Here is a 45,318-nt window from a genome sequence, read left to right on the forward strand (position 1 = left end):
GGATGCGTGACCAGCCAGTCGTGGGCATGGACGACGTCGGGTTGCCACGTGCGGAGCAAATCCTGCGCCGCCCGGATCATGGCGTGGCCCATGGCGAGGGTCCACGCGACGAGATCCCGCTCGAAAGTCAGGTGCATCGGATCCTCGGCCACGCGGACGACCCGGACCCCCTCGATGACCCGATCGCTGCGCGGATGTGTCGAGGCGTCGGTGCCCGCGGTGTGCCGGCAGAGGACGACGACGTCGTGGCCCTGCTGCGCGAGGTGCCTCGCCAGCGCGTGAACGTGCCGGGCCAGCCCGCCGATGACCACCGGCGGGTACTCCCAGGACAACATCAGCACGCGCATGGCCCGAGGTTACTCGCCAGTCGCTTACCCCGGGGCGGCCGCCCGAACGACCGGCGGAAAGCCTCGCCTTCTGCTGGCGAAAAAGTGCCTGAGCAGGCAAGAACGAGCTGGTCAGAGCGTTTCGCCAAAAAACGGCAAAAGGTCCGCGCAGCCGCTCCGACGGCTCGCGACCACCGCATCCCCGCAGCTCAGCACCCCGCCGCGGTCCGCAGGGAGCACCAGGCCGAATACATACGTTCCTGCTGCAGCCACCCACCGCGACCAGCAACCCTCACGCGCCGCGGCACGCCTACTGCGCCCGCGGGCGAAGCGCGCTGACGAGCTGCTGACCAGCGATTAGCCACTCAGTGGCGATGAGGTTGTCGACGGCATCTCCACCGTCTCGCCGGGGGACCCCCCACCGAGGACCAGTTGCCAGCCAGCGACCACCGACAGCCGACATGACCGTCGCGCAGGGCCTGGGTCGTCGGCTGCCCAGGTGGCGCCCAAGCCATGCCGCGGAACGCGATTCTCATGCCACCATGACCAGTGATGACTCCAACAGAGCCCGAATGGCAGCGAGCGGATCCGCCACTGACCACCCCGTGGACCGACCGAGTCGACCCGGCCGCGGTGCTGCCCGAGTACCCACGCCCCCAGCTCCGCCGGCCGGAATGGCTGAGCCTCAACGGCGTCTGGGAGTACGCAGGATGGCCCGCTTCGCCCGCGGAGCCGCGCCCTGTCGGGTACAGCGAGCGCATCCTGGTTCCCTTCGCGCCGGAATCGGCGCTCTCCGGAATCGGCCGACGCGACGAAGTGCTCTGGTATCGGCGGTTGTTCGAGGTTCCGCAAAGCTGGCGCGGGCGACGGGTGTTGCTGCATTTCGGTGCAGTCGACCAGAAAGCCGAGGTTCGGGTCAACAACCAGACGGTGGTCACCCATGAGGGCGGGTACACGTCGTTCTCCGCGGACATCACAGACGCGCTCCGTGCATCGGGACCGCAGGAAATTACCGTTCGCGCAGAGGACCGTACGGACATCGAGCCGTACCCGATCGGCAAGCAGCGCAACGAACCTGGCGGTATCTGCTACACCCCGACGTCGGGAATTTGGCAGACCGTCTGGGTCGAGCCGGTGCCGAACGAGCGCGTTTCCTTCCTCGAAATCACCTCGGACCTATCAGGCGTCTCTGTGTTCCCGCAGGTCACCGGTGGCGCTCAAGTGGAGCTGATCGTTTCGCCGCCAAACGGCGACGAGGCAGTACGCGTTCGGAGCTCCGCCGGCGCGCGGCTGCGAGCCAACCTTCCGGAACCGCATCCGTGGTCTCCCGACGATCCGTTTCTCTACGACATCACCGTCCGGCTTCTCGATGCGCACGGTGATGTATTGGACGAAGTCGCCAGTTATTGCGGCCTGCGAACGGTAGAAATCGTCCCGGATGTCGACGGACAGCCACGGATCGCTGTGAACGGCCGGATCACCTTCCTGCACGGACCACTCGACCAGGGCTACTGGCCGGACGGCGGTTACACCGCGCCGACAGACGAGGCGCTCCGGTTCGATCTGGAGAAGACGACGGAACTCGGGTTCAACCTGGTCCGCAAGCACGTCAAGGTCGAACCCGCGCGCTGGTACTACTGGGCGGACCGGCTGGGTTTGGCGGTCTGGCAGGACATGCCGTCACTGGTCGTCTCGTTCGCCGGACCGCCCGGGCACGCGCCGGATCCGCTGCCCGAAGGACAACAACGGTTCGAGGCCGAACTGCGGGAAATGGTCGCGCAGCTGAGCAACGTCACGTCGATCGTCGCCTGGGTGCCGTTCAACGAAGGCTGGGGAGAATTCGACACTGCCCGGATTGCCGCGCTCGTAAAGGAACTCGACCCGACTCGGCTGGTGATCGCCAACAGCGGCGTGAACTGCTGTTTCTCTCGCCCCGACACTGGTGCTGGCGACATCTACGACGACCACACCTACGTCGGGCCAGGGGAGCCGCACGAGGGGGACCATCGCGCCCTGGTGGACGGTGAATACGGCGGCCTGGGCTTGGTGCTCGACGACCACATTTGGCCAGGTCCGCCCAACGCCTACGAAATGACGGCGGATTCCACGCATCTCACTCGCCGGTACGCGGAGGTGAGTGAACGCCTCGAACGGTTGGTTTCCGATCTGGGGTTGTCCGGCGCGATCTATACTCAGACCACTGATGTAGAGAACGAAGTGAACGGCCTCCTCACCTACGACCGCCGAGTGGAAAAGCTCGACTTCACCGACGCCGCGAACCACAACCGAGCGGTGATCGCGCGTGGTTCGTATCCCGACGTGAAGACCGCGGCCGAACTGGCTGGCGAGGCTTCGGACAGCCGTTGACCTGCAATTCGCCGTTGAGCGGCAACGCGAGACAGGCAGCCCTGCACTGGGCTGCGGCCTGGGGGACGAACCAGGCCGACTTGCGATTCGCCGCTCACTGGCGACGAACTGGCCAACGGTGTTTCGAAGCTGCCAGGGTTTCGTCCAGTTCGGACATGGCGGGTCACCGTCCACCGTGCTGTGCCGACGTCACTGCCGAATTAGCCTTTGAACGGCGACGGCATCCTCGGTCGTGGCACCGGCCTGACGTTGTGGTGCGCGGTGACGTCCACTCGTGGCGACTTATGGCGCTGGTCGTCAGTCGCCGATAAGTGGCGACACCACCGCGGACAAGCAGAGGTGAGGAACGCCGGATCTTTCGCCACTGAGCGGCAACGGCAGCAAACGGCTAGCGCTGTCTCCTTGGGAAGCCAGCCGCCTCGGCGTTTGCCAGCAGTTGCCGAAAAACGGCAAATGCCCTCCGGCCGCGATGAACGCTGGCCGGAGAGCAGGACCGGAGCTCAAGCAGGCAGCGCCGCTTCGATCGCCGCGACGATCGTCTCGTCTTCGGGCTCCGTGCGCGGCCGGAAGCGACCGAGCACCTTGCCGTCCGGGCTGATCAGGAACTTCTCGAAGTTCCACTGCACGTCACCGGCTTCGCCGTCCGCGTCGGGAGTTTCCGTGATGCTCGCGTAGAGCGGGTGCCGGTCTTCGCCGTTGACGTCGACCTTTTCGAACAGCGGGAAAGACACACCGTACGTGGTGGAGCAGAACGTCTGGATCTCCTCCGCCGTGCCTGGCTCCTGACCGGCGAACTGGTTGCAGGGGAACCCGACGACCGAGAAGCCCTTGTCGCCGTAGCGTTCTTGCAGGCGTTCCAGGCCGGTGTACTGCGGCGTCAACCCGCACTTCGACGCCACATTCACCACGAGCAGCGTCTTGCCGGCCAGCGGTCCGCCAAGAGTGGCGTCTTCGCCAGACAGAGTCTTGAGGGGCAGGTCGCGGATTCCCATGGAGTTCCTTTCGATCGTCATGCGCGAGGACGCCGCAGGGTGCGCGCGTCCAGATGTCCGAACGGGCCGTCGGCCCGGCGGTATTCCTCGGCCAGGGCGAGCGCGCGAGAGCGATCTCCGCTGCGCAGCAACCCTGCCAAGGCGTCGAACCGCTCGGTGTGCACACGAGCGCGCCGGCGGGCGTAGTCGGCGGCGGAGTCTTTGGTGACCATGAACGCCCAGTCGCTGGACAGTGCCATCATCGCCTCGGCGACGGCCTGATCGGCAACGGCGTCGCGAGTGGTCCCATCCTGCTTATCGACCAGGTCGAGCAGGCGGGCCTGCAGTGCGGTGTTGTCCTGCACCATGTCCGCGACCTGCTCGCCGTCCCATACACGCCAGTCCTTGCCGGAACCCCATGAGGATGCGGGCAGCTGGACCGGTTCGCCTAGGTGGCCAGCCTCGAGCGCGCCGCGCAACGTGGTCACCCGGACGCCTGCTTCGGGCAGTGCGCGCAGGATTCCTTCGAGCCACGCGGGCCCTTCGTGCCACCAATGTCCGAAGAGTTCCGTGTCGTATGCCGCAACCACTAGCGACTCGCGGCCATGTTGCTCGCGGAGAGACCTCAACCGCGCGACGACTGTCTCGACGAAATCCTTGACGTGCGAACCTAGAACGTCTGCGGCGAGCGCAGGATCGTATGGAGCTTTGTCTTGTGGCTCAACGGTTTTTCCGGTGACGCGCGACGCCTTCAGTCCGACTTCATGTGCCCAGGTGTGGAAATCCCGATACGCGGCATGGCCTGGATAGCCGGCTTTCGGCGACCAAACCCGGTAGGTGACTTCGAGATCGCGGCCGAAGCAGACGACGTCGGAGTCTCCGACGGGATGCGCGGCCGAAGTGTCACCATGGAGTGAAGGGCCGTCGACAAGGAAGCGTCGCACACCGGCATCGTGATAATCTTGTTCCATCCCCGGTGCGTAACCACATTCAGGTGCCCAAATACCTTCTTGTGCGCGGCCGATGCGCAGCGCAGTGTCCTCGAGCCCGGCCTGGAGAGCGAACCGTCGCACTCGCTGATCCAGGAGCGGCTGGAACGGATGCGCCAGCGGCCCGCCGAGCAGTTCGATCGTGTCACTGTCCACAAGCGACCGAAGGACGGGCGAGAAACCGTGCCGCCAGCGCGTTTCCAGCTCTTCGGTGGCGTGCATCGCGGCCTGGTGCTCGGCGGCGGCCAGGTCGCGCAGCAATGGATCGCCGTGCCAGAGCGTCGATGCGTGCTGCGTGCGCAGCTGCCAATGGCCGATCCAGTCGTGGCAGGCGCGGATGGCGTACGGATCGTCGAGCTGTGCGGCGAGAACCGGCGTCATGCCGAGTGTCAGGACGTCGCGTCGCCCCTCAGCGGCGAATCGGCGCAGCAGGTCGACGACCGGCAGGTACGAATGTGTCCACGCCTGGTACAGCCACTCCTCGCCGACCGGCCAGCTGCCATGGTGCGGCAGCCATGGCAGGTGGCTGTGCAGGACGAGGCAGAACGTGCCTTCGTGGGCGGGATTCCGGGCGCTCACGGGCGCACCGCCACGGCCACCAGGTCGAGGCTCGCGTCCAGGTCGTCACTGTGGACGGCGAAATCGTCGGCCCGGATCGCTGCGACGTCCGCGAGGAGGTCGGCGGGCCAGGCGGCCTGCCCGGGGAGCGAACCCATGACGACGTCTAGTTGGGCGTCGATGATCGAGCCGCCGTAACGGGTTTCCATGGTGCGCAGGGATTCCGCATGGTGCAGCCCGTTCAGCGCCGCCACGGTGAACCCGGCTGCGCGCAGCAAGTCGTCCATTTCGGACGGTGCCAGTTCGCGCGTGTGGAACGGGTTGAGCGGGGTGTCGCTGTCCGGCGTGAAAGTTAGTCGGTTCGGGGTCGTGACCAGCAGTTTTCCGCCCGGGCGCAGGACCCGGAAGCATTCGGCGAGGAAACCGTCCTGGTCCCAGAGGTGCTCGATCACCTGGAAGTTCGCCACCACGTCGACCGCGCCGTCCTGCAACGGGAGGTACGCCAGGTTCGCGCGCGCGACGTCGACACTTGGGTACCGGCGTGCAACGTGCTCGGTGGTCGGTACGTCGTAGTCCAGTGCGAGCACTCGCCGGGCATGCTGGGCGATGAGCCCGGCGCCGTAGCCCTCGCCGCAGCCGGCTTCGAGCACCGTCGCGTCGGTGCAGTGGGGGAGGAGGGCGAGGTACGCGGCTTCATGGCGGCGGAACCAGTAATTTTCCTCGGGGATGCCGGGGACGGTCCGTTCGCCGGTGAGGTGCAGTGCCTCGGCCCGGGTGGCTGCGTTGGTCACCTGCGCGACCCTAGCGCCTGTCACGTTTCGCGCAGCCGTCTCGTTCCAGCGGTATGCAACGGACGATCACGCGCATCCTCCTGATCCTGCTCGGTCTCTACACCCTGGTGCAGGGGCTGTGGCCGCTGCTCGACCCGATGGGGTTTTACCAGGACTTTCCCGGTTTCCGGCATGGCTGGGTCTCCATGGACGGGCCCTACAACGAGCACTTCATCATCGATTTCGGCGGCCTCAGCCTGGCGCTCGGCGCGATGCTGGTGGGCGCTGCCGTGATGGGCACCACAGCTGTCGCGAGGCTGGTGGCGATCGCGGCGTTGCTGTTCGCCGTCCCGCACCTCGTCTACCACGCGGGTCACGTCGGGCACTATCCGCAGCTCGACCAGGTGCTCATCATTGGCGGGCTCGCGGTGACGGTCCTGCTGCCGCTCGTGGTGCTTGTGGTCCCGGGGCGGCGAATCGAGATCAGTTCGACGGCGACACCGTGATGCTGAGCGCACCCGGGCCGACGTGAGCGCCGATCACGGTGCTTGCGTCGCCCACCACGATCTCGCCCGCGCCCGGCACGCGTTCCCGCAGCCGCCGGACGATCTCGTTCTCGTCAGAGCCGAACCGGGTCACCGCGAGGTCCACCGGCTGGTCGCCCGCGGCCTTCACCGCCAGGTCGACGAGCCGGTTCATCGCTCGTTTAGTGCCGGGAACGCGGGCGAGCGGGCTCACTTCTCCATTGCGGACGGTGAGCAGCGGCTTGATCGCGAACGCACTTCCGAGCATCGACTGGGCAGCGCCGATCCGTCCTGATCGCCGCAGGTACTCGAGCGTGTCGACATAGATCAGTTCGGTCGAGTTGCGCACTCGTCGTTCCGCGGCGTCCAACACCCGTTCGAGCTGTCCGCCGGCCCCGGCGACCCGGGCGGCGGACACCGCTGCGTAGCCGAGACTCATGCTCGCCGTCCCGCTGTCGAGGATGTGCACCGGAATCCGGACCTGCTGGGCGGCTTCGCGGGCGGCTTCGACGGTCTGCGAAAGCCGTCCGGAGATGTGCAGGCTCACGATGGCGGACGCGCCGGCGGAGGCCGCGTCCTGGTAGCTCCAGAAGAACGCGCCCGGATCCGGCGGCGAAGTCGTGACGGCCGCGCCGGATTTCATCGTCTGGATGAGCTCGCTCCGGTCGAAGCGGTGCTCGTCGTCCGTCTGGTCGCCGACATGCAGCTGGACCTGGACGACACTGATTCGCCACTGAGCGGCGAGTTGCTCGGGCAGGCACGAGGTCGAGTCGGTGACTACGGCGATGTGCGCGGACATGGTGCCGGAGCGTAACCCCTAACGGCCTACTGCGAGTAAGTGACCGTTGCTCCGATCGGGCGAGCGGCGCGCTGGAAGGGCTAACCGGCCAACTACTGGGACGATGGTCCCATTAGATTGCTCATCCAGGTGAATGCCGTCACCTCGAGGGGTCCGGCCGCGGAATTGCCCCTAATCTACCGCTCAGTAGAGCACTGTCCCGCGGCCGAGAGCCGGCCCCAACCGGGAGGTCGAAGAAGACCCATGACGAACATCGTTGTCCTGGTCAAGCAGGTACCGGACACCTACTCGGAGCGGAAGCTCTCCGGTTCCGACAACACCCTTGACCGCGAATCCGCCGACGCCGTGCTCGACGAGATCAACGAGAAGGCCGTCGAAGAGGCCCTCAAGATCAAGGAAGCCGGCGAGGGCGAAGTCACCGTGATCTCGGTCGGCCCGGACCGCGCGACCGACGCGATCCGCAAGGCGCTCTCCATGGGCGCCGACAAGGCCATCCACGTCTCCGACGAGGCGCTGCACGGCTCCGACGCGATCGCCACCGCGAAGGTCATCGCCGCCGCCGTCGGCAAGGTCGAGGGCTTCGACCTGATCCTGGCCGGCAACGAGGCGTCCGACGGCCGCGGCGCTGCCGTGCCCGCGATCCTCGCCGAGCTGCTCGGCGTGCCGCAGCTGACCTATGTGCGTCAGCTGACCGTCGAGGGCTCCGCCGTGAAGGCCGACCGCGAGACCGAAGACGGCATCACCCACCTCGAGGCGAACCTGCCGGCGCTGGTGAGCGTGAGCGAGAAGATCAACGAGCCGCGCTACCCGTCGTTCAAGGGCATCATGGCCGCGAAGAAGAAGCCGGTCGAGACGCTGACCATCGCCGACCTGGGCATCGACGCGGGCGAGGTCGGCCTCGCCAACGCGTGGTCGACGGTCGTCGAGGCCTCGCCGAAGCCGCCGCGCACCGCGGGCGAGAAGGTCGAGGACGAGGGCGACGGCGGCTCGAAGGTCGCTGAGTACCTGGTCGCGCAGAAGCTCATCTGAGACACGGTTTCGAGGAGGATTCCGGAAAATGGCTGAAGTACTCGTCCTCGTCGACCACGTCGACGGTGATGTCAAGAAGGTCACGCTCGAGCTGCTGACCGCTGCGCGCGCCCTCGGCGAGCCCTCCGCCGTCGTGGTGGGCCCGACCGGCACCGCGGCGAAGGCCAAGGAAGCGCTCGCCGGCCACGGCGCGGCGAAGGTGTACGTCGCCGAGGGCGACGACGCCGCCGGTTACCTGGTGACGCCGAAGGTCGACGTGCTCGCGAAGCTCGCCGAGCAGGTCTCCCCGGCCGCGGTGCTCGTCGCCGCCAGCGCCGAGGGCAAGGAGGTGGCCGCGCGGGTCGCGCTGCGGCTGGGCTCCGGTCTGCTCTACGACGCGGTCGGCGTGAACGCCGACGGCACCGTGGACCAGTCCATCTTCGGTGGGGCGTTCTCCGTCAAGGCCAAGGCCGCCAAGGGCGCGCCGGTCGTGTCGGTGCGTCCGGGCGCGGTCGAGGCGGAGGCCGCCGACGGCGCGGCCGCCGAGGAGACCGTCGAGATCCCGGCGCAGGACCCGGCGAAGTCCGCCAAGATCACCGGCATCGAGCCGGTCGTCGGCGGCGACCGGCCGGAGCTGACCGAGGCGTCGATCGTCGTGTCCGGTGGCCGCGGCGTCGGCTCGGCGGAGAAGTTCGACGTCGTGGAGAAGCTGGCCGACTCGCTCGGCGCGGCTGTCGGCGCGTCCCGTGCGGCCGTCGACTCCGGCTACTACCCAGCGCAGTTCCAGGTCGGCCAGACCGGCAAGACGGTGTCGCCGCAGCTGTACATCGCGCTCGGCATCTCCGGCGCGATCCAGCACCGCGCCGGCATGCAGACCTCGAAGACGATCATCGCGGTCAACAAGGATGCCGAGGCCCCGATCTTCGAGATCGCCGACTTCGGTGTGGTGGGCGACCTGTTCAACGTCGCGCCGCAGCTGACCGACGCGGTCGACAAGCGCAAGGGCTGACGTTTTCTTTTCGCTCGGAAGGCCGTCGCGTGCTCGCCACGCGGCGGCCTTCCGCGTTCTCCGGAAGCTTCCCAGCTGCCTGAGAGGAACCTGAGAACCCGCAATTAACTCAACGTGCACTGACCGGTCATCGATTGGCACTCTCCGAGGCCGCTTACCGGCAGGTACACCTTGACCATGACGTCGTCACAGCTCCTCGTCAGTACTGATCAGGCGGGTGCCGACCTTCCCGCAGGCGCTCCGCGGTATTCGCTTCTGGTCGCCAACGGGAACGATGAAGTGCTCGCCGCACAGAAACTGCGATACCGGGTTTTCGCCGAGGAGATGGGGGCGGAACTGCATTCCCCGGAGCCCGGCCGGGACGTCGACTACTTCGACGAATTCTGCGACCACCTCGTCGTCCGCGACGACAACACCGGCGAGATCGTCGGCTGCTATCGCATGCTTCCGCCGGAGCGCGCCGCGCAGGCTGGAAAGCTTTATTCGGACAGCGAATTCGACCTGACGACGCTCGCCGCCCTGCGGCCGTCCTTGGTCGAGACCGGACGGTCTTGCGTCCACCCCGACCACCGCAGCGGTGCCGTCGTGAGCCTGGTGTGGGCCGGGATCGCGCGCTACATGCTCCTTTCCGGACACCGCTATCTCGCCGGGTGCGCTTCGGTCCCGATCGACGACGGCGGCAGCTATGCCGCGGGCGTCTGGGATGTCTTGCGCACCAAGCATCACGCCGACGACTCGTTGCGCGTCTCGCCGTTGACGCCCTGGGAACCGGGCGCGATCCCACGTCCCGACCGGGCCATGCTTCCGCCGCTCATCAAGGGTTACGTGCGGCTCGGCGCCAAAGTGTGCGGCCCGCCGGCTCTCGACGCCGACTTCGGGGTCGCGGACTTTTTCGTCCTTCTTGATCTGCAGCAGGTCGACGAGCGTTACTTGAAGTTCTTCCTCGGGGCGCAAGGATGAGCCACGCATGGATGCCGACGTCGCCCTGCGGTGACGGTTGCCTCACCGACGGCGCACCGACGGTCGGCCTGCCGCGACGGATTTTGCGTTTCACCGCAGCGGTTTCAGTAGTCTTCGCGGCGTTGCTGCTCGCGCCGGCGTTGCTGGTGATTCGCGGCCGGAGCCGGGAACGCTTGGTGCGCCGGATCTTCCGGGCAGTGCTGAGGGCGTTCGGCGTGCGGATGTCCGTGGTCGGCGGCGGGGACTTCCTCCTCGCCGCCCCCGCGGGTCGCGGTGCGCTCGTGGTGAACAACCACATCTCGTGGCTGGACATCATTGCGATCAACGCGCTGCGCCCGATGCGGGCCCTCGCGAAGATCGAGATCGCCTCCTGGCCGATCTTAGGGGCGCTTGTCCGTCGCGGGGGCAGCATTTTCCTGGACCGCAACCGTTTGCGCGCTCTGCCGGACACCATGTCCGAACTTGCCGACAGCCTCCGCGCCGGCGCGCTCGTCAACGTGACTCCCGAGGGCACCACCTGGTGCGGCTTGGCCTCCGGCCGCTTCACGACGGCCACCTTCCAAGCCGCGATCGACGGCGGTGTTCCGGTCCGGCCGATCGCCCTCCGCTACCGCCTCGCCGATGGCCGCGAAACCAGTCAGCCGGCGTTCATCGGACCGGAGTCGCTCATCGCGTCTTTACGCCGGGTCGCCGCGCTGCGCGGCCTGGTGCTGGAAGTGCATGTGTGCCCGGAGATCGCTCCCGGCCGCGCAGAGGACCGCCGTTCGCTGGCCGCCCTTGCCGAAGCGGCTGTCCACTCGGCCCTCGGCACAGTCCGCATCCCGCCGCAGCGTCGTCGCCGGGTTCTCGTCGGCCGCCCTGCGGATTCCCAGCCGGTTGCGCACTGACGAACCCCCTGGTCACGGGGCCGCGGAGGGGAGTTGCCGTTTTTTGGCGACACCTTCTCCGCGGCTCCCAGCCCAGCCGCGGTTAGCCTTTCGGCTGACAGTGGACCAGCCCATTCGCCACTCAATGGCGACAGCCGCCCGACTCGCCTCACCGCCGGATGGCTACCCGCTCGTCGCCTGTAACCGCCACCTCGTCATCCGCCACTCGCCTCCCAGCGGCGAATCACTCAGGTCGGCGCGCCTAATTTCCGCGACTCACATCTCTCGCCGCTGAATGGCGACAGTCGCGTATCGTCGGCGCGTCTGCCCACGGTGCTTAGCCTTTTCGCCACTGAGCGGCAACGGCCTACGCGCCGCGGTCGCCGTAAACCGGCAACACCAACTTGCCGAGCCGTGTCGTCCTCAAGGCTAGCCGACGAACATGGTCAAGAAATGGCAAGAGTCAGCTTCCCGCCGGGGTGCCCGTTCCGGCTCTCCTCTTGCGCAGCCGCTGCTTCCGCCAAGGGGAACGTCTTACCCTGCGCAATCCGCAACCCGTTGTGTACATATCCGAGGATCTCGTTCAGGACCTCTTGTGTCTGTCCGTCCTGGCCACCAGACGAAAACGGCACTCCGAGTTCGAAGGCCGCACCGTCGGCAATGGTCACGATGCGATCCTTCGACCCGCGCAACTCGATCGATTCCGGCAAAACGCCATGGCCGGACGCGTCGAACACCGCATCGACCGGTCGGTCCGCCACTGCACGGACCCGCTCGAGCCACCCGTCGCCGTAACGCACTGGAATCGCACCCAGCGCTTTCACCTCATTGAGATTGTGTTGTCCAGCCGTCCCGATTACCGTCGCGCCCAATGCGACCGCGATCTGTGTCGCGAAACGACCGACAGCGCCGCTCGCTCCGTGGACAACCAACAGCTCGCCAGCTTTGACGTCGAGCAGCCGCAACACGCGCAACGCAGTTTCGCCAGCAACCGGCAACGCAGCCGCGTCTTCCCAGGAGAGGCCGACAGGCTTGCGAACGATCGCACCGCCGAGCGCGTACTCCGCGTATCCGCCGGTCGCCGACCAGCCGAACACCTCATCTCCGACGCCGAATTCAGCACCGTCGCCCACCGCGTCGACCACTCCGGCGATCTCCAACCCCGGAATCTGCGGAGTTTTGAGCGCCGCACCGCCAGCCATCGCCCCCGAACGAATCTTCCAGTCGATCGGGTTGATCCCCGCGCGCCGGACCGCGACCCGGACCTGCCCCGGGCCAGGCTCCGGTGTCGGAACCTCGTTCAGTTGCAGCACTTCGGGCCCGCCGTACTCGGCGAAAGTGATGGCTCGCATCTCGGTTCGCACTCTCCTTCGGTCGCCGTACGTCCTACTTAAAGCCAGCCAGCATCCGGCGCATTCCGAACCGCACGCTCGATTCGCCAGTCAACGGCAAAACCCGGGCTCTGTCGCGCTCGACCACCAGCTCTGAGCCTGATCCATCGTTCTAGGCGACTGCAACGACGTCGCCAGTTACCCGGTGTCATCAACTTCCTGTGCCGAGCGACCCTCGCTCGGCCCGCCGCCGCATCCACGGGCTGACGCCAACCTGAGGCAACGATCCACCCTGGATGCGATCCGCCCCACTGTTCACCCCTGAAGACCTACGGGTGGCTTGACCTCCAGAGCGCTGGAGGTTGCAAGCTTCCGATCATGAGCCAGGCCGTCGAAGCGCAGCCTCGAAAAAGTGTCCTCTGGAGTCGCGAACACCGCCTTGTCACCGTCGGGCTGTTGCTTGTGGTCACGCTGGTGGCCTTTGAAAACATGGGCGTCGCCACCGCGATGCCGACGCTGGTCGCCGAACTTCACGGTCTTGCGCTCTACTCGTGGCCGTTCACCACGTTCCTGGTGGCGAGCGTCGTCGCCACCGTCTTGTCCGGACGGCTAGGCGACCGTCGAGGCCCAGCGCCAGCACTGCTAGTGGGGCCGGCTCTGTTTGCCGCAGGACTAGCTGTCGCAGGCATCGCCACGACGATGCCGACGCTCCTGGTCGGCCGAGCCCTGCAGGGCTTCGGCTCGGGGTTTCTGCTGGTGTCCGTCTCGCTGCTGATCGCACTGACGTTCACCGACCGCGAACGCCCCGTCATCTACGCGGCGAACGCGACCGCTTGGGTTCTCCCCGCGGTCATCGGCCCGTCCGTCGCCGGCGTGGTGACCGTGACGGTGGGCTGGCGATGGGTCTTCCTCGGGCTGCTTCCCCTGGTCGGGATCGGAATTGCTCTCCTTTACAAGATCACTCGCCGCTTGCCTGCCCATGTGCCGCTGCCAGCCGGACGTCGCGCGGGCGTCATCGCCGCCGTCGTCGCCGCGCTCGGCGTTGCCGCCCTGAGCTGGGCCGCCCAACACCCATCGCCTGCCGCAATCGCATACGGAACCCTGGGTCTTGTCGCGCTAGCCGTCGCACTGCGCAAACTCCTGCCTGCCGGAACGATGACCTTTCGCCCCGGACTGCCCACGGTGGTCGCCTCCCGCGCCTTGATCGCCGGCGCATATGCAGGAATGGAGGCGTATCTCCCACTGACCATGACCGCCGTTCACGGCTACAGCCCCGCACTCGCTGGCTTGCCGCTCACCATCACCGCTCTCGGCTGGTCCGCCGCATCCGCCCTCCAAGGCCGGTTCCTCGACTGGTCCCGCGAGGCATCGCTGCGTACTGGTTTCGCACTCGTCGCGATCGGCCTGGTCGGCTTCGGCTTTGTCGCCCAACCGTGGTTCCCGGCCTGGGTGGCCTTCGCTGTTTGCGCGGTCGGCGGGGCCGGGATGGGAATCGCGATGCCCGCCATCTCGGTCCTCCTACTGCGTTACTCCCCGGAGGGAGAGCGCGGCTTCAACACCTCCGCGATGCAGCTCGCCGACTGGGTCGGATCAGCGCTGCTCATCGGGCTCGGCGGGGTACTCCTGGCCGCTGTCGCGTCCGCCGCCCAGCCGTCCTCCGCGATGGGACTGCTCAGTATCGCCCTCGTCCTGCTGGCGCTGCTCGGCGTCCAACTCACGAGCAGGTGGCCGAAACAGGTGTGACGTGCCACTCCGCGGCCCGGGGCGAGCTTCGTCACAGGCCGCATCGGTCTACCCTGATAGAGCGATGACCTATCTCGACCATGCGGCAACGACTCCGATGCTGCCCGAAGCCATTGCGGCGATGACTGAGGCTTTGTCCACCGTGGGCAACGCCTCCGCGCTGCATTCTTCGGGCCGTCGTGCTCGGCGGGCCGTCGAGGAAGCGCGCGAAGTGATCGCCGCCGCTCTGGGCGCGCGGCCCTCGGAGATTATCTTCACCGGCGGCGGTACGGAGAGTGACAACCTCGCGGTCAAGGGCATCTTCTGGGCTCGCCATGGCGAGGACTCGGCCCGGCGTCGCATCCTTTGCAGCACGGTCGAGCATCACGCGGTCCTCGACACTGTCGAGTGGCTTGAGCAGCACTCCGACGCCGAGATCACCTGGCTCGAAGTCGACGACCAGGGCCGGGTCTCGCCGGAAACGCTCCGCGCGGCGATTGAATCGGCACCGGAGACTGTCGCCCTGGCAACGGTGATGTGGGCGAACAACGAGGTCGGCACGGTCAATCCGGTCGCCGCCCTCGCCGCGGTCTGCAACGAGTACGGCATCCCCCTGCACACCGACGCCGTCCAGGCCGTCGGTGCAATTCCGGTCGACTTCACCGCATCCGGCGCAGCCGCACTCACGCTGACCGGTCACAAGCTTGGCGGCCCGTACGGCGTCGGTGCGCTGCTTCTTGACAGGGATACGTCATGTGTCCCGGTCCTCCACGGCGGTGGCCAGGAACGCAGCGTTCGTTCGGGCACTCTCGACGTCCCAGCGATTGCTGGCTTCGCCGCTGCTGTCCAAGCGGCGATCAGCGGCCGCGCAGAGTACGCCGACCGAGTTGAGAAGCTGCGCGACGAACTCGTCGCCGCGGTCTTGCGGGAGGTCCCGGACGCGATTCTTAATGGTCGCGACGGCGAGCGTTTGCCGAGCCACGCTCACTTCACCTTCCCCGGCTGCGCAGGCGACAGCCTGCTGATGCTTTTGGACGCCAAGGGCATCGAGTGCTCCACCGGCTCGGCATGCACCGCGGGTGTCGCGCAGCCAAGCCACGTCCTCCTGGCAATGGGGGCAGACGCCGCCGCGGCTCGCGGTTCGCTCCGATTCTCGCTTGGCCACACGTCGACACTGGACGACGTGCACACGCTGGCGCGCGAGATCGGTGGCGTCGTCACCCGTGCCCGACAGGCCGGCCTCGCCGGCATGCGCAAGCAGACCCAGAAGCAAGAGGTGTAAAGCAATGCGGGTACTGGCCGCAATGAGCGGAGGAGTCGACTCGGCCGTCGCCGCCGCGCGTGCAGTGGACGCCGGCCACGATGTCGTCGGAGTGCACCTGGCGCTTTCAGCTCAACCTGGCACGCTGCGGACAGGTTCCCGCGGCTGCTGCACCATCGAAGATTCACACGACGCTCGCCGGGCCGCGGATATCCTCGGTATCCCGTTCTACATCTGGGATTTCGCGGAGCGCTTCACCGAAGAGGTCGTTGAGACGTTTGTCGGCGAGTACGCCGCCGGACGTACGCCCAATCCTTGCGTGACTTGCAACGAGAAGATCAAGTTCGAGGCGCTGCTTGAGAAGGCGCTCGCTCTTGGCTTCGATGCTGTCGCGACCGGTCACTATGCGCGCCTGGCGACCGTTGACGGCGAATTGGAACTTCGCCGGAGCGCGGACGAAGGCAAGGATCAGTCGTACGTGCTGGCTTCCCTGCAGCCAGAGCAGCTGCGTCATGCGATGTTTCCGCTGGGCGACTCCTGGAAGTCGGATGTGCGTGCCGAGGCGGAGCAGCGCGGGCTTTCCGTCGCGCGGAAGCCGGACAGCCACGACATCTGCTTCATCCCGGATGGCGACACCAAGAAGTTCTTGGAGAAGCGACTCGGCGAACGTCCTGGCGAACTCGTCGATGCAGAGACCGGCGCGGTGCTTGGGCATCACACTGGCGTGCACGGGTTCACCGTCGGCCAGCGGAAGGGCCTCGGCATCGATGCGCCGGCCGCTGATGGGCGACCGCGGTATGTCCTTTCGCTTGAACCTGTTTCGGGCACGGTGAAGGTCGGGTCGTCGGCAGACCTCGGTGTCCACGCCATCGACGCGGACCGCCCGATCTGGCCGAGCGGACGAGCATTGGACGGGCCGACCGAATGCACCGTCCAGGTTCGCGCGCATGGGGGCATTGCCGATGCGGTCGCCGAAGTGGATGAAGACGGACGAGTCTCCATCCAACTGCGGGAGCCGCTGCGCGGTGTGGCACCTGGCCAGGTCGTTGTTCTTTATCGGCAAGACGACCAGGCCGGCGACCTTGTGCTCGGGAGTGCCAAGATTTCTGGCACGCGCTGATCTCTCTACGCGCCTAGGCGTTCCTCCTCAGGCTGTTCCGGCGTGGGCTGTGGATCGTGCAGTGGCGGAGGCGCGCTTTCAGCCGTCTCGCCCGTCGGAGTCGTGACGATCAGCTTCCCGTCCTGCATGACCTCATAGCTCCAGTCGGCTCGATTCTTGAGACGACGGTGACGTAGGCAGTAGCTCAAAGTCGAGTCCGCGTCCGCGGAATCGGGGCCGGTCGGCTCCGTGAGGCAGTTGTGCGCGGGCCGCGGGCAGCCGGGCTGTCGGCACTCACGGTCGCGGACCCGCACGAACTCCTCGACATCGATGTTCGGCCGATACCGGAACTTGCCGACCTCGATCACTTGCCCGGTCAGCGGGTCAGTGATGACCCGGCGGACGATCGTGTCGGGACCAGTCGCGATGTGGCGCGCGAGTTCGGCGGGGATATGACCGTGGCCGGCTAGCTCAGCGGGATTCTCGTTGAGGCCTAGATATGTCTTCAGATCGACATAGAGGTACACCTCGGTCTGCTCGGGAACGCCGCCCTTGCCGCTGAGCAGCAGATCGATCGCGACGTCAGCGCGCAGCTGGTCGAGGGTTCGCTTTTCGTCGCCCGTCTTGAGCGACCGAGCGATCTTGTCGACGCGGAGGTAGGCCGCTGCGGCTTTGTCCGTCGAGGCGTTGTCGATGGAGAACCGCGAGATTCCTTCGCTCTGGTGCTGCAGGATGACGCGACGCTCGGCTTTCCGCTGAGACAGTCGGTTCATCGCCCCATCTGGGTCGATTTTCGTTGCGGCGTAAGCGGTCGCCTTGCGGACTTGGGTCGGGTTCTTGTCTTCCAGCCGGTGTTCGAGCAGGTAGTCGACCATCCGCGCGTGGTGGTCGGACAGCTGGCTGGTGCCGTCGGTGACTTTCATGGCGCGGTAGAGATCGAACTTGCCCTGGTCCATCAGCCGGAAAGTTCGAGGCAGACGGTGGGCCAGAGCTTCGGCCGCGTGGATCATCGCTCCGGCTCGGGTATCGGTGATATGCAAGGCAATCGCGAGCTCGCACGCCAGTTCGTGCGGGTCTGATCTTCGTCTTCGCATGCCCGCCATGCAATGCAACTGCAACGCCTGCAAGCGGGCGATCTGCCGGTTCGCATCCTTCACTGCCGCTATCAACTGGTCTGGCTGCAAGCGATCGAAAAGGCTGAGGTTCGCGTGCATGGTTCGGAGCAGGAAGGCGAGGTCTGCGGTTTCGGTGGTGGTGGTGGTGGTCTGGCCGACGTGATCCGCCGGCGCGGTCGACTTGCTCATGATCGTCACGATACGCAGTTATTCGAGCACAGTCAGCTAAATTGCACGAGGGGACCCCTCGTGCAATCGCTTGGCTTCCGCGTGGCAACTCTGGCACGGTGAAGGCAGGGCTATCGAGCGTGCGGACGGTTGAAGCTGCGGGAGGGAGTGATCAGAGATGCAGCTTGAAACCCGTGTGACTCGCGACGAAGCCCAATCGTTCGTAGAAGCGGTGCGCTGCCGTCCTCGTTGTGTCCGAGGTGAGCTGGACCAGGTTGCAGCCGCGTCGTCGTGATTCGTCGATGGCCCACTGCACGAGTTGTGCGCCCATGCCCGAGCTGCGGTGATCGCGGTGCACGCGCGCGGCTTCGATTTGCCCGCGAAGTGCTCCGCGCCGCGCGAGACCGGGAATGATCGTCAGCTGAAGTGTGGCTACCGGTCGGTCGTTTGACGTTGCGACGACCAGTAGCTGATTTGGGTCTGCATCAATGGTTTTGAAAGCCTGCAGGTAGGGCTCGAGGTCGGCTGGCGAGTCGCGGGTTGCTCCCAGTTGGTCGTCCGCAAGCATCTGGACGATCGCTTCGACATCGTCGGCTCGAGCTCGTCTCACAGTGGTAGGAGGCACGGTAGTTCAGTATTCCAGTGGGTGAGCGTGGGATGGTCGACCGCTACGTGGTCTTGTAGCGGCGAATGCCGTCGACTTCTTCGGCCGTGAGCTTGTTCTGTGAGACCAGCAGATCCAGGTGTGCGCCGGTTTCCAGGACGGCGAGCATCTGATTGAAGGCGTCCATTTCGGACAGTTTGCGGCCGCGGCGGGTCCAGCCGAGGCGGTTGGCGGCTTCGAAAGCGGTGCTTGCCCCTGCTTCGATCTGGGCCGCCATCGTGTCGAGACGTTGCCGGTGGTGTTCGAGAAGTTCGTCGACGCGGGCATGCACGCTGTCGGTGACTGGGCCATGAGCCGGCAGCATTCGCCGGTCCGGCATGCCTCGAACGAGACGGAGGGAGTCGAGATAGTCGTTCAGCGGCAACTCAGCCGGAACTGGCTGGAAGCCGATCGACGGAGTGATGTGCGGGAGCACGTGGTCGCCGGAGAACAACAGGTTTGCTGCGCCGTCGACGAAAACCACATGTCCGTTGGTGTGCCCTGGGGTGTGGACTACGTCGAACTCACGGTCGGGCAGCACCGCTCGCCGGCCGGGCGTCAGCCATTCGTCCGGCTCTTCCCAAAGATTCGCCTCGGTGTGGCGAGGTTCCGAACCGAACAGCTTGCTGAGCGCGGTGATGACCTCTTGTCCGTCGCTGAGGCGAAGGAGATCGAGCTGGGCTTGCATGGGGAACTGGTTCGGGTTGGCGCTCGCGTCTAGTGACGGCTGCTCGAGCTTGCCGAGGGCGATCCGGTTGCCGAACTCCCGCCGAAGCGCGACTGCCTGTGTGTAGTGGTCGCGGTGGACGTGGGTGATGAGGAACTCGCGGACGTCGCCGAGTTCGGTGTCGATCGCCTTGAGCGCGTCGGCTAGCAACTGGCGAGATTCGGTGAGGGCCCATCCCGAGTCGACAAGCACGAGGTTCGTGCCGTCGGTGACGGCGTAGACGTTGACGGCGCGCAGGGCGTCGTTCGGGAGCGGCAAGGGGATCCGGTAGACGCCCGCGGCCACTTCGTAGACCCCGGGATCGGCCCAGTTCGAGTAACTGCCTTCGGGCAACGGCTCCACGGCGACCTCCGTCCAGGCGGGACCTCGGCGTCCCGGACTTTCCTTACATTGGGCCGTATTCCGGTCGCTGTCCACCTGGCGGGGCTGAGACACCGGTCACGTGATCAGCCGGATGGTGCGGTGAGCGCGAGGTCGATAGTCAACGTTGTCGCGATGAGCATGCTGGCCAGCGGCTCGGGGACCTGCTGCGGGATCTCTACGAGACAGGCGTTGCCGCTGAGCGGCGAAAGCTCCGGCGACGGAACTCCGACTCGGGCGACCTCTGCGCCGGCCGGGTCCTCGATCGTGACTTCCCAGCGTTGCCGGCCAGTGGCGATGACGGTGGCGATCGTCTTGCCTTCGGCGCGAAGGGTGAAACGGACGCGGCCTGCGTCGGTCGGGATGATTTCGCCGATTGGCGTTCCGTCCGCGCGGGTGACCACGAAGCGGGCCAACTGGTCCTTCGCGGGTTTCTCGACCTTGAGGACAGTGCTCTGGTTCGCGTCGCGGACCTCGAACCTGCGGCCGATGTGCTGACCGGATTTCCACAGATGCTGAATGACTCTGCGCAGAAAACTGGGCGTCGTGACGGCTACGTCGCCGATGTGGAGGCCGTGGCGGTCGAACACGCCGTACTCCTGGCCGACGGTGGTCGGCTTCGGCTCCCGGCTGACGTAAAGGACCGGCTCGGTGAAGAGGGTTCGCTCAAAGGAGCGGCTTGAAGCCCGGCGGCCCGGTGCGCCGGGCATGCTGCCCCGCCGCGGCTCCCGGGCGGATGCGTCACCGGGTGTTTTGCCGGGCGGTGGCGGGGCGGAGCTGGTCATGACGATCCAGACTAACGCGGTGACCGCGAATTCGGTGCAGGCAAAGGGATATGCGGCGAATGTCCGGCTATTGCCGCGCGGCTGGGTGAAGCTTGTCCACAGGGGCGGTGCGGACAGCACCCGCACGTTCCGCGACAATCCGGCCTGTGACTGAACGACCTTGGCCCGCGGGCGCGGCAACGGGAATCGGGTCTATGCCGGGGACCGATCCCGTCGAGGCCGCTGCCGTGGTGTTCGGAGAGCTTCCCGGCTTCCCGTATGTGCCCGAATTGCCGGCTCGTGGCGTCGGTGCCGACCTGGTCGGCCGGACCGCGGCGTTGCTCGTCGACCTGGCGATCGAGGTTGTGCCCAGCGGTTACCGCGTGGCCGGGCGGCCCGGTCACGAGCATCGTCGCGGGCGTGACCTGCTCCAGTGGGACCTCGACGCCGTCCAAGCTGCCCGCGAGAACGCTGGCGCGCCGGCCGTTCTCAAGACCCAGATCGCTGGGCCGTGGACGCTCGGCGCGGGGATCGAGCTTGCCCGCGGACACCGGGTGCTCACTGACCGCGGGGCGTTGCGGGACTTCACCGCGTCACTCCTCGACGGGCTTGCCCAGCATGTCGCGGAGCTGACCGCGAGGACTGATGCACCGGTGGTCGTGCAGCTCGACGAGCCGTCGTTGCCTGCTGTTCGTGCCGGAAAACTGTCGACTCCGTCGGGTTACGGCAACGTGCCGGCGGTGCCTGAGCCTGAGGTTCGGGAGCTGCTTGCGACGACGATCGAACGGATCGGCGCGTTGACTGGGCAGCCAGTCATCGTCCACTGCTGCGCTCCGCGGCCGCCGATCGCGCTCCTCCGTGCCGCGGGTGCCGGGGCCATCGCGTTGGACGTCAGCCTGCTTGCCGGGGCGTCCGCCGAGCTCCTGGACGAGATTGGCGAGGCTTGGGACAGCGGTATCTCGTTCTTCTTGGGCCTCGTACCGGCTACGGACCCGGTGACGGCTCCCGGCCTGAAGGACCTCGCTTCGCCGGCGCTCAAGCTCGTGGACCGGCTGGGGTTCAACCGTTCAATCCTGGCCGAGCGTGCGGTTCCGACGCCGGCGTGTGGGCTGGCCGGTGCCACGAACGAGTGGATGCGCCGCGCGCTCGCTCTTAGTAGCGACCTGGGCAAAGGGTTCGTGGAGCCACCCGAGAACTGGTGATTTCGCGGACGCGCCGCTGCCGTGACGCGTACCGTGGCTGGCGAAGAGAAGCAACCGGGGGAATTTCGAATCATGCGCTTGTTCCGTCGTCGCCGCTCGGAAGCCGACACCGAGGCCGCGCCGCCAGATCCCCGTACGCCATGGCCTGAGCAGCAGGTGCCGTCTGACGCCGTCGCCGCGGCGGCTGCGTTCTGGGAAGGGTGGTACGACCTCCTGCCCGAAGTCAGTGCTGCGCTGGGCGAAGGCGAGCCGCATCGGGTCGAGCACGATCTGTGCGTGCTGGTCGAGGCGCTGCACCCGCGGCTGCACTTCTCGCTCGAACGCGGCCGGACCGCCATCTACGCGTTGGTCGTGAGCGGGCAGGAAGACCCGGAGCTGCGCCCGTACACCGACGCGTGGAAAGCGGCTGGACCGCCGGACGACGCGATCTGGGAGTACCACGATTCGGTGCCTCCGGTCCCGGACCCGACAGAGGTGACGGTGAACCTGGGCGAGCATCGGATCTCGCTGGCCGATGTCCGGGTTGTCGCGCAGGTGGACGATGGCGTGGTCGACGTCGCAGTCCATCATCCGGCGTTCGCGGAGCTGGACGAGGCTGCCCGCACCACGATGACGTTCCTGCCGCTCGACGCGACGTTAGGCGAGCGTCTGGCCGCCGAGAGGCTCCGCCGGGTCGAGACCGCCGAGGCGGTGCCGGAGGGCACGATCGATCTGCTGGAGTTCCGGGAGCTGGTCCGCGGACTGACGGAGCGACCGGACGAAAGTGTCGGTGCCTCCGGCTAGGCTCACCACCTGTGAGCAGCACCGACCTTCCCCAAGACCAGGCGGCCGTGGAGGCCGCCCAGGACGTGACCGACGTACCGGCCGACGTGCGCGAGCGGCACGGCGCGCTCGCCGAGGAGATCCGCGGCCATCAGTTCCGGTACTACGTGCTGGATTCGCCGATCGTCTCCGACGGCCAGTTCGACGCGCTCCTCAGCGATCTCCAGGAGATCGAGGACGAGTACCCGGCGCTGGTCACGCCGGATTCGCCGACCCAGAACGTCGGCGGCACGTTCTCCACCGAGTTCGTCGCGCACGACCACCTCGAGCGCATGCTGAGCCTGGACAACGTGTTCGACACCGAGGAGTTCCTCACCTGGGTCGAACGGGTCGAGAAGGAAATCGGGTCCACGGAGTACTTGGCCGAGCTGAAGATCGACGGGCTCGCCATCAACCTGCTCTACGAAAACGGCAAGCTCACCAGGGGCCTTACCCGCGGCGACGGGCGTACGGGCGAGGACGTCACGCTCAACATCCGCACCCTCGACCAGGTACCGGACCAGCTCACCGGCACCGACGAGTTCCCAGTGCCGAAGCTCGTCGAGGTGCGCGGCGAGGTCTACTTCCGCGTCGAGGACTTCCTTGAGCTGAACGCGAAGATGGTCGAGGCGGGCAAGTTGCCGTACGCGAATCCGCGCAACACCGCTGCCGGGTCGCTGCGGCAGAAGGACCCGAAAATCACCAGGGAGCGCCGGCTACGGCTGATCTGCCACGGTCTCGGCAAGCGCGATGGTTTCGAGCCGGTGACGCAGTCGCATGCTTACGACGCGTTGGCGGCGTGGGGGTTGCCGGTGTCGCCGCACACGCGAGTGCTGCGGACCGGCAAGGAGCTCACCGATCACATCGCCTATTGGGGTGAACATCGGCACGACGCCGAGCACGAGATCGACGGCGTGGTGATCAAGGTCGATCAGGTCGCTTTGCAGCGCCGGCTCGGCACCACGTCGCGTGCGCCGCGGTGGGCGATCGCGTACAAGTATCCGCCGGAAGAGGCGATCACGACGTTGCTCGACATCCAGGTCGGCGTCGGGCGCACAGGGCGGGTCACCCCGTTCGCCGTAACCGAGCCTGTGAAGGTCGCGGGCTCGACGGTCGCGCGGGCGACGCTGCACAACCAAGAAGAGGTCAAGCGCAAGGGCGTGCTGATCGGCGACCGGATCGTGATCCGCAAGGCCGGCGACGTGATTCCCGAGGTGCTCGGTCCCGTCGTCGACGCGCGGACCGGCGACGAGCGCGAATTCGTCATGCCCACCGAATGCCCGGAATGCGGCACGGAACTCGCCTATCAAAAGGAAGGCGACAAGGACATCCGGTGCCCGAACACCCGGTTCTGTCCTGCGCAGCTGCGGGAACGGCTGTTCCATCTCGCCGGTCGCGGTGCGTTCGACATCGAGGTGCTCGGGTACGAGGCGGCGGTTGCGCTGCTCGACGCCAGGGTGGTCGCTGACGAGGGCGACGTATTCGACCTCACCGAGGAGGCGCTCGCCGAGGTGGAGTTGTTCCGCACCAAGGCAGGCGACCTGTCGGCGAACGCGCGGAAGCTTCTGGCGAACCTCGATTCGGCGAAGGACCGTCCGCTGTGGAAAGTGATCGTCGCGCTGTCGATCCGGCATGTCGGGCCGACCGCGGCGCAGGCGCTCGCGCGCGAATTCGGTTCGTTGCAACGGATCGAGGACGCGAGCGAGGAGGAACTCGCGGACGTCGACGGCGTCGGCCCGACCATCGCGCACGCCGTGCAGGAATGGTTCGAGGTCGACTGGCACCGGGAAATCGTCGAAAAATGGCGACGGGCCGGGGTTCGGATGGAGGAAGAGCGCGACGAGTCCATCCCGCGGAATCTCGAGGGCCTGTCGATCGTGGTGACCGGTTCGCTGGACGGGTTTTCCCGTGACGAAGCGAAGGAAGTCATCATGGCGCGCGGCGGCAAAGCTGCGGGATCGGTGTCGAAGAAGACGGCGTTCGTTGTGGTGGGCGAAGCTCCGGGGGCGAAGTACGACAAGGCTGTGCAGTTGAAGGTGCCGGTGCTGGACGAGAACGGGTTCCGCGCGTTGCTGGAGCGCGGCCCGGAGGCGGCTGCGGAACTGGCGCTCGACACCGGTTCGGACGAGGAAGCTGAGGGCGGCGATGAGTGAGGTGGAGATCCGTCCGGCGCGGCCGGAGGAGTTTGAGGCGCTCGGCGAGGTGACCGTCGAGGCTTACCGGATCGAGGGATTCTTCGACACGGACGCGGCGTACGAGGCGAAACTCCGTGACGTGTCGGGGCGAGCGGAGCACGCCGAGCTGCTGGTCGCGGTAGATCCGGACGGAGAGGTCTTGGGCTCGGTCGCGATCGTTCAGCCCGGGAGCAAGCTGTCCGAGATTTCCCAGCCGGGTGAGCTGGAGTTCCGCATGCTGGCGGTCGCGGAGGCGGCGCGCGGGCGAGGGGTCGGGGAGGCGCTCACCCAGGCGGTGCTGACCCGTGGCCGGGAACTCGGCGTCGACCGGGTCGTGCTGAGCAGCCTCGACGTGATGCGGAAGGCGCACCGGCTCTACGAGCGGCTTGGGTTCCGGCGCTTGCCCGCGCGGGACTGGCATCCGCATCCGGGGGTCAACCTGATCGCCTACGAATACGGCTTCTGACCGCTCGTTCTCGCTGGTCAGGGACTTTTGCCGTTTTTTGGCGAAAGCGTTGGACGGGGTTCGCCGCCGGTTTTCGCCGTTGAGTGGCGACGGTTTGGCGAACCCCGCCTGGGCTTCCGTCGGGTACTGGTGAGCGCTTTGGCGGACCTGGCGGTGGGCGTCGGTCGGGCGGAAGTGGTCGAGGCTGTCGCTGGCGGACGGCTGTGCGTCGGCGCGTCTGTTTGGCGAGCTTCGACTGGGTACGGGTTGTAACGTCTGGATGTCTGGCTTCGACTCAAGCTGTCACGCGTGAAGTACCGACTCGTACCGAGGAAGCGTGAGCATGGCGAAATTCGTTCAAGCCGCAGTACCGGTCGTTGGCGTTGCCGCGTTTCTTGCTGTTGCGTGCAACGCGGCACCACAACCTGGTGGCACCTCGACGACGACAGTCACGAGCGAGACTGTGACCGCGACGGCGACCCAGTCCGCGACGGCAACCGTGAGCGCACCGGTCAGCACTGCGCAGCCGGCGACGATCAAAGTCCCTGACGTGTCCGGGATGAATCATCAGGACGCGCAGGACGCCATGCAGGCGGCTGGGCTGTACAACCTGCGCGAGGTCGATTCGTCCGGGAAGAAACGGATGATGATCATCGACCGGAACTGGTGCCAGACCGGGCAGGATCCCAAGCCCGGGACCGTGGTTTCCGCTGGCACAGTCGTCACCCTCTATGCCGACAAGTGCTGATCGCCGCAGCCAGGGGAGTCGGTAGGCGTTTCACCTTCATGAGGGAGATTGTCTGCACTTGAGGACGGCCGACGGCGGCTGAACTACAGTGCGACGAGGGGCCGAGTCGGGCTCGAATTTGTGCTGGCAACGACCTTTTACCGGCCGATTCGCCGATTATCGGCAACCAAGATCCGCCAGACGCTCCGCTCGGCCACCACCTTCAGGACACCTGACCCAAATCTCGGGTCACCCGTCCAGGACCACCGCGACGATCCCGGCGAAGTGCGCCAGCCGGGCGACCTCCGCAGCACGGAAGTTGGGCCCGCCCGGTCGCGCGACGAGCATCGCCTTCCCCGGCTTGCCCAGCGGAGTGGCGGCCAGTTCGGTGCCGAGCTCCTTCCACGTCTCCGGGACCCACGAATCCTCGCCGTCCAAGACGGTCGCACGTTCCAGCGGCAGCCACGGCAAGTCCGTGAACGGGTTCTCTGGCGCCGCGCTCGACGAAGCCAAGCGGCGAGGTCCCGATTCCGCGTGCTCGACGATCACCGCCCACCCGGCGCGGATGATCTTCGGCACACCTTCGGCGAGCAAATCCAGCCCGGCCTTCGGCTGTGCGGCGATCTCCTCGACCAGTTCGAGCTCGCGATGGGTGTCGAGGATGCCCGCGTACGGCCGCACCGCGTCGACCTCGACGCCTTCCACGCTCTCGGCCGCGGTGATCAGCGCGTCCGGGAGCCTGCCCGACGGGAGTTCGACCACCAGGTCGTCGATCGCGAGGCCGCCGCCGCGTTCCACCACGTCCACGCTCAGGATGTCGGCCCCGACCGTGCCGAGCGCGGTCGCGACCGCGCCGAGGGTGCCGGGGGAGTCCGGTAGCTGGACCCGGATCAGGAACGACACCACGCGCCCCTCTCGCCTCAGGCGTCCCAGCCCTGTCGTGGGACGCGCTTGCCGGGCGCCGATTGTGACAGACCGGGTACCCGCGGGGGCCCGCTGTCCGGCAAGCGGGACGCCCTGCCCGGCGCCCGCGGCCCGATAACCCGGTCGAACCGTCCGACGCCGTCACCATAGACTTGCAGCTTCCGAGAGCACCCGCACAGCACACCCCGGGAGTCACCCGCGTGCCCAACATTTCCCGAGACGAGATCGCACACCTCGCGAGGCTGGCCAGGCTGGCCGTGACCGACGACGAGCTGGACGTTTTCGCCGGCCAGCTCGATCAGATCCTGGACTCGGTCGCGAAGGTCAGCGAAGTCGCCGAGGAAGACGTCCCGCCGACCTCGCACGCCGTGCCGCTGACGAACGTCTTCCGCGAGGACACCGTCCGGCCCAGTCTCGAGCAGCAGGACGCGCTGGCCGCCGCGCCGGCCGCCGAGGACGGCCGGTTCCGGGTGCCGCGGATCCTGGGAGAAGAACAGTGAGCGAACTCGTCAAGCTGACCGCCGCCGAACTGGCGGCGAAGATCCACTCGCGCGAGGTGTCCGCCGTCGAGGTCGCGCAGGCGCACCTGGACCGGATCGCCGCGGTGGACGACCACGTGCACGCGTTCCTGCACGTCGACACGGAAGGCGCGCTCGGCGCGGCCAAGGCCGTCGACGAGCAGCTGGCCGCGGGAGAGCAGCCGGCGTCGCCGCTGGCGGGCGTCCCGCTGGCGCTGAAGGACGTGCTGACCACTAAGGGCGTCCCGACGACCTGCGGGTCCCGCACGCTCGAGGGATGGCTGCCGCCGTACGACGCGACCGTCACGCGCAAGCTGCGCGAAGCGGGCGTCGTGATCCTCGGCAAGACGAACATGGACGAGTTTGCGATGGGCTCCTCCACGGAGAACTCGGCGTACGGCCCGACGCACAACCCGTGGGACCACGCGCGCATCCCGGGTGGTTCGGGCGGTGGCTCCTCTGCGGCGATTTCGGCGTTCGAGGCGGCTCTCGCGATCGGTACGGACACCGGCGGCTCGATCCGCCAGCCCGGCGCTGTCACCGGCACTGTGGGCGTGAAGCCGACGTATGGCGGAGTGTCGCGCTACGGCCTCGTGGCGTTCTCGTCTTCGCTCGACCAGGCCGGGCCGTGCGCGCGTACGGTGCTTGACGCCGCGCTGCTGCACGAAGCGATCGCTGGCTACGACCCGATGGACTCGACGTCCATCAACGCACCGGTGCCGCCGGTTGTCGCCGCGGCGCGCGAAGGCGCGAAGGGCGACCTGTCCGGCGTACGCGTCGGCGTTGTGAAGGAGTTCGGCGGCGACGGCTACCAGGCAGGCGTGCTGCGCTCGTTCCAGGCTGCCGTGGAGCAGCTTCGCGCTCTCGGCGCCGAAGTGGTGGAGGTGTCGTGCCCGCACTTCACGTACGCGCTGCCTGCGTACTACCTGATCGCGCCGAGCGAAGCGTCGTCGAACCTCGCGCGCTTCGACGCGATGCGGTACGGCCTGCGCGTTTCGGACGACGGCGAACACAGCGCCGAAGAAGTGATGTCGCTGACCCGCGAGAAGGGCTTCGGCGCTGAAGTGAAGCGTCGCATCATGCTCGGCACGTACGCGCTTTCGTCGGGCTACTACGACGCGTACTACGGCTCCGCGCAGAAGGTGCGCACGCTCATCACGCGCGACTTCACGCAGGCCTTCGAGAAGGTCGACGTGCTCGTGTCGCCGACGACGCCGACCACGGCGTTCAAGCTCGGCGAGCGCGTGGACGACCCGATGGCGATGTACCTCGCCGACCTGTGCACCATCCCGTCGAACCTCGCGGGCAACGCCGCCATGAGCGTCCCGAGCGGACTGTCCGACGAGGACGGGCTGCCGGTCGGCCTGCAGATCATGGCCCCGGCGCTCGCCGACGACCGGCTGTACCGCGTCGGCGCCGCGTACGAGGCCGCGCGCGACGCCGCTGCCGGCGGCTCGCTCGTGCACCAGGCTCCGGAGCTGGGAGGAACGAAGTGACTGCCGTGGCCGAGTTGATGGACTACGCCGAGGTCATCGAGCGGTTCGACCCCGTACTCGGGCTCGAGGTCCACGTTGAGCTCAGCACGAACACGAAGATGTTCTGCGGCTGCGTCAACGAGTTCGGCGGCGAGCCGAACACCAAGACGTGCCCGACCTGTCTCGGCCTGCCCGGTTCGCTGCCTGCCGTGAACGGCAAGGCGGTCGAGGGCGCGATCCGGATCGGTCTCGCGCTCAACTGCGAGATCGCGGAGTGGTGCCGGTTCGCCCGGAAGAACTACTTCTACCCGGACATGCCGAAGAACTTCCAGACGTCGCAGTACGACGAGCCGATCGCGTTCGACGGCTACCTCGACGTGACGCTGGACGACGGCGAGGTCGTGCGCGTCGAGATCGAGCGCGCGCACATGGAGGAGGACACCGGCAAGTCGCTGCACATCGGCGGCGCGACCGGCCGGATCCACGGCGCCGAGCACTCGCTGCTCGACTACAACCGCGCCGGCGTGCCGCTGATCGAGATCGTCACCAAGCCGATCACCGGCACCGGCGAGCGGGCGCCCGAGGTGGCGCGCGCGTACGTCACCGCGCTGCGCGACCTGCTGCGGGCGCTCGACGTGTCCGACGTCCGCATGGACCAGGGCTCGCTGCGCTGCGACGCGAACGTGTCGCTGATGGCCAAGGACGCGACGGAATTCGGCACGCGCACCGAGACGAAGAACGTCAACTCGCTGCGCAGTGTCGAACGCGCGGTGCGGTACGAGATGACGCGCCAGGCGGCGATTCTCGCCGAAGGCGGGTCGATCCGGCAGGAGACGCGGCACTTCCAGGAGGCCGACGGCACCACGTCGTCCGGGCGCGCCAAGGAAACCGCGGAGGACTACCGGTACTTCCCGGAGCCCGACCTCGTGCCGATCGCGCCGTCGCGCGAGTGGGTCGAGGAACTGCGTGCGACGCTGCCGGAGATGCCCTGGGAGCGGCGCAAGCGGATCCAGGAAGAGTGGAAGCTCTCCGACGAGGCGCTGCGCGACCTGCTGAACGTCGGTGCTGTGGACCTCGTCGCGGCGACGGTCGAAGCAGGTGCGACGCCGGACGAGGCGCGCGGCTGGTGGGTCAACACGCTGGCGCAGGAAGCGAACACGCGCGAGGTCGAGCTTGCCGAACTGGCGATCACGCCGGCGCAGGTCGCCGAGGTGATCGGGCTCGTGTCCTCCGGGGAGCTGACGAACAAGCTCGCCAAGGAGGTCGTGCAGGGCGTTCTCGCGGGCGAGGGTTCGCCGCGCGAGGTCGTCGAGAAGCGCGGCCTGAAGGTCGTTTCCGACGATTCGGCGCTGCTCACCGCGGTCGACGAAGCTCTGGCCGCGCAGCCGGACATCGCCGACAAGATCCGCGGCGGCAAGGTCGCCGCGGCAGGCGCGATCGTCGGCGCGGTCATGAAGGCGACCAAGGGCCAGGCCGACGCCAAGCGGGTGCGCGAGCTGATCATCGAGCGCGTCGGTTCCTGAGTGGCTTTTTCGCTTCGACGCGTCACCTGGCGCGAGTGGCTCGGCCTGGCGGCCGGGCTGCTCGCGGCCGGGTCGACAGCCCTGCCCTGGACTGTGTTGTCGGCGGACACCGCGACGCCCGATGTCCGCGAGGCGTTTAAGACGTTGCCGCACAGCGACGTCGTGCGCACGGCGTGGAATTCGGATCTTTTCTCGTGGGGGCCGCCGTTGCTGCTGGCCGTGGTCGGCCTCGCGGTGGTCCTGTTCGGGCAGGTCACGAAGGCACGAGTGAGCGGGCTGCCGCAGTTGTGGCTGGTGGGCGGCTTGGCGACGGTTTTGCTGATGGTGATCGGCTGGACGACGCTGGACTGGGTGTTCGACAGCGATCAACGGGCGTTCCTGGACGCTGCGGGCGTGTCGATCTCGGGCGGGGTCGGACGGTATCTCGGGATGGCGTTCGCGGTCGGGTCGGTCGTGGTGGCGATCGTGGACATCCGGGCGGCTCGGGCGGAGAGCCGGGCTTCCCGTCGTCGCCGCTGAACGGCAACGCGGGTCGGTCCTGGCTGGGCTTCTGGCAGATTCGCCGCTCAGCGGCGACGGGGTTGAGTTCTCGTGGGCTGGCTTCGGGGGATTCGCCGCTGGCTGGCGACGGGTGCTCGGATCGGGAGTCGACGCTTAGCGGATGGGGCGTTGAGCGGCGACGCATGCTCAGCCGGGACGCGGGTTGGTGGATTCGCCGCCGAGTGGCGACTCCGACCGGACTTCACGTCGGCTGCGCGCAGCGGGCCACGGCAAGCGGGCGGCTCGAGTGGAAACAGAATGTCGCGTGATCAGGTCAGGTGTCGCCACTAAATGGCTAACCGCAGGTCGGCTGGCCATTGAGCCCGGGAAAGGATCTGCCCGACGCGCCCGGCGTCAGTCCTTGCCGGGACCGCCGCCCGTGTCGCTCATCACGATCAGGACCACGCGGTCGTCGCTGGAGACCGGTTTGCCGCCGTCCTTGTTGACGGTTCCGGCGACGGCCAGCTGAGGGTTGATCATGCTCATGGCGGAGAGCCGGCCGTACGTCGTGGCGGCCTTGCTTTTGCCGTCGAGGGTGACCGTCGGCTTGCCGGTGACCGCCCCGTCTTTGTTGACCGGCACGTTCTGCATACCCGTGGACGACGCGATGCCGAGGATGCCGTTCGCGTCGACGAAATCGACGCAGCCGCCGAGAGTGGGCTTGTCCTGCCAGGTCCACGCGGGTGTGCTGAGGGGCTGGCCGGGCTGGAGGCGGTACACGGCGTCCGGGCCGTTGGCCGGGTGATCGGTCACCCACGTGCGCTTCCCGTCGGACGAACGGCAGATGCCGCCGGGGGAGTGCAGGCCGGCGGCATAGACGGCCGACCCGGACGCGGGATTGCCGGTGGCCGGCTTCCCTGACACGTCGATGCGCAGGACCTTGCCTGCCAGGGAATTCGGGTCCGCAGCTGCGGCTGGGTTGCCAGCGTCGCCGGTCGCGACGAGCAGTGCGCCGCTTCCGTCGCTGGCCAGCGCGCCGCGGTTGCCGGTCGGGCCCTTCGGGATTCCGGTCAGTACCGGCTTCGGGGCCTGGCCCTTGGCGAAGCGCACGACTCGGTTGTCCGACGCCGTGGTGACGTACGCGAAGACCAGCTGATCCTCGACATAACTCGGCGACAGCGCCAGGCTGGTGAGCCCTCCGTCGCCGTCGGCCTGGACGTCCAGTTGCGCGAACGACGTCGCGTCATGTCCGGAGCTGGCCAGCATCACCCGGCCGGTTCTCCGTTCACCGGCGAGAGCGGCGGGCGCGGATCCTTCGCCGGGAAGCCCGGCGACGGCGGCGACTGTGTCCAGGCAGGTGGCGATGACGGCCTTGTCGAAGTCCTTGCAGCCCTGCGGAGGCGGAACCGGCGAGGGCGGCGCTTGCGCGGGGCCGTTTCGGGGACCGCTGCCGGGGCCGTCGCCGTGCTCCTGGACGTGGGGCGGCGATTCCGGGCTCGGCACCGGCGCGGGGGTGAACGTCTGGCCGGCGGCGGTGTCGTCGAACCGGGCGCAGCCGGAAAGCACGAGGCCGCCGCAGGCGAGGAGGGCCAGCGGCGCCGACCACCGGAACCGGGTACGCATGATGCCCCAGCCTAGGTGGCGCGGCGTGAGCCACTGGTAAGTGGTTACCGTGGTGATCATGACAGTCACCGTGCTGGTCCCGGACGACGAGGGCGTCGCCGTGCTGTCCGAAATCCCCCTCGTCCACGCGGTGCGCTACGAATGGGGCCGCCCGTTGCCGCCGGAGGCTGCGAAAGCCGAGGTGCTCGTCCCGGCCATGGATTCGGCGGGCGACGACATCTGGAGCGATCTGCCGAACCTCAAGCTGGTCCAGCTCCTGACCGCCGGCGCGGAAGACTGGGTCGGCCGCGTCCCGGACGGCGTGCTGTTGTCCACCTGCCGCGGCGCGCATGGCGGCAGCTTGGCGGAGTGGGTCGTCGGCGTCCTGTTGTCGATGTATCGGAACCTGGACGTTTACGCGGCGGCGCAGCGGGCTGGGCGCTGGGAGCAGTTGCCGTCCGACACGTTGCAGGGCCAGCGCGTGCTGATCGTCGGGGCGGGAGACGTCGGGCGGCAGTTGCGGCGGCGGTTGGAGCCGTTCGACGTTCGCTGCACGATGGTCGGGATGTCGGCGCGTGAGGGCGTGCACGGTGTCGATGAGTTACCGGAACTGCTGCCGCACCACGATGTGGTGGTCATGATGGTCCCCCTCACGTCGCGGACGCGGGGCATGGTCGACGCTGATTTCCTCGCGGCGATGCGGGACGGCGCGGTGCTGGTCAATGCTGCTCAAGGGCCGGTTGTGGTTACCGACGCGCTCGCGGCGGAGCTAGTGGCAGGAAGGCTTCGCGCCGCGCTCGACGTGACCGATCCCGAGCCATTGCCGGACGGCCATCCACTGTGGACGGCACCCGGTTTCGTGCTGACGCCGCACGTCGCCGGAGCAGTACGGGGCGTCCGGCGGCGCGCTTATTTGGTGGCTGCCGCGGAAATCGCCCGGTACGCTGGCGGAGAGCTACCTGGCAATCTCGTGCGCGGCGAATACTGATCATTTCCCGGATGACGGCATGGCACTCAGGGTGAACCCTGAAAGAGCCCCTGACCTCGGCGTGCTCGCTCGCGGGCCACGGCTGAATCCCCTAATCTTCGCCGCGTGACCACTCAAGGGGACGACTACCAGACCAGCGTGCTGTCCGGTGTCGAGGACTCTGCCGGCAACGACTACGACGAACCGCGGCAGGGCGGTCTCGGCTTCGGCCTGCTCGTCCTGCGCCTGGGGCTCGGCGTGATCATGGGTGCGCACGGCCTGCAGCATCTGTTCGGCGCTTTCGGCGGACCGGGCGTCGGCGGGTTCGCGCACGTGCTCGAGATGTTCGGGTACCACAAACAGACGACGCTGCTGTCCTGGATCACCGGCATCACCGAGGTCGCGGGCAGTGCGCTGCTGATCGTCGGCCTCTTCACCCCGCTCGCCGCGGCGGGGCTGCTGGGTGTGGCCGCGAACATCGTCTACGCGAAGTTCCACGGCGGCTTCTTCGAGGGCGCCGGTCAGGGCTGGGAGTACGAGCTGCTCCTGGGCCTGTGCGCGCTGACGCTGATCTTCACCGGCGCGGGCACCATCTCGCTGGAGCGGAACACGCCGTGGCGGAAACGGCCGTTGCCGCTTGGGTTCATCTCGTTGCTGCTGGCGGCGGCTGCGTCTGTGGTGGTCATTGTCCTGACTCGCTGACCGGGCCGGAGACTGCGTCGCTGACTGCGCGGAGGACGCAACGGTGGGGTTGGTGGGCTCGGGTCGTTGACCAGACCGTTCAGGCGTTGCCGTTTAGTGGCGAATGCCTGGTCGGGGCCGCAATCCGAGGCTCGCTGGACTGGCTCGTGGGTGGCGGCTGCAGATGTGGGTGCCGCGGCCGGAGGTTGGCGCGGGTGGGCGATCCGTGGCCGTTGAGTGGCGAATCGTGCCGCTCGGCGGGCCTTGGGCTGGCGAGAGCGAGTGTTCGCCGTTTGGCGGCGAATGTTGCGGCCTGGCGACTCGGGCAGGCCGGAGCGACTGCTCGCCGTTGAGTGGCGATTCGCGTTGACCCAGGGTGGCTTGGGCTGGTCAGGGAGCAGTCGCCGTTGAGTGGCGAATGGGGGCGGGCCGGGGGACTCGGGCTAGCCGCGGTGGCCGTTGGCCGTTCAGCGGCGAATTGTGTCGGCCGGGGAACGTCGGCGGCGCAAATCGGGATTGCGGCGGTGGAAGCCGACTGGCCGAGATACGGAAAAGGGGCCCGCGCACCACGCGCGGGCCCCTTCCGGCAAAGCAAACAGCAGGATCAGCGGTTCGGGTCCCGGACCGCGCCGGTGTCGGCCGACGTGGCCATCCGGGCGTAGGCCCGCAGCGCCGAGGTGATCGGGCGTTCCCGGTCCTTCGGCTGCCACGGACGCTCCGAAGCCTCCATCTTCGCCCGCCGTTCGGCCAGAACTTCCGGCTCGACCAGCAGCTCGAGCCGGCGCTCGTGGACGTCCAGGACGATCTGGTCGCCGTTCTCCACCAGGCCGATCAGTCCGCCCGCGGCAGCTTCCGGCGAGATGTGCCCGACCGAGATGCCCGAGGAACCGCCGGAGAAGCGGCCGTCGGTGATCAGGGCGCATTTCTTGCCGAGGCCGGATCCCTTGAGGAACGCCGTCGGGTGCAGCATTTCCTGCATGCCGGGACCGCCCGCCGGGCCCTCGTAGCGGATGACCAGCACTTCGCCCGGCTGGATCTCCTTCTTGAGGATCGCCGACACGGCTTCCTCCTGGCTCTCCAGCACCCGCGCCGGGCCCTGGAAGTGCCACAGCTCCTCGTCGATGCCCGCGGACTTGATCACGGCGCCGTTCTCGGCCAGGTTGCCGCGCAGGATCGCGAGGCCGCCGTCCTTCGTGTAGGCGTGTTCGACGTCGCGGATGCAGCCGCCAGCGGCGTCGGTGTCCAACGACGACCAGCGGTTTTCCGTCGAGAACGCCTGCGTGGTCCGGACCCCGCCGGGGGCAGCGTGGAACAGTTCCAACGCCTTCTCCGACGGAGACTCGGCGCGGATGTCCCACTCGTTCAGCCACGTCGCGATGTCCGGCGCGTGGACCGCGTGCACGCCGGTGTTCAACAGGCCGCCGCGGTACAGCTCGCCCAGGATCGCGGGGATTCCGCCGGCCCGGTGGACGTCTTCCATGTGGTAGTCGGAGTTCGGCGCGACCTTCGACAGGCACGGCACCCGCCGTCCGATGGCGTCGATGTCGCTGATCGTGAAGTCGACCTCGCCCTCCTGCGCGGCGGCGAGGATGTGCAGCACGGTGTTCGTCGACCCGCCCATGGCCATATCGAGCGCCATCGCGTTCTCGAACGCCTCCTTCGTGGCGATCGAACGCGGCAGCGCGGACTCGTCATCGGAGCCGTACCAGCGCTTGCACAGCTCGACCACCGTGCGTCCGGCGTTGGAGAACAGCTCGCGGCGAGCCGCGTGCGTCGCGAGCGTGGAACCGTTGCCCGGCAACGACAAGCCCAGCGCTTCGGTGAGGCAGTTCATCGAGTTCGCGGTGAACATGCCGGAGCACGAACCGCAGGTCGGACAGGCGGAGCGCTCGACCTCGGACAGACCGGCCTCGTCGACCGCCGAGTTCGCGGAGGCCGCGATGGTGGTGATCAGGTCGGTCGGGGCGTGCGCGACGCCTTCGACGACCACTGCTTTGCCGGCTTCCATCGGACCGCCGGAGACGAACACGGTCGGGATGTTGAGCCGCATCGCGGCGTTGAGCATGCCCGGCGTGATCTTGTCGCAGTTGGAGATGCACACCAGCGCGTCGGCCTGGTGCGCGTTGACCATGTACTCCACCGAGTCGGCGATGATCTCGCGCGAGGGCAGCGAGTAGAGCATGCCCGAGTGACCCATCGCGATGCCGTCGTCGACCGCGATCGTGTGGAACTCGCGCGCGATGCCGCCTGCTTCGGCGACCGCCTCGGCGACGATCTCGCCGAGGTCCTTGAGGTGCACGTGGCCGGGCACGAACTGGGTGTAGGAGTTGGCGATCGCGACGATCGGCTTGCCGAAATCGCTGTCGGTCATTCCGGTCGCACGCCAGAGCGAGCGTGCGCCCGCCGCGTTGCGACCGTGGGTGGTGGTCCGGGAACGGAGGTGCGGCACGGCATTCTCCCAGGTCAGAAGGCTGAACCAGGCGGAGGGGAACTACGGCTCCGCAAACTGGTCCTACCAATTCTACTCGGCGGGTTTGCCGCTGCCGCCGCCGGTCCGCTCCGCGTCGGCGGAAGGCTCCGGTTCAGCGGGCCCGGGGGAGGGCTCGGGAGAGGGCTCCGGCGCGGGTTCTGCAGCGGGTTCCTCAGCAGCATCCGGCGCGGTCTCGGCGGCGGCCGGTTTGCGACCGGTGAGTTCCTCGTCGCTCAGCACGCCGGACGGGTCCTGGATCTTGCCCTCGCTCACCAGCGCCAGTACCGGAAGGTGCCGCGTCCGCACCGTGGGAAGACTGACCTGCGTGTCGTCGCCGAGGACCGCGCGCACGCGGGCCTTGTTCGTGATCGCCAGGCCCTTGAGCGACGACCACGGCAGGTCGCGCTTGCCGAAGACGGTCCGGATGTGCAGCCCTTCGCGGGTCGCGACGGTGCGCGTGCGCGCGACGAACACGAGCAGCGCGAGCGGGAAGACGTACAGCCACTGGAATCCGCCGATCTCGCCCAGTGCGATCGGTGTCACACAGACGGTCAGCAGACCGATCGCGAGATACGCCGTGGTCGGGATCCGGAACACGGCCTTCCGGCCCTCGTCCGCACGCTGGTCCTGCTGTTTCTTGGCCACGCAGGAATGGTGCACCGACGCCGGGAGTGACCTGCGTCCGGGTCGCGCGGGAGCAGTACTGGCCGTCCACGATGCGGAACCGCTGTCCCGTAGAGTTGACACTCGCCCAGGCGCGCGACTAACGTCGGGGCCGTGATTACGCAGACCGGTCTCGTACTTCCCCAGCGCGCCGACGCTTAGGAAGAGTCCTCTGCGTCGACGCGCGACCCTCGTGCGACCTTACGGTCGGCGAGGGTTTTTTGTTGCGTGAAACCGGTTCCCCGACCGGAAGTACGGCCCAGACAACCCGAACGAGTGACACCGAGAACCCACGAGGCAGAACCGATGACCAGTGCCACGTCGCGCAGCGACGCGAAGCCCGGGCCGACCGCGCCCGGTGTCCCAGGAGCACGTCCGAAGCCCGCCCCGCCGGCGGGTACGCCGGTGCGCGTCACCGGCGCGCAGTCGCTTGTCCGCTCGCTCGAGGCGGTCGGCGCGGAGGTCGTGTTCGGCATTCCGGGTGGCACCATCCTTCCCGCCTACGACCCGTTGCTCGACTCGACGAAGGTCCGGCACGTCCTCGTCCGCCACGAGCAGGGCGCCGGGCACGCCGCCACCGGGTACGCCCAGGCGACCGGCAAGGTCGGCGTCTGCATGGCCACCTCGGGTCCGGGAGCCACGAACCTCGTCACTCCGCTGGCCGACGCCAACATGGACTCGGTTCCGGTCGTCGCCATCACCGGGCAGCAGTCGCGCGCCCTGATCGGCACCGACGCGTTCCAGGAAGCCGACATCTGCGGCATCACCATGCCGATCACCAAGCACAACTTCCTCGTCACCGACCCGGCGGAGATCCCGCGGGCGATCGCCGAGGCGTTCCACCTGGCCGCGACCGGACGCCCGGGCCCGGTGCTGGTGGACATCCCCAAGGACGTGCTGCAGGAGATGACCTCGTTCTCCTGGCCGCCCGAACTGCGGCTGCCCGGCTACCGCCCGACGCTGCGTCCGCACGGCAAGCAGGTCCGCGAGGCCGCGAAGCTGATCGCGCAGGCCCAGCGGCCGGTGCTGTACGTCGGCGGCGGCGTGATCAAGGCCGAGGCGTCCGAGCAGCTGCGCGAACTCGCCGAGCTGACCGGCATCCCGGTCGCCACCACGCTGATGGCGCGCGGCGCGTTCCCGGACTCGCACCGCCAGCACGTCGGCATGCCCGGCATGCACGGGTCCGTCGCCGCGGTCGCGTCGATGCAGCGCGCTGACCTGCTGGTCGCGCTCGGCGCCCGGTTCGACGACCGGGTCACCGGCCAGCTGTCTTCGTTCGCGCCGGACGCGAAGATCGTCCACGCGGACATCGACCCGGCCGAGATCTCCAAGAACCGCAAGGCGGACGTGCCGATCGTCGGCGACTGCAAGGAGATCATCGGCGAGCTGATCGAAGCGGTGAAGACCGAGTTCGACCGCGCCCGTCCCGACCTGAGCGACTGGTGGACGCAGGTCGACTCGTGGCGCGAGGACTACCCGGCGGGCTACGAATGGCCCGACGACGGTTCGCTGTCCCCGCAGTACGTCATCGAGCGGATCGGCGAGCTGGTCGGCCCGGACGCGGTGTACGCCGCGGGCGTCGGGCAGCACCAGATGTGGGCCGCGCAGTTCGTGAAGTACGAGAAGCCGCGCACCTGGATCAACTCCGGCGGCCTCGGCACCATGGGCTTCGCCGTCCCGGCCGCGATGGGCGCGCAGTTCGGCCTCCCGGACACGCAGGTGTGGGCGATCGACGGCGACGGCTGCTTCCAGATGACCAACCAGGAACTCGCCACGTGCGCCATCGAGGGCGCGCCGATCAAGGTCGCCGTGATCAACAACGGCAACCTCGGCATGGTCCGCCAGTGGCAGAACCTGTTCTACTCCGAGCGGTACTCCAACACCGACCTCGGCACGCACAAGCACCGCATCCCGGACTTCACGCTGCTGGCCGAGGCGCTCGGCTGCGCGGGCCTGCGCTGCGAGGCCAAGGAAGACGTCGACGCGACGATCCGGCGCGCGATGGAAATCAACGACCGCCCCGTCGTGATCGATTTCGTCGTGGGGAAGGATGCCCAGGTGTGGCCGATGGTCGCCGCGGGCACCGGGAACGACGAGATCATGGCCGTCCGCGGCATCCGGCCGCTGTTCGACGACGACGAGGTTTCGCAGGAAGCCGCCGAGGCCGCGGCCGCGGAGGGAGAACAAGCATGACTGTCCACACGCTGAGCGTGCTGGTCGAGAACAAGCCCGGTGTGCTCGCCCGGGTCTCGGGACTGTTCTCCCGCCGCGGCTTCAACATCGAGTCCCTTGCTGTCGGGCCCACGGAGAACCCCGAGGTGTCCCGGATGACGATCGTGGTCGCCGTTGAGGAGCTACCGCTCGAACAGGTGACCAAGCAGCTCAACAAGCTGGTGAACGTGATCAAGATCGTCGAGCTGGAAACTGGCAGCGCGGTGCAGCGCGAACTGCTGCTCGTGAAGGTCAGGGCCGACGCCACCGTGCGCAGCCAGGTCCTCGAGACCGTCCAGCTCTTCCGCGCCAAGGTGGTGGACGTCTCGCCGGAGGCGCTCACCGTCGAGGCGACCGGGACGTCGGACAAGATCGGCGCGCTGCTGCGGATGCTGGAGCCGTACGGCATCCGCGAACTCGTCCAGTCCGGCATGGTCGCGGTGGGCCGCGGGGCCCGCTCGATCACCGCCGCTTCTCCCCGCTGAACCTCAGATTTCGTGTAAGTACGGAAGGAAGTAGTACCCCCCATGGCAGTGGAAATCTTCTACGACGACGACGCCGACCTGTCGATCATCCAGGGTCGCAAGGTCGCCGTGATCGGCTACGGCAGCCAGGGCCACGCGCACTCGCTCAGCCTGCGCGACTCGGGCGTCGACGTCCGGATCGGCCTTCAGGAGGGGTCCAAGTCCCGGGCGAAGGCCGAGGAGCAGGGCCTGCGCGTGCTGTCGGTCGCCGAGGCGGCCGCCGAGGCCGACGTGATCATGATCCTCGCGCCGGACACGAAGCAGCGCTTCATCTACGAAGAGCACATCGCGCCGAACCTCAAGGACGGCGACGCGCTCTTCTTCGGCCACGGCTTCAACATCCGGTACGAGCTGATCAAGCCGCCGGCGAACGTCGACGTCGCGATGGTCGCCCCGAAGGGCCCGGGCCACCTGGTCCGCCGCCAGTTCGTGGACGGCAAGGGCGTGCCCTGCCTGATCGCGGTCGAGCAGGACGCTTCGGGCAACGCCCAGGCGCTCGCGCTCTCCTACGCCGCGGCGATCGGTGGCGCGCGGGCCGGCGTCATCAAGACGACCTTCACCGAGGAGACCGAGACCGACCTCTTCGGCGAGCAGGCGGTGCTGTGCGGCGGCGCGTCCGCGCTGGTGCAGACCGGTTTCGAGGTGCTCACCGAGGCGGGCTACGCCCCGGAGATCGCGTACTTCGAGGTGCTGCACGAGCTGAAGCTGATCGTCGACCTCATGTACGAGGGCGGCATCGCGCGCCAGCGCTACTCCATCTCCGACACCGCCGAGTACGGCGACCTCACCCGCGGCCCGCGCGTCATCTCGCCGGCCGTCAAGGAGGAGATGAAGAAGATCCTGGGCGAGATCCAGGACGGCACCTTCGCCCGCGAGTGGGTCGCCGAGGACGAGGCCGGCCGGCCGAACTTCACGAAGCTCGAGGAGCAGGGCAACCAGCACCCGATCGAGAAGACCGGCAAGAAGCTCCGCGACCTCATGTCGTGGGTGGACCGGCCGATCACCGAGACCGCCTGACGGTTTTTCTTGGCAGGAGGCCCCTTCCGTCCGTTCGCCGGACGGCAGGGGCCTCTTTTCGTTCCAAGGCGTTGCCGCTGAATGGCGGATACGCTGTGCCGATGAGCCGCCCGACCGACGACAAGGCGCACATCCGGCACGAACTCGACCTCACCGGCGTCACCTGGATCCGCGCCGAACCTGCGGGCGTGACCCTGGAGCATTGCGCGGAGTACGCGTTCGTCCCGCACTCGGACGGGGTGACCTACGTGGCCATCCGGCAGCCGTCCGACCCGGACGGTGCGGTGCTCGTGTTCACGCCTTCGGAATGGGACGCGTTCACGCGCGGGGTCCGGGACGGCGAGTTCGAGTTGCCGGAGTCGTAGGTTTTCGCGACCCTTTGTGACCGGGAAACCGGCCTCGCTGCTTGGGGGCGGCTGTTGCCGTTTAGTGGCGAATCTGTGGTTAGCGGTGTGATTGCCCAGGTCAGAGGTTCGAGCGCGGCCGTGCGGTCGGGGCTGGCAGTCCGGATCAGACGGCTCCGAGCGTCGCGATGAGTTCGATGACCTGGTAGGCCGTCGGGAAGTCCGGTGCCCGGTAGCGGAGGGTACGGCCGTCGGCGAGTTCCATACCCGGCACCAGCAGTGCGTGTTCGGTCATCCGGGGCCGGTGCACCTGGACTTCCAGGTCGACCGGGCCGTCGAAGCGCAGCGGTCGGACGTCCTCCCGGCCGGCCAGCGCTTCGGGTACCGCGTGCTCGGTTTGGTCGCACGCTTCGTCGGGATGCAGCATCGCGGCCGCGCCCGCCCCCAGCGCGCGTTTGACCACCACGGAGCGGATGCCCGGGGCGACTTCGGCCGCCTCAGCCGCCACGGTGTCATCGCCGCTGGCCAGCACCGGCGGCGTGCCGTAGTGCGCCGCGAGCGCGGTGTTCAGACCGATTTCGCCCAACGAACGGCCATTGCAACGGACGTCCGCGATGGTCCCGCCGGAGATGGTGTGCGCCATGACCGAGCGGGGTGTGCCGGCCTTGCCGTGGTAGCCGATGAACAGGACCGCGTCCGTATTCTCGGCCAATCCCGCCATCATCCCGCCAGGCTTGGGTGTGCCGCGGAGCAATTCGGCGCGTCGGTCCAGCAGTTCGGGCAGAAGGTTCCGGAAGCTCGCGTGCGCCTCGGTGACCTGGACGTGCGTGGCTGCGTCATACGCGAATACGCCGCGGACGGCTGCGTTGGCCTCCGCGGTGAGCAGCTTGCGGTTGCGTTCGTATTCGCTGTGCCCGGGAATGACCTCTTCGCCGTGGACCTCTCCGGCGATTCCCTCCATGTCGACCGAGACGAGCACCCGCATCTCCATCACGCCCTTCTTGGCGACACATGGTCAGGAATGCCACCTTATCGAGCGATTCCGTGCACGGGTCGCGATCGGCCGCCTCGCGTTTGGCGGGATTCTCGGGTCTCCGGATGTTCGGTCGATCGCGAGTTTCGCCGATTCGCGGCTACTCCGATCTCGCCGGACCAGATTCGTGTCCCGTCGGATTCGCCACTGGGAGGCCAATGCTGCAGCGGCCGGTGCGGTGCGCGCGGGCTGGCCCTCAGGACGGCAGGAAGATCGCCGCCGCCGCGTCGGCAAGTGCGTCGGGACTTGGCGAGTCCGCCTCGGTTTGGGCCAGGTGCAGCAGCCCGAGAATGGCCGCGTAAGCGACTCGCGCCCGATGCGCCGCCTGATCCGGCGGGAAGCCGAGTTCGAGATACGTGCTGGTCAGAAGGTTGAGTCGGGCTTGGTTGACGCGGCCGACCGCGTCCTTGACCCGCGGGTCGTTGCGATCGCCGAGCAGGCTCAGGTGTACCGACGGGGCCAATGGCTGGACGGCGCGCACGACGGCGGTGAGCAGTTCACGCAGCCGTTGCCGCGGATCGGCGATTGCGGCGTACTCGGCGAGCCCCGCTTCGCCGTGGTTTCGCCCCCAATCGGCGAGAGCCGCGGTGATCAGCTCGTCCCGGTTGCGGAAGTGCGCGTAGAAACTGCCCTTGGTCACGCCGAGCGTCCGCGCGAGCGGCTCGACTCCGACCGCGGCCAGTCCGCCGTCCGCGATCGCCTTCAGCGCGGCTCGCGTCCAGTCCTGGGCGGACAGCCGGGGCGAATCGTTCACCATGCGCGGAGGATACGCCACCGTATTGACGGCCCTGTCCGCGCTGGATACGGTGGCGTATCCATGCGCAGCCGTATCCATACGCTGCCGTACTGAGGGGCGAAGAGATGGCACACGCGAAGGTTCGCCGAGTGGTCACCGGGCACGACTCCGACGGCAAGGCCCGGGTGGTCGCCGATGGCACCGTCGAGCCGATCACCTCCGGCTTGATGCCGGGCTGCGCGATCTACCGGCTGTGGGGCAGGGACGAGCGACCGGCATTTCCCGACAACGGCTCGCCAGGTCAGGCCGAGGCGTATTACCCGCCGCGGGACGGTTCGCGGTTCATGATCAACACGATCGCGCCTGGCGAACTGACCCCGGCGCGGGATCTCGACGTGACGGCAGCCTGGGAAGAACTGGAGCGACAGGCACCGGGCGCGGCCGCCGCAATGGAGCCCGACGCACCGGGCATGCACACCACCGACACTCTCGATTACGTCCTGGTCGTCTCGGGCGAGGTCACGTTGGAGCTGGACGACGGGGAGCAGACGGTCTTGCGGACAGGCGATGTCGTCGTCCAAAACGGCACGCGGCACGCCTGGCGAAACCACGGTGCCGAACCGTGCACGATCGTCGGCGTCGCTGTCGGTGCGGATCGGGCGTAGGCCGGATTCGCCACTGAGCGGCGACAGTTCCTTTTGCCCGCCGGGTTTGACATTGACATTGTGACAAGGTCTTCACTGGTCGGCGGAGGTGATCCCGATGAACTCGACCCAGATGAATTCCCAGCTCACACGGCTGATCGAGGCGTTGGGCGCCGGGGACTCGTCGACGCGGCTGCAGGCCGCCCTGACGATCGGAACGCGCCCGGACGGCCCTGGTCTCGTCGAGGCGCTCGTCGCACGGTGCGCGATCGAGCCGGACTTTTACGTACGCGACATGCTCACTTGGGCGTTGACCCGGTTCCCGGCCGGGGACACGGTGCCGCGGCTTCTCGCGGAGCTGCGGTCGCCGGTGGCGCAGGCCCGGAGCCAGTCGCTGCACACGTTGTCCAAAATCGGCGACCGGAACGTGTGGCCAGCGATCACCCGATCGTTGCTGCGCGACGCCGACGACGAGGTCGCGAGAAGCGCGTGGCGGGCGGCTGTCGTCCTGGTGCCAGACGGAGACAAGCCCGGGCTGGCGGCTGAACTGGCGACACAGCTCGGTCGCGGCGACCGGACGCTGCAGCTCAGCCTCAGCCGAGCGCTGGTCGCGCTCGGTCCCATGATCGAGCCGGTGCTGGAGGCCGCAGTGACGAGTACCGACCCGGATGTTCGGGCGCACGCTGTTGCCACAGAGCGGCTGCTTCGCGACCCAGACGCCGGTTTCGACCAAGCCGTGGACGAGGCGAAACGGATTGTCGCACTCGGTCCGGAACGGGCTCGGGAAACCGCGTGCTGATCGGCGAGGTCGCCCGCCGTTCGGGGGTGAGCACCCGGATGCTCCGGCACTACGACGCCCTCGGCCTGGTGCGGCCGACCGGTCGCACCGTGGGCGGCTATCGCGAATACTCCGCCGACGACATCCGCCGGATCTTCCACGTGGAGAGCCTCCGGTCGCTCGGGATGTCGCTGCGGCAGATCGGCCGGGCGCTGGAAGATCCCGCTTTCGTGCCGTCGGAGCTGGTCGGCGACCTCATCCGGCGGACCGAAGACCGGCTGAAGCGGGAACAGGAGCTGCTCGACCGGCTCCGCGCGGTCGATGCCTCGGCACCCTCCGGATGGGAGGGTGCCTTGCGCATCGTCGAATTGCTGCGCGGGCTCAATTCACCGGGTGCCGCGCGTCGGCAGCAGACGGTCCTGGCTCCGGCCGACGATGTCCCGGTCCCCGCAGAAGTGCTGGCCAGGGCGATCCTCGCCGAATCCGACCCGAACGTCGCCGGCGCACTCCGATGGGCCCTCGCCCGGACAGACGGCGACGCGGTGGCGAATGTGGCGTCCGGTCTCCGCTCGGAGAACGCCGACGTCCGCCGACGCGCGATCCTGGCACTCATCGAGTTGCCCGGCGACGAGGCGACCGCTGTGTTGATGGACGCGCTCGCCGGTTCCGATCCTGCGGTCCGTCGGCATGCGGCGCTCGCTCTAGGCGCGCGAGGTGTAGGGGAGGCGGTGCCGACGCTTGTCGAAATGGTCGTTGAGGGGCGAAACGACGTCGAGGCAGCTGAGGTTTTGGGCGCGCTGGCGGACGGGGGTGCGGGCGGAATTGTCGGCGCGTTGGTCGAGGCCTCGGCGGCGCATCCTGCCGATTCAGCGGTGCGGATCCGGTTGACGCAGGCACTCGCGGAGATGCCGGGGACGCTCGCGCACGGGGCGTTGCAGCAACTGACAGGGGATGGGGATCGGGCGGTGGCGTTGGTGGCTTCGGCTTTGGTGAAGGTTGTTGAAGAGCGTGAGGGTGTTGGTGGTGAGGGCTCGGGAAGCAC

Annotated in this window: 43 protein-coding genes (1 of these 43 running past the window's edge); 27 read left to right on the forward strand and 16 right to left on the reverse strand. The window is 67.8% G+C overall.

Annotation, left to right across the window (positions count from 1 at the left end; translation table 11 throughout):
• Positions 1-347, reverse strand: partial view of a glycosyltransferase family 4 protein gene (locus WA670_RS17025; RefSeq protein WP_037811824.1) — the beginning only. 907 nt of this gene lie to the left of the window's left edge; the window shows 347 of its 1,254 coding nt (coding positions 1-347); it begins with the start codon at positions 345-347; its stop codon lies beyond the left edge, outside the window.
• Positions 348-878: 531 nt separating this feature from the next.
• Between WA670_RS17025 and WA670_RS17030 the strand changes: the two genes are divergently transcribed.
• Positions 879-2,693 carry a glycoside hydrolase family 2 protein gene (locus tag WA670_RS17030; RefSeq protein ID WP_037811823.1) on the forward strand — a complete coding sequence of 605 codons (1,815 nt, stop codon included), beginning with the start codon at positions 879-881 and terminating at the stop codon, positions 2,691-2,693.
• A gap of 500 nt (positions 2,694-3,193) precedes the next feature.
• On the opposite strand, the gene WA670_RS17035 is transcribed toward WA670_RS17030, so the two are convergent.
• From WA670_RS17035 to WA670_RS17045, 3 genes are read right to left on the reverse strand one after another with little or no spacing between them, the layout of a single operon-like run.
• The gene (locus WA670_RS17035) at positions 3,194-3,685 is read right to left on the reverse strand and encodes a glutathione peroxidase (RefSeq protein WP_037811822.1); all 492 of its coding nucleotides are present in this window, start codon (positions 3,683-3,685) and stop codon (positions 3,194-3,196) included.
• 17 nt (positions 3,686-3,702) lie between these two features.
• Positions 3,703-5,232 (reverse strand): 1,4-alpha-glucan branching protein domain-containing protein, encoded by a 1,530-nt coding sequence (locus WA670_RS17040; protein WP_037811821.1) that lies wholly within the window; start codon positions 5,230-5,232, stop codon positions 3,703-3,705.
• The gene (locus WA670_RS17045; protein ID WP_037811820.1) at positions 5,229-6,002 is read right to left on the reverse strand and encodes a class I SAM-dependent methyltransferase; all 774 of its coding nucleotides are present in this window, start codon (positions 6,000-6,002) and stop codon (positions 5,229-5,231) included. Before WA670_RS17045 ends, WA670_RS17040 begins: the two co-directional genes overlap by 4 nt.
• Positions 6,003-6,055: 53 nt before the next feature.
• On the opposite strand from WA670_RS17045, the gene WA670_RS17050 reads away from it, so the two are divergent.
• Positions 6,056-6,487 carry a hypothetical protein gene (locus WA670_RS17050; RefSeq protein ID WP_037811819.1) on the forward strand — a complete coding sequence of 144 codons (432 nt, stop codon included), beginning with the start codon at positions 6,056-6,058 and terminating at the stop codon, positions 6,485-6,487.
• Here the strand turns inward: WA670_RS17050 and WA670_RS17055 are convergent.
• On the reverse strand, positions 6,465-7,304 hold the full coding sequence (locus WA670_RS17055; protein WP_043839119.1) for a DegV family protein: 840 nt from the start codon (positions 7,302-7,304) through the stop codon (positions 6,465-6,467). The genes WA670_RS17050 and WA670_RS17055 overlap by 23 nt on opposite strands.
• A gap of 243 nt (positions 7,305-7,547) precedes the next feature.
• Here WA670_RS17055 and WA670_RS17060 point away from each other — a divergent pair, with 243 nt between their 5' ends.
• The 4 genes from WA670_RS17060 to WA670_RS17075 all read left to right on the forward strand — a co-directional run bounded on the left by WA670_RS17060 (position 7,548) and on the right by WA670_RS17075 (position 11,168).
• Positions 7,548-8,333, forward strand: a complete 786-nt coding sequence (locus WA670_RS17060; protein ID WP_037811817.1) for an electron transfer flavoprotein subunit beta/FixA family protein — start codon at positions 7,548-7,550, stop codon at positions 8,331-8,333.
• Between the two features lie 28 nt (positions 8,334-8,361).
• Entirely contained in the window at positions 8,362-9,321 is a 960-nt protein-coding gene (locus tag WA670_RS17065) for an electron transfer flavoprotein subunit alpha/FixB family protein (RefSeq protein WP_037811816.1), read from the forward strand.
• A gap of 177 nt (positions 9,322-9,498) precedes the next feature.
• Positions 9,499-10,281 (forward strand): GNAT family N-acetyltransferase, encoded by a 783-nt coding sequence (locus WA670_RS17070; RefSeq protein WP_037811815.1) that lies wholly within the window; start codon positions 9,499-9,501, stop codon positions 10,279-10,281.
• Positions 10,278-11,168, forward strand: coding sequence for a lysophospholipid acyltransferase family protein (locus WA670_RS17075; protein ID WP_037811814.1), 891 nt, complete (start codon positions 10,278-10,280; stop codon positions 11,166-11,168). Before WA670_RS17070 ends, WA670_RS17075 begins: the two co-directional genes overlap by 4 nt.
• A 425-nt stretch (positions 11,169-11,593) precedes the next feature.
• Here WA670_RS17075 and WA670_RS17080 read toward each other — a convergent pair whose 3' ends face one another.
• Positions 11,594-12,499 (reverse strand): NADP-dependent oxidoreductase, encoded by a 906-nt coding sequence (locus WA670_RS17080; RefSeq protein WP_037811813.1) that lies wholly within the window; start codon positions 12,497-12,499, stop codon positions 11,594-11,596.
• A gap of 357 nt (positions 12,500-12,856) precedes the next feature.
• Here WA670_RS17080 and WA670_RS17085 point away from each other — a divergent pair, with 357 nt between their 5' ends.
• The 3 genes from WA670_RS17085 to mnmA all read left to right on the forward strand — a co-directional run bounded on the left by WA670_RS17085 (position 12,857) and on the right by mnmA (position 16,581).
• Positions 12,857-14,221 carry an MFS transporter gene (locus WA670_RS17085; RefSeq protein WP_134665612.1) on the forward strand — a complete coding sequence of 455 codons (1,365 nt, stop codon included), beginning with the start codon at positions 12,857-12,859 and terminating at the stop codon, positions 14,219-14,221.
• Positions 14,222-14,285: 64 nt separating this feature from the next.
• On the forward strand, positions 14,286-15,482 hold the full coding sequence (locus WA670_RS17090) for a cysteine desulfurase family protein (protein WP_037811811.1): 1,197 nt from the start codon (positions 14,286-14,288) through the stop codon (positions 15,480-15,482).
• Positions 15,483-15,486: 4 nt separating this feature from the next.
• The gene (mnmA, locus tag WA670_RS17095) at positions 15,487-16,581 is read left to right on the forward strand and encodes a tRNA 2-thiouridine(34) synthase MnmA (protein ID WP_037811810.1); all 1,095 of its coding nucleotides are present in this window, start codon (positions 15,487-15,489) and stop codon (positions 16,579-16,581) included.
• A gap of 5 nt (positions 16,582-16,586) precedes the next feature.
• On the opposite strand, the gene WA670_RS17100 is transcribed toward mnmA, so the two are convergent.
• From WA670_RS17100 to WA670_RS17115, 4 genes are all read right to left on the reverse strand, one after another.
• Positions 16,587-17,864 carry a DUF222 domain-containing protein gene (locus WA670_RS17100; protein WP_167756504.1) on the reverse strand — a complete coding sequence of 426 codons (1,278 nt, stop codon included), beginning with the start codon at positions 17,862-17,864 and terminating at the stop codon, positions 16,587-16,589.
• Between the two features lie 151 nt (positions 17,865-18,015).
• A complete protein-coding gene (locus tag WA670_RS17105) occupies positions 18,016-18,411 on the reverse strand; it encodes a GNAT family N-acetyltransferase (RefSeq protein WP_051728874.1) in 396 nt (131 codons plus the stop codon).
• A gap of 100 nt (positions 18,412-18,511) precedes the next feature.
• Positions 18,512-19,555: an MBL fold metallo-hydrolase gene (locus WA670_RS17110; protein WP_336158270.1), complete on the reverse strand. Its 1,044-nt coding sequence runs from the start codon at positions 19,553-19,555 to the stop codon at positions 18,512-18,514.
• Positions 19,556-19,659: 104 nt separating this feature from the next.
• The gene (locus tag WA670_RS17115) at positions 19,660-20,484 is read right to left on the reverse strand and encodes a hypothetical protein (protein WP_336158263.1); all 825 of its coding nucleotides are present in this window, start codon (positions 20,482-20,484) and stop codon (positions 19,660-19,662) included.
• 20 nt (positions 20,485-20,504) lie between these two features.
• Between WA670_RS17115 and WA670_RS17120 the strand changes: the two genes are divergently transcribed.
• The 5 genes from WA670_RS17120 to WA670_RS17140 all read left to right on the forward strand — a co-directional run bounded on the left by WA670_RS17120 (position 20,505) and on the right by WA670_RS17140 (position 25,707).
• Positions 20,505-21,539: a methionine synthase gene (locus tag WA670_RS17120; RefSeq protein WP_336158264.1), complete on the forward strand. Its 1,035-nt coding sequence runs from the start codon at positions 20,505-20,507 to the stop codon at positions 21,537-21,539.
• A 72-nt stretch (positions 21,540-21,611) separates the two neighbouring features.
• Positions 21,612-22,322, forward strand: coding sequence for a hypothetical protein (locus WA670_RS17125; protein WP_037811798.1), 711 nt, complete (start codon positions 21,612-21,614; stop codon positions 22,320-22,322).
• 11 nt (positions 22,323-22,333) lie between these two features.
• Complete coding sequence (gene ligA, locus WA670_RS17130; protein ID WP_134727822.1) at positions 22,334-24,493, forward strand: NAD-dependent DNA ligase LigA; 2,160 nt, start codon at positions 22,334-22,336, stop codon at positions 24,491-24,493.
• Positions 24,486-24,980 carry a GNAT family N-acetyltransferase gene (locus tag WA670_RS17135; RefSeq protein ID WP_037811794.1) on the forward strand — a complete coding sequence of 165 codons (495 nt, stop codon included), beginning with the start codon at positions 24,486-24,488 and terminating at the stop codon, positions 24,978-24,980. Before ligA ends, WA670_RS17135 begins: the two co-directional genes overlap by 8 nt.
• Positions 24,981-25,302: 322 nt before the next feature.
• A complete protein-coding gene (locus WA670_RS17140; RefSeq protein WP_037811792.1) occupies positions 25,303-25,707 on the forward strand; it encodes a PASTA domain-containing protein in 405 nt (134 codons plus the stop codon).
• Positions 25,708-25,935: 228 nt separating this feature from the next.
• Here WA670_RS17140 and WA670_RS17145 read toward each other — a convergent pair whose 3' ends face one another.
• Positions 25,936-26,589 carry an amino acid-binding protein gene (locus WA670_RS17145; protein ID WP_037716711.1) on the reverse strand — a complete coding sequence of 218 codons (654 nt, stop codon included), beginning with the start codon at positions 26,587-26,589 and terminating at the stop codon, positions 25,936-25,938.
• A gap of 221 nt (positions 26,590-26,810) precedes the next feature.
• On the opposite strand from WA670_RS17145, the gene gatC reads away from it, so the two are divergent.
• Genes gatC through WA670_RS17165 form a run of 4 tightly spaced genes read left to right on the forward strand, consistent with a single transcriptional unit; the run spans position 26,811 to position 30,645 of the window.
• Positions 26,811-27,110 carry an Asp-tRNA(Asn)/Glu-tRNA(Gln) amidotransferase subunit GatC gene (gene gatC, locus WA670_RS17150; RefSeq protein WP_336158265.1) on the forward strand — a complete coding sequence of 100 codons (300 nt, stop codon included), beginning with the start codon at positions 26,811-26,813 and terminating at the stop codon, positions 27,108-27,110.
• A complete protein-coding gene (gene gatA, locus WA670_RS17155) occupies positions 27,107-28,624 on the forward strand; it encodes an Asp-tRNA(Asn)/Glu-tRNA(Gln) amidotransferase subunit GatA (RefSeq protein WP_037811788.1) in 1,518 nt (505 codons plus the stop codon). The genes gatC and gatA overlap by 4 nt, the downstream gene beginning before the upstream one ends.
• On the forward strand, positions 28,621-30,126 hold the full coding sequence (gatB, locus tag WA670_RS17160) for an Asp-tRNA(Asn)/Glu-tRNA(Gln) amidotransferase subunit GatB (RefSeq protein ID WP_037811785.1): 1,506 nt from the start codon (positions 28,621-28,623) through the stop codon (positions 30,124-30,126). The genes gatA and gatB overlap by 4 nt, the downstream gene beginning before the upstream one ends.
• The gene (locus WA670_RS17165) at positions 30,127-30,645 is read left to right on the forward strand and encodes a hypothetical protein (protein ID WP_037811783.1); all 519 of its coding nucleotides are present in this window, start codon (positions 30,127-30,129) and stop codon (positions 30,643-30,645) included. It abuts the gene before it with no gap.
• A 375-nt stretch (positions 30,646-31,020) separates the two neighbouring features.
• Here the strand turns inward: WA670_RS17165 and WA670_RS17170 are convergent, their stop codons facing one another.
• A complete protein-coding gene (locus WA670_RS17170; protein ID WP_037812131.1) occupies positions 31,021-32,229 on the reverse strand; it encodes a PQQ-dependent sugar dehydrogenase in 1,209 nt (402 codons plus the stop codon).
• 58 nt (positions 32,230-32,287) lie between these two features.
• Between WA670_RS17170 and WA670_RS17175 the strand changes: the two genes are divergently transcribed.
• Both WA670_RS17175 and WA670_RS17180 read left to right on the forward strand, forming a co-directional pair.
• Positions 32,288-33,196, forward strand: a complete 909-nt coding sequence (locus WA670_RS17175; RefSeq protein WP_043827837.1) for a 2-hydroxyacid dehydrogenase — start codon at positions 32,288-32,290, stop codon at positions 33,194-33,196.
• 105 nt (positions 33,197-33,301) lie between these two features.
• Positions 33,302-33,877 (forward strand): DoxX family membrane protein, encoded by a 576-nt coding sequence (locus tag WA670_RS17180; protein WP_134665599.1) that lies wholly within the window; start codon positions 33,302-33,304, stop codon positions 33,875-33,877.
• A gap of 583 nt (positions 33,878-34,460) precedes the next feature.
• Here WA670_RS17180 and ilvD read toward each other — a convergent pair.
• The gene (ilvD, locus tag WA670_RS17185) at positions 34,461-36,305 is read right to left on the reverse strand and encodes a dihydroxy-acid dehydratase (RefSeq protein WP_134665597.1); all 1,845 of its coding nucleotides are present in this window, start codon (positions 36,303-36,305) and stop codon (positions 34,461-34,463) included.
• Between the two features lie 72 nt (positions 36,306-36,377).
• The gene (locus WA670_RS17190) at positions 36,378-36,971 is read right to left on the reverse strand and encodes a PH domain-containing protein (RefSeq protein ID WP_205673048.1); all 594 of its coding nucleotides are present in this window, start codon (positions 36,969-36,971) and stop codon (positions 36,378-36,380) included.
• Positions 36,972-37,295: 324 nt separating this feature from the next.
• On the opposite strand from WA670_RS17190, the gene WA670_RS17195 reads away from it, so the two are divergent.
• The 4 genes from WA670_RS17195 to WA670_RS17210 all read left to right on the forward strand — a co-directional run bounded on the left by WA670_RS17195 (position 37,296) and on the right by WA670_RS17210 (position 41,106).
• A complete protein-coding gene (locus tag WA670_RS17195) occupies positions 37,296-39,182 on the forward strand; it encodes an acetolactate synthase large subunit (protein WP_167756505.1) in 1,887 nt (628 codons plus the stop codon).
• On the forward strand, positions 39,179-39,685 hold the full coding sequence (ilvN, locus tag WA670_RS17200; RefSeq protein ID WP_037811774.1) for an acetolactate synthase small subunit: 507 nt from the start codon (positions 39,179-39,181) through the stop codon (positions 39,683-39,685). The genes WA670_RS17195 and ilvN overlap by 4 nt, the downstream gene beginning before the upstream one ends.
• Before the next feature lie 42 nt (positions 39,686-39,727).
• Positions 39,728-40,741 (forward strand): ketol-acid reductoisomerase, encoded by a 1,014-nt coding sequence (ilvC, locus tag WA670_RS17205; protein ID WP_037811773.1) that lies wholly within the window; start codon positions 39,728-39,730, stop codon positions 40,739-40,741.
• A gap of 101 nt (positions 40,742-40,842) precedes the next feature.
• Complete coding sequence (locus WA670_RS17210) at positions 40,843-41,106, forward strand: DUF397 domain-containing protein (protein WP_134727824.1); 264 nt, start codon at positions 40,843-40,845, stop codon at positions 41,104-41,106.
• A gap of 145 nt (positions 41,107-41,251) precedes the next feature.
• Here WA670_RS17210 and WA670_RS17215 read toward each other — a convergent pair whose 3' ends face one another.
• Both WA670_RS17215 and WA670_RS17220 read right to left on the reverse strand, forming a co-directional pair.
• Positions 41,252-42,076, reverse strand: coding sequence for a M55 family metallopeptidase (locus WA670_RS17215; protein WP_205673049.1), 825 nt, complete (start codon positions 42,074-42,076; stop codon positions 41,252-41,254).
• A 238-nt stretch (positions 42,077-42,314) separates the two neighbouring features.
• A complete protein-coding gene (locus WA670_RS17220; RefSeq protein WP_037811770.1) occupies positions 42,315-42,875 on the reverse strand; it encodes a TetR/AcrR family transcriptional regulator in 561 nt (186 codons plus the stop codon).
• 104 nt (positions 42,876-42,979) lie between these two features.
• On the opposite strand from WA670_RS17220, the gene WA670_RS17225 reads away from it, so the two are divergent.
• The 3 genes from WA670_RS17225 to WA670_RS17235 form a co-directional block, all read left to right on the forward strand.
• Entirely contained in the window at positions 42,980-43,519 is a 540-nt protein-coding gene (locus WA670_RS17225) for a cupin domain-containing protein (protein WP_037811768.1), read from the forward strand.
• 97 nt (positions 43,520-43,616) lie between these two features.
• Complete coding sequence (locus tag WA670_RS17230; RefSeq protein WP_037811766.1) at positions 43,617-44,297, forward strand: HEAT repeat domain-containing protein; 681 nt, start codon at positions 43,617-43,619, stop codon at positions 44,295-44,297.
• Positions 44,291-45,318: HEAT repeat domain-containing protein (locus tag WA670_RS17235; RefSeq protein ID WP_134727825.1), on the forward strand; the 1,028-nt coding region annotated here is incomplete at its 3' end. The genes WA670_RS17230 and WA670_RS17235, both read left to right, overlap by 7 nt.

The sequence above is a fragment of the Amycolatopsis sp. VC5-11 genome (assembly GCF_037034185.1).
Taxonomy (GTDB): Bacteria; Actinomycetota; Actinomycetes; order Mycobacteriales; family Pseudonocardiaceae; genus Amycolatopsis; species Amycolatopsis nivea.

Excerpts from the sequence above, each read along its gene's own strand:
- WA670_RS17170 (WP_037812131.1), bottom strand. The coding sequence starts at position 32,229 with ATGCGTACCCGGTTCCGGTGGTCGGCGCCGCTGGCCCTCCTCGCCTGC.
- WA670_RS17135 (WP_037811794.1), top strand. The coding sequence starts at position 24,486 with ATGAGTGAGGTGGAGATCCGTCCGGCGCGGCCGGAGGAGTTTGAGGCG.
- WA670_RS17085 (WP_134665612.1), top strand. The coding sequence starts at position 12,857 with ATGAGCCAGGCCGTCGAAGCGCAGCCTCGAAAAAGTGTCCTCTGGAGT.
- WA670_RS17105 (WP_051728874.1), bottom strand. The coding sequence starts at position 18,411 with ATGCTTGCGGACGACCAACTGGGAGCAACCCGCGACTCGCCAGCCGAC.
- WA670_RS17070 (WP_037811815.1), top strand. The coding sequence starts at position 9,499 with ATGACGTCGTCACAGCTCCTCGTCAGTACTGATCAGGCGGGTGCCGAC.
- WA670_RS17060 (WP_037811817.1), top strand. The coding sequence starts at position 7,548 with ATGACGAACATCGTTGTCCTGGTCAAGCAGGTACCGGACACCTACTCG.
- WA670_RS17090 (WP_037811811.1), top strand. The coding sequence starts at position 14,286 with ATGACCTATCTCGACCATGCGGCAACGACTCCGATGCTGCCCGAAGCC.
- WA670_RS17225 (WP_037811768.1), top strand. The coding sequence starts at position 42,980 with ATGGCACACGCGAAGGTTCGCCGAGTGGTCACCGGGCACGACTCCGAC.
- WA670_RS17075 (WP_037811814.1), top strand. The coding sequence starts at position 10,278 with ATGAGCCACGCATGGATGCCGACGTCGCCCTGCGGTGACGGTTGCCTC.
- WA670_RS17215 (WP_205673049.1), bottom strand. The coding sequence starts at position 42,076 with ATGGAGATGCGGGTGCTCGTCTCGGTCGACATGGAGGGAATCGCCGGA.
- ilvN (WP_037811774.1), top strand. The coding sequence starts at position 39,179 with ATGACTGTCCACACGCTGAGCGTGCTGGTCGAGAACAAGCCCGGTGTG.
- WA670_RS17030 (WP_037811823.1), top strand. The coding sequence starts at position 879 with ATGACTCCAACAGAGCCCGAATGGCAGCGAGCGGATCCGCCACTGACC.
- WA670_RS17220 (WP_037811770.1), bottom strand. The coding sequence starts at position 42,875 with ATGGTGAACGATTCGCCCCGGCTGTCCGCCCAGGACTGGACGCGAGCC.
- WA670_RS17065 (WP_037811816.1), top strand. The coding sequence starts at position 8,362 with ATGGCTGAAGTACTCGTCCTCGTCGACCACGTCGACGGTGATGTCAAG.
- WA670_RS17140 (WP_037811792.1), top strand. The coding sequence starts at position 25,303 with ATGGCGAAATTCGTTCAAGCCGCAGTACCGGTCGTTGGCGTTGCCGCG.
- WA670_RS17125 (WP_037811798.1), top strand. The coding sequence starts at position 21,612 with ATGCGCTTGTTCCGTCGTCGCCGCTCGGAAGCCGACACCGAGGCCGCG.
- WA670_RS17035 (WP_037811822.1), bottom strand. The coding sequence starts at position 3,685 with ATGGGAATCCGCGACCTGCCCCTCAAGACTCTGTCTGGCGAAGACGCC.
- WA670_RS17080 (WP_037811813.1), bottom strand. The coding sequence starts at position 12,499 with ATGCGAGCCATCACTTTCGCCGAGTACGGCGGGCCCGAAGTGCTGCAA.
- WA670_RS17210 (WP_134727824.1), top strand. The coding sequence starts at position 40,843 with ATGAGCCGCCCGACCGACGACAAGGCGCACATCCGGCACGAACTCGAC.
- ilvC (WP_037811773.1), top strand. The coding sequence starts at position 39,728 with ATGGCAGTGGAAATCTTCTACGACGACGACGCCGACCTGTCGATCATC.
- WA670_RS17175 (WP_043827837.1), top strand. The coding sequence starts at position 32,288 with ATGACAGTCACCGTGCTGGTCCCGGACGACGAGGGCGTCGCCGTGCTG.
- WA670_RS17100 (WP_167756504.1), bottom strand. The coding sequence starts at position 17,864 with ATGAGCAAGTCGACCGCGCCGGCGGATCACGTCGGCCAGACCACCACC.
- WA670_RS17055 (WP_043839119.1), bottom strand. The coding sequence starts at position 7,304 with ATGTCCGCGCACATCGCCGTAGTCACCGACTCGACCTCGTGCCTGCCC.
- WA670_RS17195 (WP_167756505.1), top strand. The coding sequence starts at position 37,296 with ATGACCAGTGCCACGTCGCGCAGCGACGCGAAGCCCGGGCCGACCGCG.
- WA670_RS17230 (WP_037811766.1), top strand. The coding sequence starts at position 43,617 with ATGAACTCGACCCAGATGAATTCCCAGCTCACACGGCTGATCGAGGCG.
- mnmA (WP_037811810.1), top strand. The coding sequence starts at position 15,487 with ATGCGGGTACTGGCCGCAATGAGCGGAGGAGTCGACTCGGCCGTCGCC.
- WA670_RS17050 (WP_037811819.1), top strand. The coding sequence starts at position 6,056 with ATGCAACGGACGATCACGCGCATCCTCCTGATCCTGCTCGGTCTCTAC.